Annotated in this window: 51 protein-coding genes, 2 tRNA genes and 1 rRNA gene (1 of these 54 only partly in view); 34 read left to right on the top strand and 20 right to left on the bottom strand. The window is 71.3% G+C overall.

Translation table 11 applies throughout. From position 1 onward, the window contains the following. Nucleotides 1-195 carry the 3' portion of a gamma-aminobutyraldehyde dehydrogenase gene (locus ACIGJI_RS13235; RefSeq protein WP_363446475.1) on the top strand. It extends 1,254 nt beyond the left edge of the window, so only the last 195 of its 1,449 coding nucleotides appear in the window; the start codon falls outside the window, past its left edge; it ends in the stop codon at nt 193-195. Between the two features lie 12 nt (nt 196-207). Here the strand turns inward: ACIGJI_RS13235 and ACIGJI_RS13230 are convergent, their stop codons facing one another. Next, a complete protein-coding gene (locus ACIGJI_RS13230; protein ID WP_363446477.1) occupies nt 208-735 on the bottom strand; it encodes a GNAT family N-acetyltransferase in 528 nt (175 codons plus the stop codon). Between the two features lie 412 nt (nt 736-1,147). On the opposite strand from ACIGJI_RS13230, the gene ACIGJI_RS13225 reads away from it, so the two are divergent. Genes ACIGJI_RS13225 through ACIGJI_RS13215 form a run of 3 tightly spaced genes read left to right on the top strand, consistent with a single transcriptional unit; the run spans nt 1,148 to nt 4,564 of the window. Further along, nucleotides 1,148-2,293, top strand: a complete 1,146-nt coding sequence (locus ACIGJI_RS13225) for an ROK family protein (protein ID WP_363446479.1) — start codon at nt 1,148-1,150, stop codon at nt 2,291-2,293. A 19-nt stretch (nt 2,294-2,312) separates the two neighbouring features. Further along, the gene (locus ACIGJI_RS13220; RefSeq protein ID WP_315636257.1) at nt 2,313-3,242 is read left to right on the top strand and encodes a polysaccharide deacetylase family protein; all 930 of its coding nucleotides are present in this window, start codon (nt 2,313-2,315) and stop codon (nt 3,240-3,242) included. Beyond that, nucleotides 3,239-4,564 (top strand): MFS transporter, encoded by a 1,326-nt coding sequence (locus ACIGJI_RS13215; RefSeq protein WP_259953371.1) that lies wholly within the window; start codon nt 3,239-3,241, stop codon nt 4,562-4,564. Before ACIGJI_RS13220 ends, ACIGJI_RS13215 begins: the two co-directional genes overlap by 4 nt. A gap of 2 nt (nt 4,565-4,566) precedes the next feature. Here ACIGJI_RS13215 and galE read toward each other — a convergent pair whose 3' ends face one another. The 3 genes from galE to galT are packed head-to-tail and all read right to left on the bottom strand — an operon-like array spanning nt 4,567 to nt 7,998. Further along, a complete protein-coding gene (gene galE / locus ACIGJI_RS13210) occupies nt 4,567-5,544 on the bottom strand; it encodes a UDP-glucose 4-epimerase GalE (RefSeq protein ID WP_363446482.1) in 978 nt (325 codons plus the stop codon). A 46-nt stretch (nt 5,545-5,590) separates the two neighbouring features. After that, a complete protein-coding gene (galK, locus tag ACIGJI_RS13205) occupies nt 5,591-6,775 on the bottom strand; it encodes a galactokinase (protein WP_363446484.1) in 1,185 nt (394 codons plus the stop codon). After that, complete coding sequence (galT, locus tag ACIGJI_RS13200) at nt 6,772-7,998, bottom strand: galactose-1-phosphate uridylyltransferase (RefSeq protein WP_396667034.1); 1,227 nt, start codon at nt 7,996-7,998, stop codon at nt 6,772-6,774. The genes galK and galT overlap by 4 nt, the downstream gene beginning before the upstream one ends. A gap of 67 nt (nt 7,999-8,065) precedes the next feature. Here galT and ACIGJI_RS13195 point away from each other — a divergent pair, with 67 nt between their 5' ends. Then, nucleotides 8,066-9,031, top strand: coding sequence for a LacI family DNA-binding transcriptional regulator (locus ACIGJI_RS13195; protein ID WP_363446542.1), 966 nt, complete (start codon nt 8,066-8,068; stop codon nt 9,029-9,031). A 3-nt stretch (nt 9,032-9,034) separates the two neighbouring features. On the opposite strand, the gene ACIGJI_RS13190 is transcribed toward ACIGJI_RS13195, so the two are convergent. Both ACIGJI_RS13190 and ACIGJI_RS13185 read right to left on the bottom strand, forming a co-directional pair. Next, a complete protein-coding gene (locus ACIGJI_RS13190) occupies nt 9,035-10,993 on the bottom strand; it encodes a DUF2264 domain-containing protein (protein ID WP_363446486.1) in 1,959 nt (652 codons plus the stop codon). Beyond that, nucleotides 10,990-12,003 (bottom strand): hydroxyacid dehydrogenase, encoded by a 1,014-nt coding sequence (locus ACIGJI_RS13185; RefSeq protein ID WP_363446488.1) that lies wholly within the window; start codon nt 12,001-12,003, stop codon nt 10,990-10,992. The genes ACIGJI_RS13190 and ACIGJI_RS13185 overlap by 4 nt, the downstream gene beginning before the upstream one ends. Before the next feature lie 186 nt (nt 12,004-12,189). Here ACIGJI_RS13185 and ACIGJI_RS13180 point away from each other — a divergent pair, with 186 nt between their 5' ends. From ACIGJI_RS13180 to ACIGJI_RS13135, 10 genes are all read left to right on the top strand, one after another. Further along, nucleotides 12,190-13,290, top strand: coding sequence for a substrate-binding domain-containing protein (locus ACIGJI_RS13180; protein WP_363446490.1), 1,101 nt, complete (start codon nt 12,190-12,192; stop codon nt 13,288-13,290). A 102-nt stretch (nt 13,291-13,392) separates the two neighbouring features. Further along, complete coding sequence (locus ACIGJI_RS13175) at nt 13,393-14,562, top strand: Gfo/Idh/MocA family oxidoreductase (protein WP_363446492.1); 1,170 nt, start codon at nt 13,393-13,395, stop codon at nt 14,560-14,562. After that, complete coding sequence (locus tag ACIGJI_RS13170; protein ID WP_363446494.1) at nt 14,559-15,779, top strand: DUF993 family protein; 1,221 nt, start codon at nt 14,559-14,561, stop codon at nt 15,777-15,779. Before ACIGJI_RS13175 ends, ACIGJI_RS13170 begins: the two co-directional genes overlap by 4 nt. Next, nucleotides 15,776-16,693: a sugar phosphate isomerase/epimerase family protein gene (locus ACIGJI_RS13165; RefSeq protein ID WP_363446496.1), complete on the top strand. Its 918-nt coding sequence runs from the start codon at nt 15,776-15,778 to the stop codon at nt 16,691-16,693. Before ACIGJI_RS13170 ends, ACIGJI_RS13165 begins: the two co-directional genes overlap by 4 nt. Before the next feature lie 439 nt (nt 16,694-17,132). Next, complete coding sequence (locus ACIGJI_RS13160; RefSeq protein ID WP_292794941.1) at nt 17,133-17,897, top strand: sugar phosphate isomerase/epimerase; 765 nt, start codon at nt 17,133-17,135, stop codon at nt 17,895-17,897. 43 nt (nt 17,898-17,940) lie between these two features. After that, nucleotides 17,941-19,008 carry a LacI family DNA-binding transcriptional regulator gene (locus tag ACIGJI_RS13155; RefSeq protein WP_187662453.1) on the top strand — a complete coding sequence of 356 codons (1,068 nt, stop codon included), beginning with the start codon at nt 17,941-17,943 and terminating at the stop codon, nt 19,006-19,008. After that, nucleotides 19,005-20,108: a glycerate kinase gene (locus ACIGJI_RS13150; RefSeq protein WP_363446499.1), complete on the top strand. Its 1,104-nt coding sequence runs from the start codon at nt 19,005-19,007 to the stop codon at nt 20,106-20,108. The genes ACIGJI_RS13155 and ACIGJI_RS13150 overlap by 4 nt, the downstream gene beginning before the upstream one ends. 141 nt (nt 20,109-20,249) lie before the next feature. Further along, nucleotides 20,250-21,101 carry an ABC transporter permease gene (locus ACIGJI_RS13145; RefSeq protein ID WP_085605959.1) on the top strand — a complete coding sequence of 284 codons (852 nt, stop codon included), beginning with the start codon at nt 20,250-20,252 and terminating at the stop codon, nt 21,099-21,101. A 32-nt stretch (nt 21,102-21,133) separates the two neighbouring features. Then, entirely contained in the window at nt 21,134-22,168 is a 1,035-nt protein-coding gene (locus tag ACIGJI_RS13140) for an ABC transporter substrate-binding protein (RefSeq protein WP_268777096.1), read from the top strand. Between the two features lie 11 nt (nt 22,169-22,179). After that, complete coding sequence (locus ACIGJI_RS13135; RefSeq protein WP_060922883.1) at nt 22,180-22,998, top strand: ABC transporter ATP-binding protein; 819 nt, start codon at nt 22,180-22,182, stop codon at nt 22,996-22,998. A gap of 511 nt (nt 22,999-23,509) precedes the next feature. On the opposite strand, the gene pgm is transcribed toward ACIGJI_RS13135, so the two are convergent. Then, the gene (pgm, locus tag ACIGJI_RS13130; protein ID WP_363446501.1) at nt 23,510-25,153 is read right to left on the bottom strand and encodes a phosphoglucomutase (alpha-D-glucose-1,6-bisphosphate-dependent); all 1,644 of its coding nucleotides are present in this window, start codon (nt 25,151-25,153) and stop codon (nt 23,510-23,512) included. Nucleotides 25,154-25,198: 45 nt separating this feature from the next. Between pgm and pheA the strand changes: the two genes are divergently transcribed. Further along, complete coding sequence (gene pheA / locus ACIGJI_RS13125) at nt 25,199-26,182, top strand: prephenate dehydratase (protein ID WP_259953402.1); 984 nt, start codon at nt 25,199-25,201, stop codon at nt 26,180-26,182. A gap of 458 nt (nt 26,183-26,640) precedes the next feature. Here the strand turns inward: pheA and ACIGJI_RS13120 are convergent, their stop codons facing one another. From ACIGJI_RS13120 to ACIGJI_RS13100, 5 genes are all read right to left on the bottom strand, one after another. Next, nucleotides 26,641-26,847: a methyltransferase gene (locus tag ACIGJI_RS13120; RefSeq protein ID WP_101848254.1), complete on the bottom strand. Its 207-nt coding sequence runs from the start codon at nt 26,845-26,847 to the stop codon at nt 26,641-26,643. Nucleotides 26,848-26,948: 101 nt separating this feature from the next. Beyond that, the gene (locus tag ACIGJI_RS13115) at nt 26,949-27,884 is read right to left on the bottom strand and encodes a hypothetical protein (protein ID WP_363446503.1); all 936 of its coding nucleotides are present in this window, start codon (nt 27,882-27,884) and stop codon (nt 26,949-26,951) included. Between the two features lie 404 nt (nt 27,885-28,288). Continuing rightward, nucleotides 28,289-29,326, bottom strand: a complete 1,038-nt coding sequence (locus ACIGJI_RS13110) for an LLM class flavin-dependent oxidoreductase (RefSeq protein WP_187662446.1) — start codon at nt 29,324-29,326, stop codon at nt 28,289-28,291. 36 nt (nt 29,327-29,362) lie between these two features. Beyond that, nucleotides 29,363-29,590 carry a DUF2795 domain-containing protein gene (locus ACIGJI_RS13105; RefSeq protein ID WP_363446505.1) on the bottom strand — a complete coding sequence of 76 codons (228 nt, stop codon included), beginning with the start codon at nt 29,588-29,590 and terminating at the stop codon, nt 29,363-29,365. A 66-nt stretch (nt 29,591-29,656) separates the two neighbouring features. Then, nucleotides 29,657-30,079, bottom strand: a complete 423-nt coding sequence (locus ACIGJI_RS13100; RefSeq protein WP_363446507.1) for an Hsp20/alpha crystallin family protein — start codon at nt 30,077-30,079, stop codon at nt 29,657-29,659. 125 nt (nt 30,080-30,204) lie between these two features. On the opposite strand from ACIGJI_RS13100, the gene ACIGJI_RS13095 reads away from it, so the two are divergent. After that, entirely contained in the window at nt 30,205-30,513 is a 309-nt protein-coding gene (locus ACIGJI_RS13095; protein WP_363446509.1) for a MerR family transcriptional regulator, read from the top strand. Nucleotides 30,514-30,570: 57 nt separating this feature from the next. Beyond that, nucleotides 30,571-32,301 carry a sodium:proton antiporter gene (locus ACIGJI_RS13090; protein ID WP_187662443.1) on the top strand — a complete coding sequence of 577 codons (1,731 nt, stop codon included), beginning with the start codon at nt 30,571-30,573 and terminating at the stop codon, nt 32,299-32,301. Nucleotides 32,302-32,461: 160 nt separating this feature from the next. Here the strand turns inward: ACIGJI_RS13090 and ACIGJI_RS13085 are convergent, their stop codons facing one another. From ACIGJI_RS13085 to ACIGJI_RS13060, 6 genes are all read right to left on the bottom strand, one after another. Next, nucleotides 32,462-33,883, bottom strand: a complete 1,422-nt coding sequence (locus ACIGJI_RS13085; protein ID WP_280566149.1) for a dicarboxylate/amino acid:cation symporter — start codon at nt 33,881-33,883, stop codon at nt 32,462-32,464. 144 nt (nt 33,884-34,027) lie between these two features. Then, a complete protein-coding gene (locus ACIGJI_RS13080) occupies nt 34,028-34,369 on the bottom strand; it encodes a hypothetical protein (protein ID WP_187662441.1) in 342 nt (113 codons plus the stop codon). A gap of 162 nt (nt 34,370-34,531) precedes the next feature. Further along, the gene (locus ACIGJI_RS13075; RefSeq protein ID WP_060922489.1) at nt 34,532-34,768 is read right to left on the bottom strand and encodes a helix-turn-helix transcriptional regulator; all 237 of its coding nucleotides are present in this window, start codon (nt 34,766-34,768) and stop codon (nt 34,532-34,534) included. Then, entirely contained in the window at nt 34,765-35,517 is a 753-nt protein-coding gene (locus ACIGJI_RS13070; RefSeq protein WP_187662440.1) for a hypothetical protein, read from the bottom strand. The genes ACIGJI_RS13075 and ACIGJI_RS13070 overlap by 4 nt, the downstream gene beginning before the upstream one ends. Next, nucleotides 35,517-36,149, bottom strand: a complete 633-nt coding sequence (locus ACIGJI_RS13065) for a hypothetical protein (protein WP_363446512.1) — start codon at nt 36,147-36,149, stop codon at nt 35,517-35,519. Before ACIGJI_RS13065 ends, ACIGJI_RS13070 begins: the two co-directional genes overlap by 1 nt. Continuing rightward, nucleotides 36,149-36,772: a hypothetical protein gene (locus ACIGJI_RS13060; protein WP_363446514.1), complete on the bottom strand. Its 624-nt coding sequence runs from the start codon at nt 36,770-36,772 to the stop codon at nt 36,149-36,151. The genes ACIGJI_RS13065 and ACIGJI_RS13060 overlap by 1 nt, the downstream gene beginning before the upstream one ends. A gap of 175 nt (nt 36,773-36,947) precedes the next feature. Here ACIGJI_RS13060 and ACIGJI_RS13055 point away from each other — a divergent pair, with 175 nt between their 5' ends. The 4 genes from ACIGJI_RS13055 (at nt 36,948) to ACIGJI_RS13040 (ending at nt 41,554) form a co-directional block, all read left to right on the top strand. Continuing rightward, nucleotides 36,948-39,479, top strand: a complete 2,532-nt coding sequence (locus tag ACIGJI_RS13055) for an ATP-dependent Clp protease ATP-binding subunit (protein WP_071329948.1) — start codon at nt 36,948-36,950, stop codon at nt 39,477-39,479. Nucleotides 39,480-39,681: 202 nt separating this feature from the next. Continuing rightward, nucleotides 39,682-40,182, top strand: a complete 501-nt coding sequence (locus ACIGJI_RS13050; RefSeq protein WP_259955273.1) for an amino-acid N-acetyltransferase — start codon at nt 39,682-39,684, stop codon at nt 40,180-40,182. Between the two features lie 60 nt (nt 40,183-40,242). After that, nucleotides 40,243-40,893 carry a hypothetical protein gene (locus ACIGJI_RS13045; protein ID WP_363446516.1) on the top strand — a complete coding sequence of 217 codons (651 nt, stop codon included), beginning with the start codon at nt 40,243-40,245 and terminating at the stop codon, nt 40,891-40,893. 241 nt (nt 40,894-41,134) lie between these two features. Beyond that, nucleotides 41,135-41,554 (top strand): dehydrogenase, encoded by a 420-nt coding sequence (locus tag ACIGJI_RS13040; protein WP_363446518.1) that lies wholly within the window; start codon nt 41,135-41,137, stop codon nt 41,552-41,554. A gap of 18 nt (nt 41,555-41,572) precedes the next feature. On the opposite strand, the gene radA is transcribed toward ACIGJI_RS13040, so the two are convergent. Beyond that, nucleotides 41,573-42,940 (bottom strand): DNA repair protein RadA, encoded by a 1,368-nt coding sequence (gene radA, locus ACIGJI_RS13035; RefSeq protein ID WP_187662435.1) that lies wholly within the window; start codon nt 42,938-42,940, stop codon nt 41,573-41,575. Between the two features lie 100 nt (nt 42,941-43,040). Between radA and ACIGJI_RS13030 the strand changes: the two genes are divergently transcribed. The 5 genes from ACIGJI_RS13030 to cydC are packed head-to-tail and all read left to right on the top strand — an operon-like array spanning nt 43,041 to nt 49,476. Beyond that, on the top strand, nt 43,041-43,715 hold the full coding sequence (locus ACIGJI_RS13030; protein ID WP_187662434.1) for a metalloregulator ArsR/SmtB family transcription factor: 675 nt from the start codon (nt 43,041-43,043) through the stop codon (nt 43,713-43,715). Then, nucleotides 43,702-45,117: a cytochrome ubiquinol oxidase subunit I gene (locus ACIGJI_RS13025; RefSeq protein ID WP_187662433.1), complete on the top strand. Its 1,416-nt coding sequence runs from the start codon at nt 43,702-43,704 to the stop codon at nt 45,115-45,117. The genes ACIGJI_RS13030 and ACIGJI_RS13025 overlap by 14 nt, the downstream gene beginning before the upstream one ends. 14 nt (nt 45,118-45,131) lie before the next feature. Beyond that, nucleotides 45,132-46,160, top strand: coding sequence for a cytochrome d ubiquinol oxidase subunit II (gene cydB, locus ACIGJI_RS13020; RefSeq protein WP_363446520.1), 1,029 nt, complete (start codon nt 45,132-45,134; stop codon nt 46,158-46,160). Further along, entirely contained in the window at nt 46,157-47,812 is a 1,656-nt protein-coding gene (cydD, locus tag ACIGJI_RS13015; RefSeq protein ID WP_363446522.1) for a thiol reductant ABC exporter subunit CydD, read from the top strand. Before cydB ends, cydD begins: the two co-directional genes overlap by 4 nt. Further along, nucleotides 47,809-49,476: a thiol reductant ABC exporter subunit CydC gene (cydC, locus tag ACIGJI_RS13010; protein ID WP_280566131.1), complete on the top strand. Its 1,668-nt coding sequence runs from the start codon at nt 47,809-47,811 to the stop codon at nt 49,474-49,476. Before cydD ends, cydC begins: the two co-directional genes overlap by 4 nt. A 3-nt stretch (nt 49,477-49,479) precedes the next feature. Here the strand turns inward: cydC and ACIGJI_RS13005 are convergent, their stop codons facing one another. Continuing rightward, on the bottom strand, nt 49,480-50,262 hold the full coding sequence (locus ACIGJI_RS13005; RefSeq protein ID WP_363446524.1) for a hypothetical protein: 783 nt from the start codon (nt 50,260-50,262) through the stop codon (nt 49,480-49,482). A gap of 176 nt (nt 50,263-50,438) precedes the next feature. Between ACIGJI_RS13005 and ACIGJI_RS13000 the strand changes: the two genes are divergently transcribed. The 7 genes from ACIGJI_RS13000 to ACIGJI_RS12970 form a co-directional block, all read left to right on the top strand. After that, a complete protein-coding gene (locus ACIGJI_RS13000) occupies nt 50,439-51,485 on the top strand; it encodes a hypothetical protein (RefSeq protein ID WP_363446526.1) in 1,047 nt (348 codons plus the stop codon). Between the two features lie 45 nt (nt 51,486-51,530). Then, nucleotides 51,531-51,621 (top strand) — tRNA-Ser (locus ACIGJI_RS12995). A 91-nt stretch (nt 51,622-51,712) separates the two neighbouring features. Further along, nucleotides 51,713-51,785: transfer RNA gene (locus tag ACIGJI_RS12990), tRNA-Ala, on the top strand. 138 nt (nt 51,786-51,923) lie between these two features. Continuing rightward, nucleotides 51,924-52,652 (top strand): GntR family transcriptional regulator, encoded by a 729-nt coding sequence (locus tag ACIGJI_RS12985; RefSeq protein WP_280566971.1) that lies wholly within the window; start codon nt 51,924-51,926, stop codon nt 52,650-52,652. A gap of 153 nt (nt 52,653-52,805) precedes the next feature. Beyond that, on the top strand, nt 52,806-54,017 hold the full coding sequence (locus tag ACIGJI_RS12980; RefSeq protein WP_363446528.1) for an alpha-hydroxy acid oxidase: 1,212 nt from the start codon (nt 52,806-52,808) through the stop codon (nt 54,015-54,017). A 42-nt stretch (nt 54,018-54,059) separates the two neighbouring features. After that, on the top strand, nt 54,060-55,448 hold the full coding sequence (locus ACIGJI_RS12975; RefSeq protein WP_363446530.1) for an MFS transporter: 1,389 nt from the start codon (nt 54,060-54,062) through the stop codon (nt 55,446-55,448). A gap of 456 nt (nt 55,449-55,904) precedes the next feature. Beyond that, a 16S ribosomal RNA gene (locus ACIGJI_RS12970) occupies nt 55,905-55,977 on the top strand; the annotation flags it as partial.

Genomic DNA, 55,977 nt, shown 5'->3' with positions numbered 1-55,977 from the left:
ACGCGGGAGCACACCAGGGCCATGCGCTTCTCCCGCGACTTGGACTTCGGCTGCGTCTGGATCAACACCCACATCCCGTTCGTGTCGGACATGCCGCACGGCGGGTTCAAGCACTCCGGATACGGGAAGGACCTGTCGCAGTACGGCTTCGACGACTACACCCGGATCAAGCACGTGATGAGCGCGCTCGACTGACACGGCGGTCGTTCAGCGCGGGGCGAGGAGCTTGACGCGGCGGTGCTCCCGGAGCGTGAACTGCGGGCGCTGATCGATCTTCGTGGCCCCGTCGAGCTCCCACCCGTGCCGGGCGTAGAAGCCGTCGGCGCGGTCGTTGCCGTCGAGGACCCAGAGGTAGGCGCGGGTGTGGCCGGCATCGATCATGCGCTGCTCGGCCGCGTCGAGGAGGGCATGCCCCGCCCCCGTCGACCACGCGGTCGGGTCGGCGTAGATGCCGTACAACTCGGCGTCGTCCAGGCCGTCGGGGTCGCGACCGGAGCCGAACGAGGCCCAGCCGACGACGGTGCCTTCACGCTCGGCCACCAGGGTCCCGAGGCTCGTGGGCAGCGGATCGGCGAAGATGCGGCGCCACCCGTCGGCCCGTTCCGAGACGGACAGCCCGTCCAGCACCTCCTGGTCGATGAGGCCCTCGTAGGCCGCCTGCCACGACCGCACGTGCACTCCGGCCACGGCCTCGGCATCGTCGGCGACGGCGTCTCGGATCACCAGGGGCGTCATCCCTCCACCCTATGCGGGCCCGCCGATGTCCTTCCGTCCCCTCCCGGTACTCGGTCACCCGGTCACACCTGCACGACCCGGGTACGTCTGGGGGACCGGAACCCGGGTTCTGTCGTGCGGCCGTGCCCGGGTCGTGCAGGTGTCACGGGCGTGAACGAGACCCCGGTTTCACGACAGTCTCCGGCCCCGTCCCACCGGCCCGTCCCTTCGGCCCCGTCCTTCCGGGTTCCCCGGTCACACCTGCACGACACGGGTGCGTCTGTGGGGAGGAATCCCGGGTTCTGTCGTGCAGCCGTGCCCGGGTCGTGCAGGCGACGCAGCCGGGAAGGACGGGTCGACGGGTGCGACGCGATGTGGCAGGCTGGCGGGCACCGACTCCGCACGAGAATCGACCCCCCAGAGGTTCCGCCGCATGTCACGACCCCTCGCAGGACCGCAGACCCTGCTCCGCACGCTCAACGGCCGCGCGATCCTCGAGCGCCTGGCCCGGAGCGGACCGCAGACCCGGGCCGAGCTCATGGCGGCGACCGGCCTCTCCCGCACGGCCGTGACCCAGGTACTGCGGATGCTCGACGCCGCGGGAGCCGTCACTGCGGCCGGGGTCGACCGCGACACCCGCGGACCGGCGGCGGGCCGGGTCGCTCTGCACCCCGCCCTCGGGGTCGCGGCGGCCGTGCACGTGGACCATCACGCCGCCCACGTCGTCCTCGTCGACGCGACCGGCACCATCAGAGCCGAACGGCACGGCGCCTTCCCCGCGGGCGAGGACCGGGTCGCGCACATCGCCGCCCTCGTCGCGGCCTGCCGCCGATCCGTGAAGGGCGCGCTCCACCTCGCCGTCGTCGGAGTGCCCGGTATCGTCGCGTCGGACGGCGCGATCCGCGACGACCAGGGGCCGGACGGCGGCGCCTTCCGCTCGGCTCTCGCGGCAGCCCTCGACTGCCCGGTCCGCGTCGAGAACGACGTCAACCTCGCCGCGCTCGCCGAGTCGACCACCGGCGTCGGCATCGACCTCGCGAGTTTCGCGCTCCTGCTGCTCGACGACGACCTCGGCGCCGGCATCGTGATCGACGGGGCGCTGCATCGCGGGTTCTCGGGAGTGGCGGGCGAGGTGATGTACCTCCCGCAGACGCCGGTGCCCATCGGCGCCCCGGTCGCGGGCGCCGCGGTGGTGCGGGACCTCGCCCTCGGCCTGGGTCTGGATGTCGACGCGCCGTTCCTCGCCCACCTGGAGGCGGCGCAACGCGGAGACGAGGCGGCGCAGGCCCTCGTCGCGGAGATCGGACGACGGCTCTTCCTCGCGGCGGGCAGCGTCGCCCTCGTGCTCGATCCCGAGGCCTTCATCCTCGGCGGGGAGGCGGTGCACCCGGCGCTCCTGGATGCGATCGAGCGGGTCGCGGACGAGTTCGCCGCGCAGCTGCCGCTCCGTTTCCTCGCCTCGGCGTTCGGTCCGGAGGCGCCGCTCGTCGGAGCTGTGGGTGAGGCGGCCTCCGCGCTCCGCGCCGACGTCTTCACCCGGATCCTCACACCCTCCCGCACACCCGCCACCGGCCGCTGACCGCCCGACAGGACACGCCATGACCGCCTCCTCCGCTCTCGCCGATCGACTCGGGCTGCCGTCCGGTGCCAGGGCGGTCATCCTCAACGCCGACGACTTCGGGATGTGCCATGCTGCGAACGCGGCGATCTCCGGACTCCTGGCGCGTGACCGGATCGACTCGGCGACGGTGATGGTGCCCTGTGCCTGGTCCCCGGAAGCACTCGCCTTCGCCGCCGCGCACCCGGACCTCGACGTGGGCGTGCACCTCGTCCTCACGAGCGAGTGGCGCCGATACCGGTGGCGTCCGCTCACCGCGGGCTCGTCGACCCTCGTCGACGCCGACGGCTTCTTCCCCGCCGACGTCGCGACCGTGGAGCAGCACGCGTCGGAGGAGGATGTCGCCGCCGAGATCGCCGCGCAGTTGCAGGCGGCGCTCGATGCCGGCGTCGACGTGACCCACCTCGACAACCACATGGGCTCCGTCTACGGGCTGCTGACCGGCCGGGACTTCCTGCGCGCCGTCTTCGACCTCGCCGCCCGGCACGGCCTCCCCTTCCGCCTGCCCCGCGAGATGGAGGGAGCGGACGCCGATCCGATGCTGCAGGCGAAGCTCACCGAGGCGGCGGCGGTGGCGGATGCCTTCGGCGTGGAGATCGTCGATCGGCTCTGGACGCACCCGTTCGAGCTGCGCGGCGAGGGCACCGCCGATGAGGAGTCGTACGAACAGGTGCGAGACGGGTTCCTCGCGGTGCTGCGCGCCGTCCCGCCCGGGGTCACCGAGATCTACCTGCACCCGATGGCCGACGGTGAGGAGCTGCGCGCCGCGGTGGACTTCGCGGCGGCCAAGCGCGGCTACGAGCTGCGGCTGCTCGACGATCCCCTCGTGCAGCAGACGATCGCCGAGGAGGGCCTGGTCCGCGTCGGCTGGCGCGCGCTGCGGGAGCTGCAGCGCGGAGACGCCCGGTGACGGCGCTCGGCGAACGGCTGCGCGACCGCCGTCTCGACGCCGCTCCCACCCGCTCCCAGACCATCGCCTTCGGGGCCTCGGGGTTCCCGACGCAGCTGATGACGCAGACGTTCTCGGCGTTCGTCGTGTACTTCTACGTCTCGCACCTCGCCGTCCCCGCAGGGTGGGTGGCGGCGGCGATGATCGCCCACGGCATCCTCAACGCGGCGCTCAACCCTGTCGTCGGGGCGCTCTCCGACCGGATCCGCACGCCGTGGGGCCGCCGCATCCCGTGGATCGGGCTCGGCATCGTGCCGCTCGTCGTCGCGTTCGCCCTCGTCTGGATGCCGCCCGCGCTCCCGGCGGCCGGGCTCATCGTGTGGTTCCTCGTGGTCGTCGCGGTCTACGACATCGCCTTCGTCGTGGTGGTGCTGAACATCTCGGCGCTGTTCCCGGAGATCTTCCGCACCACGGAGGAGCGCGCCCGCGGGAACGTGCCGCGGCAGATCTTCGCGATCCTCGGCATGGTGCTCGGCACGGCAGGAGCCCCCGCGCTCTACGACGCGATCGGCTGGCCCGGGATGGCCCTCGTGCTGTCCGGCGTCTGTCTCGTGCTGCTCGCCTGGTCGTTCCTCGGCGGGATGATCGAGCGCCGGGTGCCCGAGGTCGCCTCCGAGGCCATGCGCTGGCGGGACCAGCTCGTCTACACGTTCCGCAACCGCGCCTTCGTGCCGTACGTGCTGGGCTCGCTCTGCGTGCAGACCTCGATCGCCGTGATCCTCGCCGCCGTCCCGTTCTACGTCCGCTACTCGCTGGGGGCGGCCGAGGGCGAGGGCAGCCTCCTGCTCGGCGCCATCTTCCTCACGGCCATCCCGTCGATCGTGCTGTGGAGCGCGGTGGTCCGGCGCACCTCCCCGCGCACGGCGCTGCTGTGGAGCGTCGCGGTGTTCGGGGTCGCGGTGCTCGGCTACCTGGTCCCGACCTCGGTGGGGGCGGCGGCTCTCGTCGGGGTGGCGGTCGGCGTCGGCGTCGGCGGGCTGCTGCAGCTCCTCGAGGTCGTGCTCGCCCAGATCATCGACGACGACGCGCATCGCACGGGCCACCGTCGCGAGGGTGCGTACTTCGGCGTGAACGGGTTCGTCGTGCGCGGCTCCGTGGTCCTCCAGGCGATCGTCGCCGCGGCTGTGCTGACCGCGACGGGCTTCGACGCCGGGCTCGGCGACGCGCAGCCGGAGGCCGTCGACGGCGGCATCCGGCTGATGCTGGCGGTCATCCCCCTGGCGTTCACCGCCGTCGGGTGGCTGTGCTTCTGGCTCTACCCCATCCGCACGCGCGACCTCTGAGATCAGCCGGCGGCGCGGCGGGCCTCCCAGCCCGTGCGCACCATCTCGTCGACCGTGTAGCGCATGGTCCAGTCGAGGTCGCGGGCCGCGAGCTCACCGGTCGCCACGATCCGATCCGGGTCGCCGGGGCGGCGAGGGCCGACCTCGGGGGTGAAGTCGATGCCGGTGACGCGGGCGACCGCATCCATGATCTGCTTCACGCTGAGGCCGTCGCCGGAGCCGAGGTTGTACGCGGGCTCGATCGGGGCGCCGGAGGCCAGGCGCTGCGCTGCGGCGACGTGGGCGGCGGCGATGTCGCCGACGTGCACGTAATCGCGCACGTTCGTGCCGTCAGGGGTGTCGTAGTCGTCGCCGAAGATCTTCGGGGTGCGGCCCTCGATCAGCGCCTCGAAGACGATGGGGAAGAGGTTGTGCGGGCTGACGTCGTAGACCGTCGGGTCGGCCGAGCCGACGACGTTGAAGTACCGCAGCGAGGTGTGACGCAGCGGGCGGTCGGAGTCGGCGGTGGCGATCGCCTGGTCGCGGAGCAGCCATTCGCCGATGAGCTTCGACTCGCCGTAGGGGCTCGCGGGCTTCTTGGCGGTGTCCTCGACGACGAGGGAGACGTCCGGGGTGCCGAACACGGCCGCCGAAGAGGAGAAGACGATGTTCGCGACGCCGGCCGCCGCCATCGCCTCGAGGATGATCCGCGTCCCCTCGACGTTCTGCGCGTAGGTGTGCAGTGGGCGCTGGACCGAGACGCCGGCGTACTTGTAGCCCGCGACGTGGATCACGCCCGCCGCCTCGTGCGTGCGCAGGGTCTCCTCGACGAGGGCGCGGTCGAGGATGCTGCCCTGCACGAAGGGCACGCCCTCCGGCACGAAGGAGGCGACACCGCTGGAGAGGTCGTCCAGGACGACGGGGGAGAGACCGGCCTCTGCGAGAGCGCGGACGACGTGGGCACCGATGTAGCCGGCGCCGCCGGTGACGATCCAGGACATGCGTTCCTCTCCTGCCGCGGCGGTGGCGGCTCGACCCTTCATTGTGTCAGGCGTCGCGGCGCGGACCTGCGGACGGGCTGACCTCGAACAGGTGCGGGGCGACGAAGCCCTCGGCGGCGAACCGCCCCCGCACCGCGTCGGCGAGGTGAGGCACGGCACCGCGGTCGACGAGGGCGATCGCGGCACCGCCGAAGCCGCCGCCGGTCATGCGCGCACCCACCGCCCCCGAGGTGAGGGCGGTCTCCACCGCGGCGTCGAGCTCCGGCGTCGAGATCTCGAAGTCGTCGCGCATCGACGCGTGGGACGCGACGAGGAGGTCGCCGATGCCGCGTGCGCCCGCGGTGCGCAGCGTCGCCACCGTGTCCTGTACGCGCTGGTTCTCCGTGACAATGTGGCGCACGCGGCGGAAGGTCACGTCGTCCATCAGGCTCTCGGCGCGGGCGAGGTCGGCCACGGCGACGTCGCGCAGTGCGGGCACTCCGAGGATCGCGGCTCCGCGTTCGCATGCGGCGCGGCGTTCCCGGTAGCCGCCGGTGGAGTGCGCGTGCGTGACGCGGGTGTCCATCACGAGCACCGCGAGGCCGGCGTCGGCCATGCCCAGCGGCACGACGTCGGCGGCGAGAGAGCGGCAGTCGAGGAAGATCGCGGCGTCGGGCTCCCCGAGCATCGAGGCCATCTGGTCCATGATCCCGGTGGGCGCGCCGACGGCCTCGTTCTCCGCCGTGCGTCCGATCCGGGCGAGGGCGACCGCGTCGAGTCCGGTGCCCCAGAGCTCGTTCAGTGCCGTGGCCGTCGCGCCCTCGATCGCGGCGGACGACGAGAGCCCGGCCCCGACCGGGACGTCGGAGGCGATCGCGATGTCCAGGCCGGAGGCCGCGGTCGCGGGGGCGGCCGCACGGAGGGCCCAGGCGACGCCGAGCGGGTACGCCGCCCACTCCGGCACCGCGGGCGCCGTGCCGGGCGGGGTGGGGAAGAGGCGGTCGAGGTCGTCGAGAGCGATCTCGACCGGCTCGTCCGCGAAGGTCGAGGCGACGCGGAGCCGTCGGTCGGCACGGCGGCGGACGGCGGCGACCGTGCGCTGCGGGATCGCGAACGGCAGCACGAAGCCGTCGTTGTAGTCGGTGTGCTCGCCGATGAGGTTCACGCGCCCCGGGGCCGACCAGACGCCGTCCGGCGTGCGCCCGGCGAGGGCGGCGAAGAGGTCGACGGCGGCGTCGTGTGCGGAGGTCATGCGGAGGCTTCCTGGTCGGCGCGAGCGAGCGCCTCGCGGAGTCGGGCGGCCCCCTGCTCGGGGGCGACCTCGGCGGCCCAGGCCCACATCGCGGCCTCGGAGCCCGCGAGGAACTTGAGCTTGTCGGCGGCGCGGCGGGGGCTCGTGAGCTGCAGGTGCAGGCGCACGCTCTCGCGGCCGACGTGGACCGGAGCCTGGTGCCACGCGGCGATGTACGGGGTGGGGCTGTCGTAGAGCGCGTCGACGCCGCGGAGGAGACGGAGGTAGAGCGGGGCGAGCTCGTCGCGCTCCTCCGCCGTGGTCTCGGCGAGGTCGGGCACGTGCCGATGCGGCATGAGGTGCACCTCGAGCGGCCACCGCGCCGCGAAGGGCACGAACGCGGTCCAGTGCTCGCCGCGGAACACCACCCGCTCGGAGGCCTGCTCCTCGGCGAGGATGCGGGCGAAGAGGTCGGGTGCGGTGCGGTCGACGGCGTCCAGCACCCGGGCGGTGCGCGGGGTCACGTAGGGATACGCGTAGATCTGCCCGTGCGGGTGGGGGAGGGTCACGCCGATCGCCTCGCCGCGGTTCTCGAACGGGAAGACCTGCTGGATGCCGGGCAGGGAGGACAGAGCGGCCGTGCGGTCGGCCCAGGCCTCGATCACGGTGCGGGCGCGGGTAGCGGTCTGGGTGCCGAAGGAGCCGGAGTGCTCGGGGCTGAAGCACACGACCTCGCAGCGGCCGACGGCGGTGCGGGTGCGCCCGAGTCCGAGGGCCGCGAGGTCGTCGAGGCCGCGCGGGGGGTTCGTCGCCCCCGGGACGGTGCCGACGGGCTCGGCGAGAGCGGGGCCGAATGCGGGGGAGCGGTTCTCGAACACGGCCACGTCGTACCGGGACGGCACCTCGGACGGATTCCCCGGCGTCTGCGGCGCGAGCGGGTCGGCGTCGGCTCCCGGCATCATCACGCGGTTCTGGCGGTTGGCGGCGACGGTGATCCAGTCGCCCGTGAGAACGTCGAGCCGCATGGTCGCGGTGTCGGGTCGAGGGGCAAGGGTGCGGGCGTCGACCGACCGTTCCGCGCCGAGGGTCGTCTCCGGGTCGTCGTAGTAGATGAGCTCACGGCCGTCGGCGAGGGTGGTCGGGCGCTTGACGACACCGGCGCCGAGACGCTCCGTGCGCAACTCAGGAGATTCGGGCGTATTCACGTCAACATGGTAGGTCGCGCCGCGTGCTAACGTCAACATGACGGAGTTGTGAACGGAGGATCCCGTGGCCCGGAAGCTGTCGGCGTCGGTGTCCGTCCGCGTGTCCATGGCGACCGTGGCGGCGCGAGCCGGTGTCTCCGGACAGACCGTCTCCCGCGTCGTCAACGGCAGTCCGCGCGTGGACCCGCAGACGCGGGCGCGGGTCGAGGCCGCGATGACCGAACTGGGGTACCGGCCGCATCGGGCCGCGCGGGCGCTGCGCACCGGTCGCAGCCACACCCTCGGTCTCGTCGTGACCACCCTGGCCACGGTCGGCAACTCCCGGATGCTGCAGGCCACGGCCGAAGCGGCGGCGGAACGCGGCTATGCGCTCACGGTGGTCACGGCGGCGGACGGCGTGGACGCGGCGTTCGCCCGGCTCGCCGACCAGGGCGTCGATGGTGCCCTCGTGCTGAACGAGGCTTCGGCGCTGGTCCCTGCCGCCACTCTGCCGCCGGAGCTGCGTCTTGTCGTCGTGGACGCTCCCGCAGGAGCCGGAGCGATCGTGGTGCACAGCGATCACGCCGCGGGAGCAGAGGCTGCCACGCGCCACCTGCTCGCCGCGGGGCACGAGACCGTCCACCACCTCGCGGGACCGGCGGACTCGTTCGCCGCCGCCGAGCGCGAGCGCGGGTGGCGCGAGGCTCTGACGGCTGCCGGTCTCACGCCTCCGGCGGTCGTGCGCGGGGACTGGAGCGCGGAGTCCGGCTTCGCCGCGGGGGCGGCCCTGGCCCAGGCGACGGCGGTGTTCTGCGCCAACGACCAGATGGCGCTCGGGCTGCTGCGCGCGGTGGCGGAATCCGGACGCACGGTCCCCGGCGACGTCAGTGTAGTCGGCTTCGACGACATCCCGGAAGCGGCGAACTTCCTCCCGCCGCTCACGACGATCCGCCAGGACTTCCCGGCGCTCGCGCAGCGGGCGGTCACAGCGCTCATCGCCGCCGTGGAGAGTGACGCGGCGGCGACCGATCCCGCCGCGCCCGTGGTGGTGCCGACTCGGCTCGTCGAGCGCGCGAGCACGGCACGCCGCTGACGCTCACCCCCGCGGAAGGAACTCCTCGGGGCGGAAGCGCGTCGTGGCACCGTCCGGCCAAGACACCGCCGCGTCGCCTGCCCGCAGGTCGAGCTGCGGCACGCCGGGGGGACTCCCGAGAAGCACGCCGACGGCCATCCAGATGTCCGGCCGCACCGCCGCCGAGAGCCACGGGGTGGCGGTCTCCGGGCCGAGCGGGGTCGCGTCCCGCTCCCGTCGGACCCCTGCGGTCGCACCGTCGACTCCGAGGAGTCCGATGACCCGGCTCTGCGTCTCGCCGCCGAGGGCGAGGGCGGCGGTGACGACCGCGGGGCCGGTCTCGACGACCGTCGGGGAGGACAGCGCCCAGCCGCCGATGCGGAGGACGTCGCCGTCGCGGATCACCCCGTCCGTCCCCGCGCCCGCCCGGACCCGCACGAGCCGCACCTCCCACGGTCCGCGGAGCGCCGACACCACGTCGACCATGGGGCCGACCGTGGTCTCGGCGGCCGCGCCGCCTCCGCCGACATCGAACTCCGCGCGGAAGCCGTCGTGCCAGTGCACGAGGCCGGAGGAGCCGCCGAGCACGGCGTCGTCGACCTTCCGCAGCGCTCCGGTCGCGAAGCCGGAGCGATGGCTCGCTCGGCCGCCACGCACCACGGCGACCGTGCCGTCGAGCGGATCACGGACTCCGGGGCCGGCGAGCACGGGCGCGGTCGCGGTCGAGTACCCGAGCTTCGCGTACAACGGCGCATCCGGCTGGTGGGCACCCGGCATCCGGTGGTCGGTGCCGTGGTTGACCACACGCACGATGCCGTCCGCGGTACCCGTCGCGAGCCACCCCGGGGCGATGAGGACGCGGGTGAACGGACCCCGATCGATCGGCAGGGGCTGTTCGACGGCCGTCCAGAACGGATGCGCCGCGGGCAGGGCGAGCGGCAGGAGACCCTTCGCCGCCCAGTACGGAGAGCCGGGGCCGGAGTAGTCCTGGGCGAGCGGACGCCAGGCGCCGTGCCAGCCGAGTGGCAGCACTCCGGTCGCATCCGGCGCACCGCGGTCGGTGAAGTGCCAGACCTGACCGCTCACCGCCCGGCGCAGGAGGCCGGGGTCGTGCCGCGAGGTGCCGGAGAACGCCGCGACCCCGGCCGCGGCGGCCGCCGCGAAACGGTAGGTGAGGCTGCGGCCCTGGATGAGTGGTCCTCCGTCGGCGCCGACGAGGTGCAGCGCGTCGTCGAGGAACGCGTCCAGCCGCCGGCGATACCGGGCGATGCGATCCGCGTGGCGCGGCTCCACGCCGACCATGTCCGCCCAGAGCAGCGGGTAGAACGACAGCGCCCAGCCGGCGTAGTGGTCGAACGATCGGGCGGCGCCGTCCGCGCTCCATCCGCCGTCCCGCTCGAAGCCGTCGAGCAGCGCGAAGTCGGCTGCGCGGTCCGCGTCGGAGGACGGCCCGCCGACGCTCTCCAGGAACTGCTCGACGAGCACCCGGAACCAGGCCCAGTTGTTCGGCGGATGGCTCCCACCGACGACGGCCGCCAGGTAGTCCACGGTGCGGGTCCGGGCGCTGTCGTCCAGGCGCGCCCACACCGTGTCGCGGGTGAGGTGCAGACCCAGGGCGAGCGCCGCGGCCTCGACTTTCGCCTGGTCGACCTCGTCGGGGCGCGGCCACCGTTCGGCACCGGCCGGATCGACACCTGCCGCCAGCCCTCTGGCATACCGCTCGGCCAGCGGCTCTGTGCCGCGTGGGTCGCCGGCGATGCGGAACGCGGCCAGCAGGAACGTGCGGCTGAAACCCTCGAGCGCGTCGACCGCGGCGCCGAAGCCGCCAGGGGCGCCGGGGTACCGGATGCCCGCGCCCGCCGGGCTCGCATGACGGGCGGCCCCGTCGAGGATGGCATCGGCCACCGTCATCAGGTGCGCGCGCGTCCATCCCGTGTGCGGGGAGAGCGCCCGGTCTTCCGGAGGCAGGGCGAGGATCGTCATGCGCTGTGCGCGAGGTCGGCGCGGTGCACGGGGTGTCGAGGCGGACGGCCGACCACCCACGCCTCGAGCTCGTCGAGGGCAGCGTCGGCCAGCCGGTGCGCCTCGGTGCCGAGCGAGCCGGCGAGGTGCGGGGTGACCGCGACGTTCGGCAGGTGCAGCAGCGGGTGGTCGGGCGGAAGCGGCTCCGGATCGGTGACGTCGAGGATCGCGTCGAGGCGACCGGAGGCGCACTCCGCGAGCAGCGCGTCGTGATCGAGGAGGGCACCGCGCGCGGTGTTGAGCACGGTGGCGCCGTCGCGCAGGGCCGCGAGCTGCGCGCGGCCGATCATCCCCCGCGTCGCGGGCAGCGCCGGTGCGTGCAGGGAGAGCAGGTCGACGGCGGGGAGCAGGGCGTGGAGTGGGACGAGCCGTGCGCCCGCCGCGGCCACCTCTTCGGCGTCCGCGTACGGGTCGGCGACGAGCACCTGCAGTCCGGGGAAGGGCCGCAGCAGGTCGGCGACGCGGCGCCCGATGCGGGAGAACCCGACGATGCCCACCGTGCGGTCGAGGTTGCCGATACGGCCCCCGACGCGGGGGCCGACGCGCAGGTCGCGCTGTGCGTCGTCCCCGCGGAGCGGGAGGAGGGCGCGCTTGCCGGAGAGCAGGATCATCGCGAGCGTGTATTCGGCGACGGGGGCCGCGTTGGCCTCGGCGGCGGACGTGAGCAGGATGTCGCGCTCCCAGAAGGCGTCGGACACGACGCCGCGCACGCTCCCCGCCGCATGGAACACCGCGCGGAGTCGGGGGAGCCGGTCGAGCAGGGCCGCGTCCAGGAGGGGAGCGCCCCAGCCCGTCACCAGCACCTCGATCCCTGACACGCGGTCGGCCGCGGCCGCCGCGTCGAGCGCGGGCGTGTGCAGCGGGGCGCCGGGGGCCACGAGCGTCCGCAGACGGGCGCGCCGAGCGTCGTCGAACACGAGGTCCCACGCCTCCGTGGAGAGGGCGGCGATGGTGGACGGTCGGTGGGCCATGAGTCTCCGCGGGTCTCGGGTATGCGCTTGCCGAAGCGTGCCGTTCCAGTGAAGACTGTGCGTTCGAGCCCAGGCAACGTGATCGAACAGGAACCATCCAGATCGAACACACTCGTACACGGAAGGCAGCCGGATGCTGATCCCCCGCATCACCCTCGAAGATGTGCGGCACGTCGGGAGGATCGTGTGACCGAAGAGCGTCCCACCCCGCGTTTCGGCCTCTCCCGCCGCGAGCGCATCCTGGACGAGCTGCGCCGTACCGGCGCCGTGCGCGTCGCCGAGCTCGCCCGTGACTTCGGGGTGGCCGAGCTCACCATCCGTCGCGACATCACCGCGCTGGCGGACCGCGGACTGCTGACCAGGGTGCACGGGGGAGCAGTGCTGCGGAGCGCGCTGGACACGACCGTCGCCCGCGCTGCCCTTCCCGGGCCGCAGTTCCGCATCGGGATGGTGGTGCCGTCGCTGAGCTACTACTGGCCGCAGGTCGTCGTCGGCGCCCGGAGCGCCGGGGTGGAGACCGGGGTGCAGCTCGTGCTCCGCGGAGCCAGTTACGCCGCGCAGGACCAGCGTCGCCAGATCGCGGCGCTCCTGGAATCCGGAACCGTGCACGGCCTCATCGTGGCCCCCGAGACGCAGGGCGCCGACGGACACGCGCTGCTCTCGTGGCTGGACACGCTCCCGGTTCCCGTCGTGCTGGTCGAGCGCCGGACCCCGCCCGCGCTCGCCCTCACCCGGATGCAGACCGTGGCGACTGACCACGCGTTCGGGGGTGCGCTCGCCGCCGGGCACCTCGCCGCGCTCGGACACCGGCGGGTCGGGATCCTCACGTCGCCGCAGTCGCCGACCTCCGCCGGGCTCCGGCAGGGCTGGTCGCGGGCAGTCGCGGAGCTCGGTCTCGCGGTGGGCGTGGATCGCGATGCGGCGCTGGACCGGATGGAGGGGCCCGCGCAGGCGGACGTCGTGTCCTCGGTGTTCGCCGAGATCCGTGACACGGGCACGACCGCGCTGCTCGTGCACTCGGACCCGCAGGCGCTCCTGCTCCAGCAACATCTGCAGGATGCGGGCTGGCGGCTGCCCGACGACCTCTCCCTGATCGCCTACGACGACGAGGTCGCGGAGCACGGCTCCCCTCCGCTCACCGCGCTGCGGCCGCCCAAGCAGCACGTCGGACGCCGCGCGGTGGAGCTTCTCCGGGATCGGCTGCGCGAGGGGACCACCCGGCCCGCCGAGCGCGTGGAGGTCGCCCCGGTGCTGCACGTGCGGGCGAGCACGGCCCCTCCGCGTTAGGCGCGGTTGCGAGGTCGAGCGTCTCATGCCATGATCTCGGAAAGCGCTTACCAACATTCTCCTGTCAGCGCCGACAGCTTCCACCGAGAGGAACGGACCGAGATGGCACAGGCCCCCACCCGCGAGATCGGGATCATCATGAACGGCGTCTCCGGGCGCATGGGATACCGGCAGCACCTGGTGCGGTCGATCCTCGCGATCCGTGACGACGGCGGGATCGAGCTCCCCGACGGCAGCCGCGTGACCGTGCGGCCGATCCTCGTCGGACGCAGCGAGGCCAAGCTGGCCGAACTGGCGGCGAAGCACGGCATCGAGGACTGGACGACCGACCTGGATGCGGCCCTCGCCGACCCGCAGTGGGAGATCTACGCCGACTTCCTCGTCACGAAGGCCCGGGCATCCGCGATCCGGAAGGCCATCGCCGCCGGCAAGGCGATCTACACCGAGAAGCCCACGGCCGAGTCGCTCGACGAGGCTCTGGAGCTCGCCCGCCTCGCCCGCGACGCCGGTGTGAAGACCGGCGTCGTCCACGACAAGCTCTACCTCCCGGGGCTGCAGAAGCTCAAGCGCCTCATCGACTCGGGCTTCTTCGGTCGCATCCTGTCCGTCCGCGGCGAGTTCGGCTACTGGGTGTTCGAGGGCGACTGGCAGCCCGCGCAGCGTCCGAGCTGGAACTACCGCACCGAGGACGGCGGCGGCATCATCACCGACATGTTCCCGCACTGGAACTACGTGCTGGAGAACCTCTTCGGCGAGGTCAAGAGCGTCTACGCGCAGGCCGCGGTGCACATCGCCGACCGCTGGGACGAGAAGGGCGAGCGCTACACGGCCACGGCCGAGGACGCCGCGTACGGCATCTTCGAGCTCGACGGCGGGGCGATCGCCGAGATCAACTCCTCGTGGACCGTGCGGGTGAACCGCGACGAGCTCGTGGAGTTCCAGGTCGACGGCACGCACGGCTCCGCGGTCGTCGGACTGTTCGGTGCGAAGATCCAGCCCCGCAACGCCACGCCCAAGCCCGTGTGGAACCCCGACCTGGAGGACAGCCACGACTACGACGCCGACTGGCAGCAGGTGCCGACGAACGACGTGTTCCGGAACGGCTTCCGGCAGCAGTGGGAGGAATACCTCACCTCGTTCGCCCTCGGGACGGACTACCCGTTCGACCTGCTGGCCGGCGCGCGCGGGGTCCAGTTCGCCGAGGCCGGACTCGCGTCCAGCGCCGAGGGACGCAAGATCGTGCTCGAGCCCCTGACCCTGGACGAGGCATGACCACCCTCCGCCTGCTCGCCGCCGACGGCCGCACCGCCGACACGGAGCTCCGCGAGGTCGCCGGTGTCACGCGGCCGGAGGGCCCGCTCCGCAGCCGGGTGGCCTACGCCGCCGCGCACGTCGTCCCGAAGGTCCACGCGGACAACACCCCGGGGCAGCCGGCCGACATCGACTGGGACGCGACCCTCGCCTTCCGCCGCAACGTGTATTCGTGGGGTCTCGGCGTCGCCGACGCGATGGACACCGCGCAGCGCAACATGGGGCTGGATGCGGCGGCGGTGCGCGAGCTCATCGCCCGCAGCGCCGAGGTCGCCCGCGAGGAGGGCGGCACGGTCGTGGTCGGGGTCAACACCGATCACGTCGACGAGGAGCGCATCCCGCTCGATCAGGTGATCGCCGCCTATCTCGAGCAGCTGCACTTCGCCGAGGAGCAGGGGGCGGGGCCGGTGCTCATGGCCTCGCGCCACCTGGCTCGGGTCGCGGAGACCGCCGACGACTATCGCCGCGTCTACCGCGACGTGCTCTCCCGCGCGTCGGCTCCCGTCGTGCTGCACTGGCTCGGCACCGCGTTCGACCCGGAGCTCGCGGGCTACTTCGCGCCCTCGTCGCCCACCGGGAGCGGTGGTCCCGCGTGGCAGGAGGCCGCCGGGGTGCTGCTCGACATCATCGGCGAGAACCGCGCCGCTGTCGCCGGGGTGAAGATGAGCCTGCTCGACGCGGACTCCGAGGTGTGGGTGCGGGAGCGGCTGCCGGAGGGCGTGCGCATGTTCACCGGCGACGACTTCCACTACGTCGGCCTCATCGGCGGGGACAGCCTGACCGGGGCTGCCGCGCCCGAGGGGTCCGCGTCGCGCGGCCACTCGGATGCGCTGCTCGGCGCGTTCGCCGCGCTCGCCCCGGTGGCCTCCGCCGCGATCCAGGCCCTCGACGCGAACGACCCGGAGCGGTACCTCGACCTCCTCGGCCCGACGGAGGAGCTGAGTCGGCAGGTGTTCGCGGCACCGACCTACTACTACAAGACCGGGGTCGCCTTCCTGTCCTGGCTCAACGGCCATCAGCCCGCGTTCCAGATGGTCGGGGGGCTGCATTCCGCACGGAGCCTGCCGCACCTCAGCCGCATCGTCGAGCTGGCGAACGGGGCGCTCGCCCTGGAGCGGCCGGAGCTCGCCCGGGAGCGATGGCACGGCCTGCTCCGGCTGAACGGGGTGGACGCATGACCGCCCCCCGGAGCCTGGCGGCGGAGCGCGAGTCCCGGACACCCGGCGTCGGGACCGTGCCGCATCCGCGGCTCTCGATCAACCAGGCCACCGTGAAGCACGCGGACCTCGCCACGGCCCTGCGCGTCACGGCGGCGGCGGGGGTCGAGGCCATCGGCCTGTGGCGGGAGCCCGTGCAGGCGGTGGGACTCGATGTCGCCGCCCGCATGCTGACCGACTCCGGCCTGCGCTTCACGACGCACTGCCGCGGGGGCTTCTTCACGCTTCCGGCCGGTCCGGAGCGTGACGCCGCGCTCGACGACAACCGCCGGGCGATCGAGGAGGCGGCCACCCTCGCGGCGGCCGGTGCGGAGGGCTCGACCGCGGTGCTCGTCCTCGTCGCCGGCGGTCTGCCCGAGGGGTCGCGTGACCTCGTCGGGGCACGGGACCGCGTCCGCGACGCCATCGGCGCCCTCGCGGACGACGCCCGGGCCGCCGGGGTCACCCTCGCGATCGAGCCGCTGCATCCGATGTACGCCTCCGACCGTGCCGTGGTCTCCACCCTCGGTCAGGCGCTCGACATCGCCGCGGACTTCGACCCTGCCGTGGTCGGTGCCGCGGTCGACACGTTCCACATCTGGTGGGATCCGCAGGTGCTCGACCAGATCGCCAGGGCCGGACGGGAGGGCCGCATCGCCACGTATCAGGTGTGCGACTGGAAGACCCCCCTCGCCGCAGACCCCCTGCTCTCCCGGCACTATCCCGGGGACGGAGTGATCGACTTCGGCACCCTCACGCGGGCGGTGCAGGACACCGGCTACGACCGCGACATCGAGGTGGAGATCTTCCATGCCGACGTCTGGGCCGACGACCCGGCCCGTGTGGTCCGGCGCACGGCCGAGGCCTTCGCGACGGCGGTCGCCCCCCACCTGTGAGCCCCGGTGACCCCCATCCCCGGTCCCTCCGTCTCCGGCCCCTCCTTGGTCCCGGTCCCTCGTCTCCGGTCCCTCCTTGGTCCCGGTCCCTCGTCTCCGGTCCCTCCTTGGTCCCGGCGTGGTTCCGGATGCACGACCCGTTCCCGGATGCACGGCCCGTCCCCGGGTGTCGGTCGTCCCGACGTGCCCGGGTCGTGCATCCGTCCCGGTCCCGTCGTCGTGTGTCGGTCGTCGTGTGTCGGTCGACGAGGGACACCTGCATGACTAGGGTCCGTGGGAACGATCAGACCCGGGTTTCGGTCGTGCAGGCGGGACGGGGTCGTGCAGGTGGGACTCGAGGACGGGGAACGGAAGGGGCCGGGACGTCCGACCGAGGAGCCCGGGGAATGGACGGGCCGGCCGGTGTCGGGGAGATCGGGAGGACTGAGAGGATGACGGGATGACGGGGATCCGTGCGGGACTGTGCTCGGTGACGTTCCGTGCCCTGCCGCCGGAGAGGATCGTCGCGCTCGCGGCCGCCGCAGGTCTCGAGGTGATCGAGTGGGGCGGGGACGTGCATGTGCCACCGGGGGAGGTCGGCCGCGCGGCGGAGGTCGCGCGGATGACCACGGATGCCGGGCTCGCCGTCGCGTCCTACGGGTCGTACTTCCGCGCCGGATCGGAGGAGTCGCTGACCGCGGTCCTCGACAGTGCCGCGGCCCTCGGAGCCGACCGCGTGCGGGTGTGGGCAGGGAGTCACGGCTCCGCGGAGGTGTCCGCGCAGGAGCGTGCCCGCGTCGTGACGCGGCTCCGCGCGGCGGCGGTCGAGGCGGCTGCCCGCGGCATCGGGCTCGCCCTGGAGTTCCACGGCGGCACGCTCGCCGACACCGCCCCGGCCACCCTCGCGCTCCTGCACGAGGTCGACCATCCGATGTTGTCGACGTACTGGCAGCCCACGGTCGGCGCCGCCGTCCCCGCGGTGCTCGAGGAGTTCCGTCGGCTCAGCCCCCATGTCTCCGCCGCTCATGTCTTCTCCTGGTGGCCGCGCACCGAACGGCACCCGCTGCGCTCGAGGTCCGCGCTCTGGACACGGTTCTTCGCGGAAGCGGCCGCCACCCCGCACCCGCCGCGTGACGCCCTGTTGGAGTTCGTGCCCGACGACGCCCCCGAGCTCCTCGCCGGTGAGGCCGCCGCCCTGCTCGGTTTCCTCGGACGGCGGCCGTGAGCGCCCCTCGAAGCGGTTCCGTCCTCGTCGGTAGGCTCGGAGCATGACCCCGTCCGCCACACCGGCAGAGCCGCCGGCCGCGCGTCGCCCCCGTCACGCCCGGGGACCGGCGCCCACGCTGCATGACGTCGCGCTCGAGGCCGGGGTCTCGCTGGCGACCGCCTCTCGCGTGCTGAACGGTTCCGAGCGCAAGGTCGCGGCCCCCTTCCGGGAACGGGTGGAGGCCGCCGCCGAGGCCCTCGGCTACACCGCCAACGTCTCCGCGCAGGCGACCGCCCGCGGACGCTCGCCGGTGATCGCGCTCCTCGTCGCGGACATCGCCGACCCCTACTTCGGACTCATCGCATCGGGCGTCGCGCGGGGTGCCGACGAGCAGGGTCTCGTCGTGACCGTGGCCATCACCGAGCGCGACCCGGCGCGGGAGGCGCGGATCGTCCGTGCGCTGCGCGGACAGCGACCGCAGGGGCTCATCCTCGCCGCCTCGCGCACGCAGGAGGAGGGGCAGGCGGAGACCGCCCGCGAGCTCGCCGAGTTCACCCGCCTCGGGGGCCGTGTCGTCGCGTTCGGCGCGGACGGCGACGGCGACCGCCGGGTGGAGATCGACAACCGGGCCGGGGCCGCCGCGCTCGGCCGTCGGATGGCGGAACTCGGGTATCGCTCGGCAGTGCTCGTCGGGGCGGCGGAGGGCGTGCGCACCTCGGACGACCGGCTGGCGGGCTTCCGCGCCGGGTTCGCGGAGGGCGGCGGCGAGGTCGCGCAGACCGTCCGCGGAGACTTCCGCCGCGAGTCGGGGGCGACGGCGATGGCCGACGCCCTGGCAGCCGGAGTCCCCGAGGGAACCGTCGTGTTCGGCATCAGCGACGTGGTGGCCATCGGGGCGATGGCGGCCATCCGCGCGGCGGGCCGGGAGGTCGGCGCGGACATCGCCGTCTGCGGTTTCGACGACGTGCCCTCGAGTCGCGATGTGACACCGGCCCTCACCACGGTCTGCGTGCCGCTGAGCGATGCCGGGTATCAGGCCTTCCGGGCGATCGTCGACGAGGACTGGCAGCAGCCGACGCTCCCGCTCGAGGTGGTCGTGCGCGCGAGCACCCCGGGGCTCCGGGCATGACCCGCGTCGTCATCGCTCCGGACAGTTTCAAGGGCACGATCACGGCGGCGGAGGCCGCGGCAGCGCTCGCCGACGGCTGGCGGGAGGTCGAGCCGGCGGCGGACATGGTCCTCCGTCCGATGGCCGACGGCGGGGAGGGGACCGTCGCGGCGTTCGCGACGGCCGTACCGGATGCACAGCGCATGCCGGTCACCGTCGACGGTCCGGCGGGCGCTCCCGTCGAGACGTCCTGGCTGCTCCTGCCGAGCACGACCGATGCTCCCGGCGGCACGGGCGTCGTCGACATCGCCTCGACCTCGGGCATCGAGCTCCTCGACGGTCTGCGGCCCTGGGATGCCGATACGACCGGCTTCGGGCAGGCGATCGCCGCCGCCCTCGATCACGGCGTCTCGCGACTGATCCTCGGCATCGGCTCCAGCGCCTCGACCGACGGCGGCACCGGCATGCTCACCGCCCTCGGCGCGCGCTTCCTCGACGGGGACGGCCGGCCGGTCGCGAGGGGAGCCCGGGGTCTGGCGGACATCGCCACGGCGGATCTCGGCGCGCTGCGCACCGCGCCGGATGTCCGCGTGCTGACCGATGTCACGAATCCGCTCACCGGGTCTCGCGGCGCGGCGGCGGTGTTCGGTCCGCAGAAGGGGCTCACGGAGCCCGGCGACATCGCCCGGGTCGACGACGCGCTCGCCCGTCTCGCCGCCCTCCTTCCCGTCGACCCGCAGCTCCCCGGCACGGGTGCCGCCGGCGGTACGGGGGCGGCGCTCGTGCGCTGGGGCGGGATGCTCGCCCCGGGGGCGGCCGAGGTGGCCGCGCTCGTCGATCTGGCCGGGGCCGTCCGTGGCGCCGAGGCCGTGATCACCGGCGAGGGGTCGTACGACGGACAGTCGGGTGACGGGAAGGTGCCGTCCTTCCTCGCCGCGCTCGCCGTCGAGGCGGGGGCGCGTCCTCTGCTCGCCGCGGGTCGGATCGCGGACGATGCCGACGCCGGCCTGTTCACGCGGGCCGTGTCGCTGACCGCGTTGGCGGGGTCGTCCGCCGCCGCCGTGGCCGACCCCGCGCGCTGGCTTCGGGTCGCGGGCGCGGAGCTGGCCCGGTCGCGGTGACCGACCCGGAGGCCGCCCCGACGCGCGAGATCCGTGTGGGCGCGACACGGTGCGTTGACACGGCAGAACGGTCGGCATAGACTCGCAACACCGAACGGGAATGCGCTTTCCCGAATCCTTCACGAAGATGTCGAGGACCCCATGTCGTCTGCCCCCTCCGCGACCATGACCCTGGCGATCGCCGCCGACCGCCCCGAGCCTCCGGGCATCGTCCGCTGGTGGAGCCGTCACTGGCACCCGCTCGTCTTCGTGCTCGCGGTGCTCGCCCTCTGGTGGGTCTCCACGAGCCTCGGGTGGGTGCCCGCGTTCATCATCCCGTCGCCCGCCGACACCTGGGCGGCCTTCACCGACAACGCCGCCTACCTCGCGCAGAACACCTGGGTCACCACCTACGAGACCGTGATCGGGTTCGTCATCGCGGTCGTCGTCGGCGTCCTCGTCGCCGTGCTCATGGTGTACTCGCGGGGTCTGGAGCAGACGCTCTACCCGGTCATCCTCTTCGCCCAGGTCATCCCGAAGATCGCGATCGCTCCGCTGTTCGTGGTCTGGCTCGGGTTCGGCGCGGAGCCGAAGATCCTCGTGGCCGTGCTCATGGCGTTCTTCCCGGTCGTCATCTCGGGCCTCGCGGGCCTGCGCACCGTCGACCCGGAGATCCTCCAGCTCGCGTCGACCATGGGAGCGAGCCGCTTCAAGACCTTCCTCAAGGTGCGGCTGCCCGCGGCGCTGCCCGAGCTCCTCTCCGGTCTCAAGGTCGCCGCGACGCTCGCGGTCACCGGTGCCGTCGTCGGCGAGTTCGTCGGCGCGAACGAGGGCCTCGGCTACGTGATCCTCCAGGCCAACGGCAACCTCGACACCGCCATGCTCTTCGCCGCGCTCATCATCATGTCGCTGCTCGGCGTCATCCTCTTCGGCATCATCCAGATCGCCGAGCGCTTCCTCATCCCGTGGCACGCCTCCAAGCGCGACGTCGCCGCGGCCACCGTCCGACTCTGACCCCCCCCTCGCCCCCACGAAAGAAGGCACTGATGAAGAAGTCAGGCACCATCCTCAGCTCGATCGCCCTCGCGTCCGCCGCGGTGCTCGCCCTCTCCGGCTGCGGAGGATCGACGACCCCGGCGAGCTCCGGCGACGGTGACGGCGGGGAGCTCACGCCGGTCACCCTCATGCTCAACTGGTACCCGTACGGCGAGCACGCGGCGTTCTACTACGGCGTCGACCAGGGCATCTTCGAGGAGCACGGCATCGACCTCACGATCAAGGCCGGCCAGGGCTCGACGAAGACCGCGCAGGCCGTCGGGCAGGGGCAGGTCGACTTCGGCTGGGCGGACACCCCCGCCGTCCTCGCGAACATCGACAAGGGCGTCGGCATCAAGAGCGTCGGCGTCTTCCTGCAGACCACGCCGTCGGCCGTGCAGGTCTTCGCCGACTCCGGCATCTCCAGCCCCGAAGACCTCAAGGGCAAGACCATCGCGGTCTCCGCGGGCGACGCCCCGACCACGACCTTCCCGATGTACCTCGAGGCCGTGGGCCTGGAGGAGGGCGATGTGACGCAGCAGAACCTCGACGCCGCGGGGAAGATCGCCGCCATGCTCTCGGGCAAGGTCGACGGCCTCATCGGCTTCGCGCACGACCAGGGCCCGACCATCGCCGACAAGAGCGGCAAGGACGTCGAGTACCTGCGCTACTCCGATGCCGGCCTGAACTTCTTCAGCAACGGCCTCATCGCGCCGACCGACACCATTGAGAACGACCCGGAGCTCGTCGAGGCGCTGGTCGCCGCGACCTCGGAGGCTTTCGAGGCCGCGCAGGAGGACCCCGAGGCCGCAGTGGCCGCGATGGAGGGCAAGGACCCGCAGATGCCGTCGCAGGAGGTCCTGCTGCACCAGTGGGAGGAGACCATCGAGCTGCTCCACACCGACGCCACCGAGGGTCAGGCTCCCGGCGCGAACGCCACCGAGGACTGGGAGTCCACGTTGGAGGTGCTGTCCGAGGCCGGGCTCATCTCGGGCGACGGCGATGTGGAGACCTACTTCGACGACGCCTTCACCCCCGGGAAGTGAGACCGATCGTCATGGACACTCACGTTCAGCAGGAACGCGGACCCGCGGCCACGAGCACAGCTCCGGCGCTCGAGGTCTCGGATCTCGCGATCACCTTCGCCTCCAAGCGGCGCCAGGTCACGGCCCTCGAGGGCGTCGACCTGCGCGTCGAGGAGGGGGAGTTCCTCTCCATCGCCGGGCCCTCTGGCTGCGGCAAGTCGACCCTCCTGAAGGCCGTCGCCGGACTCACCGCGCCGAGCCGGGGCAGCATCCGCCTGCGCGGCGACGAGGTCCGGGGTCCGCGGCAGGACATCGGCTACGTGTTCCAGCGGGCGGCGCTCCTGGAATGGCGCAGCGTCCGCGGCAACATCCTCCTGCAGGCCGAGATGCGCGGGATGGACATGCGCAAGGCCCAGGCCCGTGCCGACGAGCTCATCGAGATGACCGGCCTCACCGGCTTCGAGAAGTCGCTGCCGCACGAGCTCTCCGGCGGCATGCAGCAGCGGGTGTCGCTGTGTCGGGCGCTGCTGCACGAGCCGCGGGTGCTGCTCATGGACGAGCCGTTCGGTGCCCTCGACGCCCTTACGCGTGAGCGCATGAACGTCGAGCTCAACCGGATCTGGAGCGCCACCGGCACGACCGTGCTGCTCGTGACCCACTCGGTCGCGGAGGCCGTCTACCTCGCCAGCCGCGTCATCGTGATGGGTCCGCGCCCCGGACGGATCCTGGAGGAGCACCGCGTCGACCTCCCGGCCCGCCGCGGCTACGCCGACGTTCTGGAGACGGAGGAGTTCCACCGCGTCTCCAGCCGCGTCCGCGAACTCCTCGGCTCCTCCACCGACGCCGACTGACCCCGCCCCACCCCGCCCCGCCCCACCCCGCCCGGCCCCGTCCCGTCCGGGATCGAAACCGCCCCTCCGCGAAGGCCCCCAGAGACGTTTTCGATCCCGCGACCGGGGTGGCCCGGCGGGACGGGATCGAAACCGCTCCTCCGCGGTCTTCCGCAGGGACGTTTTCGATCCCGCGACCGGGGTGGCCGGCGGGACGGGATCGAAACCGCTCCTCCGCGGTCTCTCGCAGGGACGTTTTCGATCCCGCGACGGGGGCGGTGGGCGGGAGACGGGCGGCCGACCTGCGACAACGAAGGACTCGTCGCCACGGCCTTGGGACGTACGCGCGCACTCGGTGGATTCGCTCGACCCGGGTCGCGGGATCGATCACGTCCCACTCCGGCGCGTGCCAGGCGCACTCTCGATCCCGCACGAGGTGTCCACCGGGGTGCGGGATCGAAAACTCCCCTCGGCGGTGGCCGAGGGGAGCGGTTTCGATCCCGCGGCACCCGCGGATCCCGCGGGGGCGGAGTCAGTCGCCGAGGGCAGCGGACACCACGGCGCGGGCTTCGGCCTGCACCTCGGCGAGGTGCTCGGGGCCGCGCAGGCTCTCGGCGTAGAGCTTGTAGACGTCCTCGGTGCCGGACGGCCGCGCGGCGAACCAGGCGTGCGGAGTCTGCACCTTCAGGCCGCCGATCGCCGCACCGTTGCCGGGAGCGTGTGAGAGCTTCGCGATGATGTCCTCGCCGGCGAGGGTGGTCGCCGTCACCGATTCCGGAGTCAGCTTGCCCAGCGTCGCCTTCTGCTCAGGGGTGGCCGGGGCGTCGACGCGCTGGTAGGCGGACGAACCGAAGGCGTCCTCGAGCTCCGCGTAGCGCTGCGACGGGGTCTTGCCGGTCACCGCGAGGATCTCCGCCGCGAGCAGGCAGAGGAGGATGCCGTCCTTGTCGGTCGACCATACGGAGCCGTCGTGCCGCAGGAACGAGGCCCCCGCCGACTCCTCGCCGCCGAACGCCACGGAACCGTCGAGCAGCCCGGGCACGAACCACTTGAAGCCGACCGGGACCTCCAGCAGACGCCGCCCGAGCGACTCGGCCACGCGGTCGATGATCATCGACGACACGAGCGTCTTGCCGACCGCCGCCTCGCGCGGCCAGTGCTCCCGGTGCGAGAAGAGGTAGTCGATGGCGACGGCGAGGAAGTGGTTCGGGTTCATGAGCCCGGCGTCGGGGGTGACGATGCCGTGCCGGTCCGCGTCCGCGTCGTTCCCGGTGAGGATGTCGTAGTCGCCCTTCTTCGCGACGAGCGACGCCATGGCCGACGGAGACGACGGGTCCATCCGGATCTTCTCGTCCCAGTCGAGGGTCATGAAGCGCCACGTGGGGTCGACCTCGGGATTGACGACCGTGAGGTCGATGTCGTGCATCTCGGCGATCAGCGACCAGTACTCCACCGAGGCGCCGCCCAGCGGGTCCGCGCCGATACGTACGCCGGCGCGGCGGATCGCCTCGATGTCGATGATCGACGGGAGGTCGCGCACGTAGGCGTCGCGGAAGTCGTATCCGGTGATGGCGTCCCAGTCCACGTCGGCGAAGCGCTCGCGGCGCACCTCGGCCAGGCCGCCCGCGATGAGCTGGTTGGCGCGGTCGGCGATCCAGCCGGTCGCATCCGTGTCGGCGGGACCGCCGTGGGGCGGGTTGTACTTGAAGCCGCCGTCGCGGGGCGGGTTGTGCGAGGGGGTCACGACGATGCCGTCCGCGCGGCCCAGGTCGTCGGCGGCGCGGTCGCGGTTGTACGTGAGGATCGCGTGACTCAGCGCCGGGGTCGGCACCCAGGAGTCCCGGGCGTCGACGCGCACGTCCACTCCGTTCGCGAGCAGGACCTCGATGGCGCTCCGCTCTGCGGGGAGGGAGAGGGCGTGGGTGTCGCGCCCCAGGAAGAGGGGGCCGGTGATGCCCTGCGCCGCACGGTAGTCGACGATCGCCTGGGTCGTGGCGAGGATGTGGTTCTCGTTGAAGCTCTTGGTGAGCGACGAGCCGCGGTGGCCGCTGGTGCCGAACACGACCCGTTCGCTCGGGACGTCCGGGTTCGGCACGCGGTCGTAGTAGGCGGCGATCAGCTCGTCGACGTCGATCAGGTCACTTTCCTCCGCGGGGAGGCCGGCACGGCTGCTCATGCACTCAGTCTGCCCCGTGCGGCGGATGCTCGCATCCGGCTTGACATGCGGGATTGCGATGAGTCACCGAGGGATAGGCTGAACGCCGTGACTGCACGCCGCACCTACAGCTATCTCGGACCAGCCGGAACCTTCACGGAGGCGGCGCTCGACCAGGTGGCCGAGGCCAGGGGGCAGGACTGGCGGCCGGTGCACAACGTGGGTGAGGCGCTCGCGGATGTGCTCGAAGGACGCAGCGACGCGGCCATGATCGCGATCGAGAACTCCATCGAGGGCGGTGTGTCCACCACGCAGGATGCGCTGGCGACTCTGCCGGGGCTCCGGATCATCGGCGAGTACCTCGTGCGGGTGAACTTCGTCCTCGTCGCACCGCGCGGCACCACTCTCGACCAGGTCGAGGTCATCGCCGCGCACCCTGTCGCCTACGCGCAGTGCCACGGCTGGCTCGGCGAACACCTTCCGACCCACTCGCACGTGCCGGCGGCGAGCAACGTCGCCTCGGCCATCGGTGTCCTCGACGGCAGCTCGCCCGCGCAGGCCGCGATCGCCGCCCCGGGTATCGTGCAGCACTACGACGTGGACGTCCTCGCCGAGGGCATCGGCGACAACGCGGCGGCCGTGACCCGGTTCGTCCTCGTCACGCGGACCACGCGTTCGCCCGCGCCGACCGGTGCCGACAAGACCTCGTTGATCGTGGAGCTCCCGCACGACCACCCTGGTTCGCTCCTCGAGATGCTGGAGCAGTTCTCGACGCGCGGCATCAACCTCTCGCTCATCGAGTCCCGGCCGATCGGCGACGAGCTCGGCCGGTACCGGTTCGTGATCGACGCGGACGGTCACATCGAGCACGAGCGGATGGCCGACGCCCTGCTCGGGATCCGCCGCTTCAGCCCCCGCGTGGTGTTCCTCGGGTCCTATCCCCGTGCCGATCGGCAGATCGTGCAGTACCCCGACCGCTACTCGGACGAGGTCTTCATCGAGGCCCGCGACTGGCTCCGCGGCATCCTCTCCGGCGAACCCGAGGCCTGAGTCTCGCCGCGGCCCGTGCGTCGCGCGCCCCGTGTGCCGTGCGCGTGCGGGATCTATCTCGCGCCTCCCAGACGCGGGCATTGCGCGGATTCCGTCCCGCAGTCCCGCCGGCCCGCAGTCCTGCAGTCCCGCAGGGATGCCGGGTGCGGGATCGAAAACGCACGTCCCCGACCCGACTCGCGCACGTTCTCCATCCCGCATCGCGCCGCATCATCCACGTGGGTTCGAGAATGCGCGTCTCCGGGCGCGGCGAGGAACCCTTTTGATCCCGGCACCTGAGGCTGTGCGGGACGAGCGCGTCTGATCCCCGTACTCGTGGCCATGCGGGGCAGCGTCCGGACACACCCACGCGGAGATACCGCCTCGCTCCCGCGGTAGCGATCACTGCGGGGTCAGATTCGCGCCTGTCCCCGTCGCAGGAGGCGCCTTTTCGATCCCGCACGCGTGGAGTGGGGTGCTCAGTGCTCCTGGAACCGCGGCCAGGCGCTGCCCGGCAGCATGCGGGCATGTAGCGCGCCCTTCGCGGAGGCGAGGCTGGGATAGGTGCCCGCTGCCGCGTCCGCTCCCGCCATGGTCACCACATAGCCGTCCTCATCGTGGCGGATGCTCCCCACCACACCGTTCGTCCCGTAGGCGACCCACAGTGCGAGTGTCTTGGTGCTCATCGTCGAACCCCTCTCTCTGCGGCCGAGGCTACGCCTCAGTGCGGCCCGGGGCCAGCCCCTTCCCGGGGAGAAGCCTTCCCGTTCGGCCCGTGGCACGGACCTCAACCCCAGAGGCGGCGGCGAACGTCGAGCGCACGCCGGACGCGCGCGGCGATAACCGCGCCGCCATCGCGCAGATCGAGCTCGGTCATCCGGATCACGAGCCACCCGTGGTCTTCGAGGTCGCGTTGGCGCCGGATATCGGCCCGCCACTGATCGCGGTCCGTCCGGTGGCCGTCGCCTTCGTATTCGATGGCGATGCGGTACTCCGGATAAGCGAGGTCGACCCTGGCGAGGAAGCGTCCGCCCGGGGAGACGACGTGCTGGACGGCGGGCTCCGGCAGTCCGAGGCTCACGAGCAGCAGGCGGCTCTCCGTCTCCTTCGGGGACTCGACACCCGGGCGCGCGAGCGGCAGCGCCTCTCGGATGCGGCCGCACCCGGGGAAGCGTCCCCATCGCACCAAGTGCCGTTCGATGCTGTCCGCGGTTGCCACAGGCCGGCCCGTCCTCAGCCCCGGATAGACATCGGAGGCCGTGAGCAGGGCATCGAGCGCGACGACCATCGGCGTCGACGCGAACTCCCCTGCACACAGGAACAGTGTGCTGACCGGGTCGACCGTCGGCACTCCGTGGATGTGCCACGCATCTGCCCGTCCGGGCGCGATACGACGCCCCCGGACACCGGCCGTCCGGGGCGGTGATGTCCCGGTGGGCACAGCGACATCGAGGGGCTCGCCGGGTGACCAGCGGACGGGTGTGGGAAGGCCCCACAGTCGCAGGGCCGTACGGCCGGCGAAGGCCTGGCCCTGGCGGAGGCGCGGCAGGTAGGAGGCGACTCGATCGTCGAAGGTGGCGGGCTCCACCGTCGACCGCACGCCGGCGAACGGCCGCGAGAGGTCTCGGCTGGAGTACCTCTTCCGCCCGACCCCGTTGGCGGCGGCGTCGCGCACGGCGAAGTGAGGGCCGAGGTCAGGTGGAAGAGGGATCCGGTGTCGCATGCGTCCATGCTGTCCGTGGCGTGCCCGCCCTCCAACGATCTGTTCTCACTCCGTCCGACTCCTGTGGAAAACCCGGACCTATGTGGACGTGTGGCGGAGACGTCCCCGTCGAGCGGGATCAGAGATGCCCCTCCGATCGCGGTCCGAGGCACGTTTCTGGTCCCGCGTGCTGAGGCGCGCGGCGCACATGGCGTGAGCGAGGGGGCGGCGGGTGTCAAGGGTGCGGGATCAGAAAGGCGCCGCGCAGGGCAGGCGGGGGACCGTTATCGATCCCGCACCTCGGAAGGGGCCGGACCCGGGATCAAAAGAGTGCCGGCCGGACCGCGCGGGGGACCGTTATCGATCCCGCGACGCGACTCATGCGCCCGGGACGCGAGACGTGACTCACGCGCCCGCGACGCGACTCACGCGCCCGCGACGAGCTCCAGCGTCTGGGCGCGCCCCGCAGCCGAGTCCTTCGGCTCCGCGTCGTAGGCTCCGGCGACCGGGGAGAGCATGACCTCGTCCACCCCGTAGGTCGTCGCGAAGGAGCGGACCTCCGCGGCGACGGACTCCCCGGTGCCGACGAACCACCGTGACCGCGCGGCCTCGACCACCTGGTCCGTTGCGGCGTCGTGCTCTGCGGCGAGGGCCTGTTCGACGGTCTCCAGCGCGACGAGCGGCTGGTTGAGCCGGAGTCGCGCCATCATCCGCAGCTGCGGGAGGGCGCGGGCCTCCGCCTCCTCCGCGGTCGGTGCCGCGACGGCGTTCACGGTGAGGAAGGTCCGCGGCTCCGGATGCTCCTCGCTCGGACGGTAGTTCGTGCGGTAGAGGTCGAGGGCGCGTTCCAGGCCCTGTCCGGAGAAGTGGTTCGCGAACACGTACGGCAGGCCGAGGGAGGCGGCGAGCTGTGCGGAGTAGTCGCTTGACCCCAGCAGCCACACCTCGGGCACCCCTGTCGCGGCGGGTGTCGCCCGCACGGTGTACTCCCCGCCGGAGGTGAAGCGCACGGTGGCGCCGTCGGCGGTGAAGAGCGCCGCGATGTCCTGCACGTGGCGGGGGAACTGCTCCACGTCGCTGGTGGTCCCGGATCCCCGGAGGAGCTGGGTGATCACGGGGTCGCTGCCGGGGGCGCGGCCGAGGCCCAGGTCGATGCGTCCGGGCGCGATGGCTTCGAGGGCGGCGAACTGCTCGGCCACGATGAGGGGCGCGTGGTTCGGGAGCATGACGCCGCCGGAGCCGAGACGGATGCGGGAGGTGCGCGTGGCGGCGGCCGCGATGAGGACCGGCGGCGTGGTCGAGGCGACCGCGGGCATGTTGTGGTGCTCGGCGAACCAGTACCGGCGGTAGCCGAGGCGGTCGGCGGTCGCGGCGAGGGAGAGGGAGGCGGAGATGGCCTCGGCGCTGGTCTGGCCGGAGCGGACCGGCACGAGGTCGAGGACGGAGAGGGCGACGTCGTTCATCTCCGGATGCAACCTCGGCGGCCGCTCCGGCATTCCCTAGGCGGCGAGTCGCGAGGCGGGGGTGAGCGCGTCGGCGAGAGCGGTGCGGGCGAGGCGGTAGCGGATGAGCCAGGCGGCGCTGTAGCTCTGTTCGGGCAGGTCGCGCAGCACCGCGCGATCTTCCGCCGGCAGTCCGTCCCGCGCCGCTTCGCGCAGGAGATCGTCGCGGGTCGCCGGGTACTCCATGTCGGCGAGGAAACGGTCGAGGGTCGAGGAGAGTGCCATGATTCGTCCTTTCCGTGAGAAGAGGAGAAGAGCGGGGGCGGCGCGAGTGCACCGCCCCCAGGATGATCAGGCGTCGATCGCCTGGCGCTGTTCGCCGGACTCGACGACGATCTTGCGCGGCTTCGCCCGCTCGCTGACGGGGATGACGACCGACAGGACACCGCTCTCATACGAGGCGCTGATGTTGTCGAGGTCCACACCGTCGCCGAGCGAGAACTGGCGCAGGAACGACCCGGCCCCGCGCTCGCGGGCGAGCCAGCGCACGCCCTCACGGGTGTCGGCCGTGCGCTGGGCGCGGATCGTGAGCTGACCGCCGTCGAGGTCGACGTCGATGGAGCCCGGGTCGGCGCCGGGGAGGTCGGCGTGCAGGATGTAGCGGTCCCCGTCGCGGTACAGGTCCACCGGCATCGACCGGGGCGTGCGCACGGAGTCCAAGACGCTCGCGGCGAAGCGGTCGAGCTGGCTGAAGGGATCGAAGGTCAGTGCCATGAGGTTTCTCCTTTCGTGCGGCCCTGCAAGGGCTGAGGTGGTGTGCAGATTATCTGCACATCAGGTATAGATTTGTTATAGAACACTTGCAGGATTCTTCGCAACCCCGACCTGAGGACACCCGGATGACCGCACGCGACTCGCGCACCCCGCTCTACGGCATCGCCGTCGCCGCCCAGCTCGTCGATCTGCCGGAGGCGACGATCCGACTCTTCGAGAGCAAGGGGCTTCTCGCGCCCGCTCGCAGTGACGGCGGCACGCGTCGGTACAGCGACGACGACATCACCCGCCTGCGTCGCGCGGCCGAACTCCGCGGGGACGGCATCAACATCGCCGGGATCGCGCGGGTCCTCGACCTGCAGGACGAGAACGCGGGCCTCCGCGAAGCCCTCCATGCGGACGGGCCGGGACGGGAGCGCCCCGTCCGCGACTGACACCCCGCCCATGCTCCGCGGACCGGGGAGCGCGGACGACGCCGCTACGCTTTCCGCATGGAAGCCGGGATCTTCTACGTCCTCGTCGGAGCCGTCGCCGTGGCCGCCGTCGCGCGGTGGCGAGGGTGGCCCGCACCGCTGCTCGTGACCGTCGTCGCGCTGGCCGCGTCGTTCCTGCCGTTCGTGCCGGAACTGGAGATCGACGGGCATCTGCTGCTCGGCCTCGTGCTGCCGCCGTTGCTGTACTCCGCCGCCCTCGACGTGTCGTTCGTCGGGTTCAAGCGCAGCCTCCCGCAGATCCGCCGTCTCGGGATCTGGCTGGTGCTGCTCACCGCGTTCGCCGTCGGACTCGTGGCCTGGTGGATCCTGCCGTCGCTCACGCTGCCGGGCGCGCTGCTGCTCGGAGCCATCGTCGCTCCGCCGGACGCGGTGTCGGCGGCGGCGATCGGTCGTCGTCTCGGTCTGCCCCGCCGCATCATGACGGTGCTGTCGGGGGAGAGTCTCATCAACGACGCGACCTCGCTCACGCTCTACCGGGTGTTCGCCGCGATCCTTGCCGGGGCGACCGTGTCGATCGGGGGCGGCGTCGGGCAGTTCCTCCTCGCGGTCGGCGTAGGGGTGGGGATCGGGCTCGTCTTCGGGATCGTGCTGCACCAGCTCCGGATGCGCATCGGCGACCCCGTCGTGATCGGCACCTTCGGTCTTCTCGCCCCGTTCGGCGCGTACAACATCGCGGAGCATCTGCTCGGCTCCGGCGTCCTCGCGGTCGTGGCCATGGGCCTCTTCGTCGGCTTCAACGCCCCGCGCACCGACTACACGACCCGGCAGCAGGAGGCGCCGCTGTGGCTGTCGGCCGACCTGCTGCTGGAGAGCTTCGTGTTCGCCTACATCGGCCTCCAGTTCCCGCGGGTGCTCAACGACCTCGGCAGCGAGTCGGTGGGGCACATCCTCCTGCTCTCCGGCGCCGTGCTGCTCGTGGTGCTCGTCGTCCGGCCGCTCTACATCTACCCGATCAGCGCGTGGTCGAACTTCCAGGACCGCCGCCGGCTCGCACGCATGGACCGTGGCATCGCGTCCGGGGAGTTCGACGAGCGTCGTCGGCGGTCCCGGCGGTGGCGCGATCAGAGCACGGACGAGCTGCGGACGCAGATCGTGCGCGAGCGCATGGCGGGTCTGCGGCTCACGTGGAAGGACAACGCGGTCATCTCCTGGGCGGGCATGCGCGGCGTGGTGACCCTGGCGATCGCAGTGGCCGCCGCCGATCTGGCCGGGCTCGACACCGAGGCCGCGCACGCCATCGTCGTGGTCGCCTTCATCGTCACCGTCGGCACGCTCCTGCTGCAGGGGCTCACGCTGCCGCTGCTCATCCGGCGCTTGGAGATCGCCGGGGATGAGGAGCACGAGGAGGACGTCGCGGCGTTGGAGACGGTCAAGGCCAAGAGCCGCGAGGCGGGCAAGGCCTATCTCGCCGAGAAGCGTCGGGAGTGGGAGCAGAAGCACGGCGAGGTCGACCTCGGCATGTTCGACGCGTTCACGAAGCGCATGACCCGGGTGGAGAAGGACACCGACGACGCGCAGCAGGTCGAGGACACCGTGGCCCGCCCGTCCTACGACGACCTCGTCGCGCTGACCAAGGGATGGCTGCAGGTGCGACGGGAGATCCTCGTCGCTGAGCGCGATGCCGGGGAGCTCGACGAGGAGGTCATGCGGGAGCTGCTGGCCGCGATGGACGCCGAGGAGCTCGCGCTCGACACCCGCGGCGCGACCCGCCCCCTGAGCCGCAGCTGACCCCTCCTTCCCCTCGACCCACCCCCTTCCGGTCGACCCACCCCTCTGCGACCGCCCGCAACGGGCCGGGACGCACGCAAAGGGGTGGGCCGACGGGGGTGGGGGGAGACAAGAGCGCCCCACCTCCGGAAGGAAGTGGGGCGCTCGTGAGGAGACCGGGTCAGCGCGCGCCGGCGGGCTCCGGGGTGGAAGCGGCGTCGGCCTCGGGGGCGTCGTCGCCGGAGTCGTCGGCGAAGGGCAGGCCCTCGCGGGGTGCGTTGTAGAGCTCCTCGTCGAGGATGCCCTCGCGCTTCGCGACGATCGCGGGGACGAGTGCCTGACCCGCGACATTCACGGCCGTACGGCCCATGTCGAGGATCGGGTCGATCGCGAGCAGCAGACCGACGCCCTCGAGCGGCAGTCCCAGGGTGGACAGCGTCAGCGTGAGCATGACGACCGCGCCCGTGGTGCCGGCGGTGGCGGCGGAACCGACGACCGAGACGATCACGATCAGCAGGTACTGCACGAAGTTCAGCTCGATGCCGAAGAACTGCGCCACGAAGATCGCGGCGATGGCCGGGTAGATCGCGGCGCAGCCGTCCATCTTCGTCGTCGCGCCCAGCGGCACCGCGAACGAGGCGTAGGAGCGGGGGACGCCGAGGTTGCGCTCGGTCACGCGCTCCGTGAGGGGGAGCGTGCCGATCGAGGAGCGGCTCACGAAAGCGAGCTGCACTGCGGGCCACACACCCGAGAAGTACTGCTTGATGGACAGGCCGTGCGTGCGCACCAGGATCGGGTACACGACGAACAGCACGAGCGCGAGGCCGATGTAGACCGCGCCCGCGAACCAGCCGAGCGACGCGAGCTTCTCCCAGCCGTACTTGATGACGGCGGAGCCGATGAGGCCGAACGTGCCGAGGGGCGCGATGCGGATGATCCACCACAGCACGCGCTGGATGACCTTGAGCAGCGACTCGGTGAAGACGAGGAACGGCTCGGCCTTCTTGCCGGCCTTGAGCGCCGCGATGCCGACGACGGCCGCGACCACGATCACCTGGAGGATGTTGAAGCCGACGCTCGAGGTGAACGCACCCTCGGTGGCGCCGGGGGAGGTGCTGACGGTCAGGCCGAGGAAGTTCTGCGGGATGAGACCGAGCAGGAAGTTCCACCAGGTGCCGACCGTGTACGGCTCGCCCGGCTCCAGGCCGTCGCCGGCGTGGCTGCCCGGCTGGATCACGAGGCCGAGGACGATGCCGATGATGACCGCGATGAAAGCGGTGATCGCGAACCACAGGATCGTCTGGCCGGCGAGGCGGGCGGCGTTCTGCACGCGACGGAGGTTCGAGATGCTGGCGACGATCGCGGTGAAGATCAGCGGGACGACGGCCGCGCGGAGCAGCGTCACGTAGGAGCTGCCGATCGTGTCGAGGGTGGCCGACAGGGCGGTCGGGTTCTCGGCCGTGGCGCCGAGCTGGCGGCCGATCAGGCCGGCGGCGATGCCGAGGACGAGGGCGGCGATGATCTGGAAGCCGAACGAGGTCAGCAGCTTCCGGACCGGCCCGCGGGTGTCTGGCGCCTTCTGGGCGCGTGCGGTGGTGCTCATTGAGGTGGGGACTCCAGAATCGCGGCGCGCCGGGTGCACGCCATGAGGCTCAACGCTAGGAGAGCCTGAGAATTCCCTGGGCGGATATGACGAAGGATGACGGCCGCCCTCCCGAGGCCGTCATCCCTCGCTGCGATCCCGCCCTCAGGGCGTGACGCAGTCTTGGAGGTTGTCCTGGATGATCTGGGTCGTCAGGGCCTTGTCTGCCTCGTCCCGCTGCTTGTCCTCGCCGTCGGCGATGTAGCCGAGCGTCTCATCACTGAGGTCGGAGTCGACCAGGGCCTCGGCCAGGCAGGTGGCGGCATCGTCGGTCATGGCCTCTTCCTGCGGGGTGCCCTCGAAGACCTTCTGGATGCCGTCGGCGACATCGTCGACCGAAGGGCGGCTCTCTCCGGCGCAGGCGGCGAGGGAGAAGGCGAGGGCAGCGGCCGGGACGATCGCCAGGAGGCGGAGGCCGCGACGCGAGGGGGTGCGGGTGCTGATCATGGGACGACCGTATCCACTCACAGCCGACTCATAGAAGGGGCTTGCAATCCACTGTGTGACCGTGCTCGCCCTTCCGCCGACCCACCCCTCTTCGTGCGTCTCGGCCCCCTGCGTGCGTCCGCAAGAGGCCGGGGCGCGCTCAAGGGGGCGGGTCGACGGGAGTCAGCGATCGGCGAGGACGAGGAGGTCGCCGACCTCGCAGTCGAGCGCCTCGCAGATGGCCCGCAACGTGGAGTAGCGGATCGCGCGGGCGCGGTCGTTCTTCAGCACGGACAGGTTCACGATGCTGACGCCCACGGCGGCGCTCAGCTCCGTCAGCGTCATCCCGCGAGCCGCCAGCAGCTCGTCCAGACGGCAGTGAATGCCCGTGAACTCGTCGTCGCTCTCCGCCGGGCTCACACCAGCCCCTCCGTCTCGCGCTCCAGGGCGGCCCGCTCCTGCTCCACGCGCATGCCCTGACGGAACACCGCGGCGAGGGCGAGGAGGCCGAGCGCCGCGGCGAACGGCAGCGGTGTCACGGTGAGCCAGTAGGTCTGCGGATACCAGGTGCTGTCCGCCGGCAGGGCCTCCCGCAGTCCGGTGGTGGCGGCGATGCCGTTGAGGAGGTCCGAGAGAACGCCCAGCACCCCGAACGCGATCGCACCCCCGACGAGGGCGCGGGTCACGGTGCGGGAGAACGCGCGGCCGCGGAGGGTGTGGAAGCAGATGAGCGCGAGGACCACGGCGGGGATCGTGGTCAGGGCGAGGGTGCTGAGCTGTGCGGCCGCAGCGAGGAGGCGCAGCCCGAGCGAGGCGTTGCCCACCGTGAAGTCCGACAGCTCCGTGCCGCCGCAGGTGAGCATGGTCGTCGTGCTGTCGCCGTATTCCGAGCACGGGAGGCTCGAGGGCCAGTCGAGGAAGACCGTCGTCGCACCGTGCAGCTCCGCCCAGTCCACGGTGAAGGCCTTGACGACGATGACCACCGCGCCTAGCGCGGAGAGCGTGATCCACCACCCGGACAGCGTGAGCGCCGCGTCGAGGGCGACCGTGCGACTGCCACGGCGACGGCTGTTCCAGACCACGAGGGCGACGACGGCCGCGCAGACCGCGAGCGCGATCCCGATGTTGAGCAGAGACGGCCAGACGGCCTCCGAACCGAACGAGATCATCAGACCAGTCCCTCCGTCTCCTTCTCCAGCACGACCTTCTCCTGTTGCAGCCGGATACCGCGACGGAAGGCGACGGCGATGAGGCCGACGGTGACCCCGGTGGCGAAGATCGGCGCGATCGCCCAGAACTCGATCGGGTGCACGGGTTCCCCGTCGCCGAGGCCGAGCGCCGCGGTCACGCCGTTGCGTCCCATCGTCTCGAGCATCACGATCGCCATCGGCGCGAGCACCAGTGTCCAGCCGATCACGTCGAAGGCGCGCGCATTGCCCGGGACGAAGAACCGTCCGCGGAGGAAGTTCCAGGCGACGAGCGTGACCGCGCCGATGACGGCGACGGCGGCCAGGGCCCACAGCGCGATGGCGGCGACGATGGCGGCGATCGACACGCTGTTCACCCCCGTCGCGAAGACCATCGCCTCCTGCGCGATGCCCTCGATCGAGATCTGCCCGGAATCGGTGGTCGCCGAGATCGGCTGCTCGTCGATGGGGAGCGTCCACGCGATCCCGTCGTCGCGGAAGGCGCCGCCCACGCGGAGCACCGTCGCGATGCCGACGGTCACGAGGGCCGCCGCCGCATAGAGGATGACGGTGATCGCATCGGCCCGCTCGGAGCGGGTGGCGGTGGTGGCCATCAGACCAGTCCCTCCGTGTCGCGCTGCAGGCGGCGGCCGATGGTGAAGACGCCGGCCACGAGAGCCAGCGCGAACGCCCACCCGACGGGTGCGAGATCGAACTCCATGAGCAGCGTCCACAGGACGTCCTCGACCGCGGGGTCGGTCGCGGCGAGGTCCTTCACGATCTCTGCCCGGCCGATGCCGCCGGCGAGCTGGCCGAACAGCGTGCCCGCCATCAGCAGACAGGCGGCGACGGCGAACATCCACCCGAGGGAGGCGCGGAACGGGCGGGAGCGGATGAGGGAGACGCCCAGCCACCACACCACCGCGCACAGGGCCACGGTGGCGAGCGCGGGCAGCGCCGTCTCCAGAAGCAGCAGCCAGCGGGCGCCCGTGGGCGGCGCGGTGAGGGTGACGAGGGCGGAGTCGACGGCGGCGCCCTCGATCCCGGCCACCCCGTCGAGGGCGGAGAGGTCGACGTCGTGCACCGGCATCGCGACCGTGGGCGACGGGGAGAACAGGGCGCCGGCGGCCTGGGCGACCGCGACGATCGCGCCGATCCCGACGCTGACGGCACCGGTGGCGATGAGCCCGAGCGCGATGCCGTCGGCGAGCGAAGGGCGTCTTTCCGTGGCGAGCATGTGCTCCTCCTGTGGGTCGGTGTTTATCGACTTTCGTTAACATAACGACTGTCGATAAACCCGTCAAGGCCTCGCTATGCCCACGGCGAACACGGGCATACCCGCCATTTCTGGTCGTTACTCTCGATGTACAAGCGCTTCATGCGTCTTCGCCCCGTGCGAATAAGGAGTCAACATGTTCGAGAGATTCACGGACCGAGCCCGTCGAGTGGTCGTCCTCGCCCAAGAAGAGGCGAAGATGCTCAACCACAACTACATCGGCACCGAGCACATCCTGCTCGGCCTCATCCATGAGGGCGAGGGCGTCGCAGCCAAGGCGCTGGAGTCGCTCGGCATCTCCCTCGACGCCGTGCGCGAGCAGGTGCAGGACATCATCGGCCAGGGTCAGCAGCAGCCGACCGGCCACATCCCGTTCACGCCGCGCGCCAAGAAGGTGCTCGAGCTGAGCCTCCGCGAGGCCCTGCAGCTCGGTCACAACTACATCGGCACCGAGCACATCCTCCTCGGCCTCATCCGCGAGGGTGAGGGCGTGGCCGCTCAGGTGCTCGTCAAGCTGGGCGCCGACCTCAACAAGGTGCGGCAGCAGGTCATCCAGCTGCTCTCCGGCGCTCCGGGCCGCGAGCCCGCGTCCGTCGGCGCGCAGTCCAACGACACCCCGTCGGGTGCGCAGGGCGGCTCGCAGGTGCTCGACCAGTTCGGTCGCAACCTCACGCAGGCCGCGCGCGACAACAAGCTCGACCCGGTCATCGGGCGCGAGAAGGAGGCGGAGCGGGTCATGCAGATCCTCTCCCGCCGCTCCAAGAACAACCCCGTCCTGATCGGCGAGCCCGGCGTCGGCAAGACCGCCGTCGTCGAGGGCCTCGCCCAGGCGATCGTCAAGGGCGATGTGCCCGAGACGCTGAAGGACAAGCAGCTCTACTCGCTCGACCTCGGCTCGCTCATCGCCGGGTCCCGCTACCGCGGTGACTTCGAGGAGCGGCTGAAGAAGGTCACCAAGGAGATCCGCACGCGCGGCGACATCATCGTCTTCATCGACGAGATCCACACCCTCGTGGGTGCGGGCGCCGCCGAGGGCGCGATCGACGCGGCCAGCATCCTCAAGCCGCTGCTCGCGCGCGGTGAGCTCCAGACCATCGGCGCCACCACGCTCGACGAGTACCGCAAGCACTTCGAGAAGGACGCCGCGCTCGAGCGCCGCTTCCAGCCGGTGCAGGTGAACGAGCCGACGCTGCCGCACGCGATCAACATCCTCAAGGGGCTGCGCGACCGGTACGAGGCGCACCACAAGGTGCAGATCACCGACGGTGCGATCGTGGCCGCGGCGAACCTCGCCGACCGCTACGTCTCGGACCGGTTCCTCCCGGACAAGGCCATCGACCTGATCGACGAGGCCGGCGCCCGCCTGCGTCTGTCGATCCTGTCCAGCCCGCCCGAGCTGCGCGAGTTCGACGAGAAGATCGCCGCCGTGCGCGAGCAGAAGGAGATCGCCTCCGAGGAGCAGGACTTCGAGAAGGCCGCCTCCCTGCGCGATGAGGAGAAGAGCCTCCTCGCCGAGCGCCTGCGTCTGGAGAAGCAGTGGCGTGCGGGCGACGTCGCGACCCAGGCGGTCGTCGACGAGGGTCTGATCGCCGAGGTGCTCGCCCAGGCGACCGGCATCCCCGTGTTCAAGCTGACCGAGGAGGAGTCCAGCCGACTCGTCTTCATGGAGAAGGCGCTGCACCAGCGCGTCATCGGCCAGGAGGAGGCCATCGCGGCCCTCTCCAAGACCATCCGTCGTCAGCGTGCCGGCCTCAAGGACCCGAAGCGTCCCTCCGGCTCGTTCATCTTCGCCGGCCCCACGGGCGTCGGAAAGACCGAGCTGGCCAAGGCGCTCGCGGAGTTCCTCTTCGACGACGAGGCCGCGCTCATCTCGCTCGACATGAGCGAGTTCGGCGAGAAGCACACCGTCTCGCGGCTGTTCGGTGCCCCTCCCGGGTTCGTCGGCTTCGAAGAGGGCGGTCAGCTCACGGAGAAGGTGCGGCGCAAGCCGTTCAGCGTGGTCCTCTTCGATGAGATCGAGAAGGCCCACCCGGACATCTTCAACTCGCTGCTGCAGATCCTGGAAGAGGGTCGCCTCACCGACGGTCAGGGTCGGATCGTGGACTTCAAGAACACGGTCATCATCATGACCACGAACCTCGGTGCGCGTGACATCGCCGGAGGCCCCGTGGGCTTCCAGATCGAGGGCAACAACGCCACGAGCTACGAGCGGATGAAGGGCAAGGTCAACGAGGAGCTCAAGCGGCACTTCAAGCCCGAGTTCCTCAACCGCGTCGACGACATCATCGTCTTCCCGCAGCTGAGCAAGAGCGAGCTGGTGCAGATCGTGGACCTGTTCACGAAGCGCCTCGGCGAGCGTCTGCTCGACCGCGACATGACGATCGAGCTGTCGCAGTCGGCCAAGGAGCGCCTGATCGAGATCGGCTTCGACCCGGCTCTGGGTGCTCGTCCGCTGCGTCGCGCGATGCAGCACGAGATCGAGGACCGTCTGTCGGAGAAGATCCTGCACGGCGAGCTCGACTCGGGCGACCACGTGAAGGTCGACGCGAAGGACGGGGAGTTCCTGTTCGAGCACGGCCCGCGCGGCGAGAAGGTCGCGGTCGGTGTCAACACCGGCGGCGGCGCGATCTCCGGCACGCCCGACCTGGCGATCACCGGCAACGACTGATCCTCGACCCGGTCACCCGAAGGGGCGGATGCGACAGCATCCGCCCCTTCGTCGTCCCTGCTCCGCCGCCCTCCTGGCACAACTTCGGAGATGACAGACGACACGCGGGGCGCAGCCTCCGGGCGCCGGGGTGTCGGTCGGGATCTCCGAAGCTGTGCCCCGTCTGAGAGCCGACGGGAGGGGCGGGTCCTAGGCTGGTCGGGTGAGCGCGTACATCGTCCGGCCGGCCCGCAGCGCCGACATCGTCAGCATCCGGAACCTGCTCCAGCCGATGGTGGAGCAGCGCATCCTGCTCGGCAAGGACCTCGCCGTGCTCTACGGCGCCGTGCAGGAGTTCGTCGTCGCCGAGGCCGACGGCGAGCTGATCGGCTGCGGCGCGCTGCACGTGATCTGGGAGGACCTCGGCGAGGTGCGCACCCTGCTCGTCCGCGACGACTGGCTCCATCACGGCGTCGGTCGGGCGATCGTCGAGCAGCTCGAGGAGAATGCGCGGGCGCTCGGGCTCACGCGCCTGTTCTGCCTCACGTTCGAGGTCGACTTCTTCGGCCGTCGCGGCTTCACCCCCATCGGGGAGCAGGTCGTCGATCCGGACGTGTACTCGCAGCTCCTCCGCAGCGGCGACGCCGGCGTCGAGGAGTTCCTCGACCTCGCGCACGTGAAGCCGAACACGCTCGGCAACACCCGGATGCTCAAGGTGCTCTGAGCCCCGGACGACCGCTCGCGCCTCCCAGGCTCGTGGAGGGGGATCGCTTAACCTGGAGGCATGCCCCGTCATTCCGCCGCCGTCTATCGTCGTCGGCGGTTGGCGGTGCTGTTGGGACTGCTCCTCGTCCTCGCGCTCGTCGGAGCCTCCGTCTGGCTCCTCGTCGCACGACCGTGGGCGGCCGCCGACGGGCAGGGGACCGCACCCGCGCCGACCTCCTCCGCCACCGCCGGTCCGACGCCGTCCGGGTCAGCCTCGCCGTCGCCCTCACCCTCGCCCTCTGCGGACGCCACTCCGGCCGTCGTCGCGTGCGAGGCGAAGGACGTCGAGGTGAAGGCCGTGACGGATGCCGAGTCGTACGCCGACGGTGCTTCGCCGAAGCTCTCCATCTCGCTGACCAACAAGGGCACCAGGGACTGCACGATCGACGTCGGCTCCACGACCCAGGTCTTCACGGTCTCCAGCGGCTCGGACGTGTGGTGGCGGTCGACCGACTGCCAGGAGAACCCCAGCAGCATGATCGCCACACTCACCGCGGGATCCACCGTGGTGAGCAAGGAGCCGGTCGTCTGGGATCGCACGCGCTCCAGCGTCGAGACCTGCGCGCAGAAGAACCGGCAACGGGCTCCCGGCGGTGGGGCCTCGTATCACGTGGGCGTCTCGATCGGCGGTTTCCCCAGCGCCACCACCACCCAGATCCTCTTGTTCTGAGGGCGTGACCGGCACTTGTGCTGACAGGGCTCACTCTTTGGGATACCATAGAGGTGACTCTCCCGATATGCGGCAACATGCCATCCCCAGTGGCGTCGAATCACAGCGTCCCCAGCGCTTCGACACCGCCGCTCGAGAGTCCGAGGGCCCTCTCGAGTACCCCAGTCCCCAATGGAGGACTCGAGAGGGCCCCAATCTTTCCCCGGCGCCGCCGCGTCGCCCCGATGCCTAAGCTGGATGCATGGCAGCGAAGAAGGCGAAGTCCGCGAAGAGCGCGAAGAAGAAGCCCGCCCCGGAGGACTTCCGGTCCGAAGCACTCGCGCTCGCGCTCGAGAAGCAGGACGTCGCCGCAGTCGCGCTCGCCCTGCGGCACGGCACCACCGTCGTCCCGCTCATCAAGTCGGGCGCCCGCGACAACCCGCTCGACAGCGGCGAGGTCTGGACCTACCGCGACCCGAACTCGGGTGACCTCGCCCTCCTGCTGTTCAGCGACGCGAAGAACAAGCCGGCGAACCTGCCGCCCGGCGTGGGCATCTACGACGCGACCTGGCTGCGGGCGTTCCTCTCCGCGCACCCGATCACGACCGTGTTCCTCGACATCGCAGGACCGCACCCGATGCAGGCCGACCCGGTGGAACTGCTCAAGGCCCTCGACGCCTGACCTCAGCCGCGCTCCGGCTCAGAACGGCGGGATGTCCCGGTCGGGCCGACGGGTGCTGTTCCGTGCCCTGACGTCTCCCAGCGCGGCACGCAGCGTCTTCGAACGGTCGTCCACGACCTGCTCGTAGCCGAGTCGCGCGGCTTCGGACCGCCGCTGCGCCGCCTGCGTCACCGGCCGCACCTCACCCGCGAGACTGAGCTCGCCGACGGCGGCGACCGTACGCGGGACCGAGATCATCTGGATGGATCCGGCGACGGCGATCGCGATGGCGAGGTCGGCCGCGGGCTCCGTGAACCGCACGCCGCCGACCGTGGACACGTACACGTCGAGGCTGCCGGTGGGCACGCCCGCCCGGCGCTCGAGGATCGCCAGCACCATGGCCACCCGCGAGGAGTCGAGGCCGTGCACGATGCGGCGGGGGTTCGGGGCGTTGCTCGGCACGGTGAGCGCCTGCACCTCGACCGGGAGAGCGCGACGGCCCTCGAGGGAGATGGCCACACAGGTCCCGGGTTCGGAGGCGCCCTGCGACAGGAACAGACCGGACGGGTCGGGGACCTCGGCGATGCCGTCTCCGGTCATCTCGAAGCAGCCGACCTCGTCGGTGGGGCCGAAGCGGTTCTTCAGCGCCCGGATGAAGCGCAGCGAGGTCTGCCGGTCGCCCTCGAAGTGGCACACGACGTCGACGAGGTGCTCCAGCACCCGGGGCCCCGCGACCTGGCCGTCCTTGGTCACGTGCCCGACGATGATGATCGGCAGGTCGCGCTCCTTCGCCACCCGGATCAGGGTCGCGGCGACCTCCCGCACCTGGCTGGGCTGACCGGCCGCGCCGTCGGTGAGGGACGACGACACGGTCTGCACGGAGTCGACGATGACGAGCTGCGGCTGCACCTCGTCGATGTGTCCGAGGATGGTGGCGAGGTCGGTCTCGCTCGCGAGGTAGAGCTCGTCGTGCAGCGCGCCCGTCCGCTCCGCCCGCAGCCGCACCTGGGCCGGCGACTCCTCCGCGCTCGCGTACAGCACCCGTCGCCCGCTCCGCGCCGCTTGCGCGGCGACCTCGAGCAGCAGGGTCGACTTGCCCACGCCGGGCTCGCCGCTGAGGAGGATCGCGGCTCCCGGCACGATACCGCCGCCGAGCACACGGTCGAACTCGCCGACGCCGCTCGTGCGCCGCGGGGCGTCCTGGGTCGTGATCTGCGTGATCGGTCGTGCGGCGCGATCGGCGGTCGGGGCGAGCGCGTTCACACGACGGAGGATCCCGGTCTGCGCGGCCTGCTCCTGGACCGTGCCCCACTGCTGGCACTCCCCGCAGCGGCCGACCCACTTGGCCGTCGTCCACCCGCACTCGGTGCAGACGTACGCGGGGGGAGCGGGTTTCCGGGTGGCCATGCCCCCAGGCTATCGGCGGGATCAGACATCCCTATCGACCAGGCGATTATTCACGGCCCGGTTCCCCCGACGGCCACCGGTCCCGGCCGATAATTGAGACATGTCCAACGGCGGGTCCGTCTGCGGGCCGATCTCCAGCTACTCCCGGGTGCGCATCCTGCACCTCCTCTTCGAGGCCGGGCACTCCGGTGCCTCCGGAGAACTCGCGATCGGCGACCTGTGCGAGGCCACCGGCCTGCACCCGAACACGGTGCGCGAGCACCTCCAGCGGCTCATCGAGGGCGGCTACGTGATCCCGACCGTGGAGCACCGCACCACCCGGGGCCGTCCTCGGACGCTGTACCGTGCCGCCACCGGCGCCCCCGACGCCTCCAGCCCGGTCGCGCGGAACAAGGCCAAGGCCGCCGCCCGTCGCGGCGACCTCCTCCGCAGCGTCCTTCCCGGCACCGGGAGCGCCCTCGGGAGGGACGCCACCTACCAGCTCGACGCCCTCGTCGAGCACCTGGAGGAGAGCGGTTTCGAGCCGGTCGTGGATGACCGCGGGCTGACCGTCGACCTGAGCCCGTGCCCGCACGCGGCCGGCCGGCCGGAGGACCGCCCGATGCTGTGCCAGGTGCATCTCGGCCTGATGCAGGGCATCCTGGCAGAAGCGGGGGGTCCGCTCGAAGCCGAGTGCGTGCGCGAGGCCGCGCTGCCCTCCGAATGCACCGTGCAGCTGCGCGACACCGCCGCGCAGGCGTCGAATAGAACGGGAGTCGCTCATGGAATGGCTTGATCCGCTCGCCCTGGCCCGATGGCAGTTCGGGCTGACGACCGTCTACCACTACCTCTTCGTCCCGCTGACGATCGGCATGGCGCTCGTCGCCGCCATCTTCCAGACGGCGTGGGTGCGCACGGCCAAGGTCCAGTACCTGCACCTCACCCGCTTCTTCGGCAAGATCTTCCTCATCAACTTCGCGATGGGGGTCGTCACCGGCATCGTGCAGGAGTTCCAGTTCGGCATGAACTGGTCGGACTACTCCCGCTTCGTCGGTGACGTCTTCGGCGCCCCGCTCGCCTTCGAGGGCCTGCTGGCGTTCTTCTTCGAGGCGACCTTCATCGGCCTCTGGATCTTCGGCTGGGACAAGCTCCCGCAGAAGATCCACCTCGCCACCATCTGGTGCGTCTCGATCGGCAGCATCCTGTCGGCGTACTTCATCATCGCCGCCAACGCATTCATGCAGAACCCGGTCGGCTACACGTACAACGAGGTGACCAACCGCGCCGAGCTCACCGACTTCTGGGCGCTGCTGACCAACCCCGTCGCCCTCGCCGCGTTCCCGCACACCATCTTCGGCGCGCTCATGTTCGCCGCCGGTGTCGTGATCTCGGTGTCCGCCTGGCACCTGGCCCGCGGGCAGCACTTCGACACCATGCGCGTCTCGCTGAAGTTCGGCCTCTGGGCGATGATCTTCTCCACCGCGGGCGTCGTGCTCACCGGTGACCAGCTGGGCCTGGCGATGTACGCCGCGCAGCCGATGAAGATGGCCGCCGCGGAGGCGACGTTCAACACGGTCTGCGGCGCCGACGCCTCCTTCAGCATCTTCACGCTGGGCACGCCGGACGGCAGCTCCGAGCTGTTCTCGATCCGGGTGCCGTACCTGCTGTCGCTGCTGTCGACCCACACGCTCGACGCCTGCGTGCACGGCATCAACGACCTGAACGCCGAGTACGCCCAGACCTACGCGAGCACCGGCCTCACCGACTTCGCCCCCGTGCTGTGGATCACGTACTGGTCGTTCCGCTGGATGATCGGCCTCGGCATGGCCGCCGCCCTCGTCGCCGTCGCCGGCCTCTGGGTCACGCGCAAGAAGGCCACCAAGCCGGTCGCGCCGTGGATGTGGAAGGTCGCGATCTGGTCGTTCCCGCTCGCGCTCGCCGCCAACATCATGGGCTGGGTGTTCACCGAGATGGGCCGGCAGCCGTGGATCGTGTTCGGTCTGATGTCCACCCGCGACGGCGTCTCACCGGGCGTGAGCGGGCTCGAGGTCCTGATCTCGCTGATCGCCTTCACCGCGATCTACGCCGCGCTGGCCGTGGTCGAGGTGAAGCTGATCGTCAAGGCCGCACAGAAGGGGCCGGACACCGACGAACAGCCCCATGAGGAGACGGCTCAGCTGCCGTCGGTCGTGTACTGAGAGGAACGAGCATCATGGATCTCGCAACGATCTGGTTCTGGGTGGTCGCCTTCCTGTTCGTCGGCTACTTCGTCCTCGACGGGTTCGACTTCGGCGTCGGCATGTCGCTGCCGTTCCTCGGCAAGGACGACGTCTCCCGCCGGCAGGTCATCAACACGATCGGTCCCGTGTGGGACCTCAACGAGACGTGGGTCATCGTGGCCGGGGCCTCGCTCTTCGCCTCGTTCCCCGAGTGGTACGCCACCCTGTTCAGCGGGTTCTACCTGCCGCTGCTGCTCATCCTGCTGGCACTCATCCTCCGCGGCGTCTCGTTCGAGTACCGCCACCAGCGGGAGAGCCGGAAGTGGAAGCAGGGCTTCGACCGGATGATCGTCATCGGCTCGGTCGTCCCGGCACTGCTCTGGGGCGTCGCTTTCGGCAACATCGTGCAGGGCGTCGCGATCGACGAGAACCACATCTACGTCGGCGGCTTCTTCTCGCTGCTGAACCCGTATGCGCTGCTGGTCGGCGTCACGACCCTGCTGCTCTTCTTCCTGCACGGCGTGCTGTTCGTCGCGCTGAAGACGGACGGCCAGGTGCACGAGAATGCCCGGAAGCTCGCGAAGAAGGCCGCCATCCCGACGATCCTCGTCGCAGCCGCGACGGTGGTCTGGACGGTCGCGATCGCGATGGGCCGCGAGGCGCCGCTGCTGTGGCTGGTCATCGGAGCCGGTGCGCTCGCGGCGGTCAGCCTGATCGCGGCGGTCGGCTTCTCGCTCGTCCGCCGCGACGGGTGGGCGTTCTTCGCCGGCATGCTCACGGTCATGTTCGCCGTCGTCATGCTGTTCTCCGCCCTCTTCCCGTTCGTGATGCCCTCGACGATCGACCCGGCGTTCAGCCTCACGATCGCCAACGCGTCCAGCACTCCGTATACGCTGCAGATCATGAGCTGGACCGCGCTGATCGCCCTCCCGCTGGTCATCGCGTACCAGACCTGGACCTACTGGGTGTTCCGCAAGCGCGTCACCCGCCGGTCGATCGAGGGAGCTCCGGCGCACGCGTGAAACCCGTCGATCCGAGGCTGCTCCGATACGCGGCCGCCGCCCGGGGGTTCCTCCTGGCGTCGGCCGCGATCGGCGTCTTCCAGACCGCGGTGACGATCGCCTTCGCGTGGCTGCTCACCGAGGCGGTGGTCGGCGCCATCGCGGGTCGCGACGTCACCGCGACCCTGCTCTGGCTGCTGGCGACGGCGCTGCTGCGGGGGCTGCTCATCGCCGCCTCCGACGCGGCGGGCACGCAGGCCGCGGCCCGCACCGGGATGCAGCTGCGCGCGGCCCTCGTCGCAGCGGTCGGGCGACTCGGGCCGGGGTGGCTCGCTCAGCGGAACCAGACGCAGATCGCCGTCACCGCCGGTCACGGCCTGGAAGCCCTGGACGCGTACTTCGCGCGGTACATCCCGCAGCTCGTCCTCACCGTCATCGCGACGCCCGTGCTCGTCGCGGTCATGTGGTGGCAGGACTGGCCGAGCGGGCTCACCGCCGTCATCACCCTGCCGCTCATCCCGCTGTTCCTCATCCTCATCGGCATCGCGACCCGCACGGTGCAGAAGAAGCAGTGGCAGACGCTGCAGCACCTCGCCGCCCGATTCGCCGACACGGTGCAGGGGCTGTCGACGCTGCGGCTGTTCGGCCGGGACCGTCGGGCGGCCGACCGCATCGAGGTGACCGCCGACGAGTACCGCCGCGAGACCATGAAGGTGCTCCGGTTCTCGTTCCTCTCGGGGTTCGCGATGGAGCTGCTGTCGTCGCTCGCGGTCGCGCTCATCGCGGTCGCGGTCGGCTTCCGGCTGCTGTCAGGAGACCTGAGCCTGGAGGTCGGGCTCTTCGTGCTGCTGCTCGCCCCGGAGGCCTTCCTCCCCATCCGTCAGGTCGGCGTGCAGTTCCACGCCGCGGCCGAGGGCGTCGCGGCCACGGAAGACGTGTTCGATGTGCTGGATGCGGCACGCGACCGGGACCGCGGGGTGCGCCGGCACGATCCGGACACGGATGCACGACCGAACCCCGTGGACTCGTCCGGCAGCCGTGCCGGAGTCGTGCAGGTGGCACACGGACTCGTGGTCGAGGGGCTCCGGGTGAGGGACCTGCCGCCGGTGTCGTTCGTCGCGGAGCCGGGGACGGTGACCCTGATCGAGGGACCGAGCGGCTCCGGGAAGTCGAGTCTGCTCGCCGCCCTCCGCGGAGCGGTGGACTACACGGGGACCGCGACCTGGGACGGACGGGACGTCGTCGAGCTCGCGCCGTCGGAATGGCTCGCCTGGGCCGGGCAGACGCCGGGGCTGATGCGCGGCACGGTCGCGGAGAACGTGGCTCTGGGCGATGCGGCTCCTGACCTCGCCCGCGTGCGCCGGGCTCTCGACGCCGCGTGCGCGGAGGGGATCGAGGCCGACCGCGTGCTGGGCGTGCAGGGCGCAGGGCTGTCGGGAGGGCAGGCGCAGCGCGTCGCGGTGGCCAGGGCGCTGTACCGCCACGACGGTGCCCCGGAGCGGATGCTCGCGCTCGATGAGCCCTCCAGCGCCCTCGACGCCGACACCGAGGAGCGGCTGTGGCGGTCGCTGCGCGCACGGGCGGATGCCGGCGCGACCATCCTCCTCGTCTCGCACCGCCGCTCGGCCAGGGACATCGCCGACCGGATCGTGGCGCTGGGGGTGAGCGCATGACCGAGACGACGCGCAGCGAGCGGGTCCGGGACATGCTCCGGCTCGCGCAGCCGCCGTTCCGCCGCTTCCTCCCCGGGCTGATCTGGGGGGTGCTGTCGGCGGCCGCCGCAGTGAGCCTTCTCGCGGTGAGCGGCTGGCTGATCGTGAGCGCGTCGATCGTCGACTCCCTCGTGCCGCTGTCCATCGCGGTCGTCGGGGTGCGGTTCTTCGCCGTGACCCGGGCTGTCACGCGGTACCTGGAGCGGCTGAGCGGTCACGACGCCGCGCTCCGGCAGCTCGCCACGACCCGCTCCGACATGGTGCGCCGCCTCATCCCGCTCTCGCCGGCGGGGCTCGGCGCGACCGACCGCGGGCAGGTGCTCGCGGCGCTCGTCGACGACGTGGAGAACCTGCAGAACCTCCCGCTCCGGGTCGTGCAGCCGCTCGCGGTCTCGGGCGTCGTCGCCCTCGGAGCGGTGGGCTTCCTCGCCTTCGTCTCGCCACCCGCCGCGCTGACCCTCGCGGTCTGCCTCCTCGTCGCCGCGTTCGCGGCGGTCGGGCTCGGCTGGATCTTCGGCTCCCGCGCGGAGGCCGCGGTGTCGGCGCGTCGGGCCGAGGTGTCCGCGGCCCTCGTCGACTACTTCGGCAGTCTCGACGTGCTCCTCGCGTTCGGTGCGGAGGCGCAGGCGCGGGAGCGGATCCGCGTCGCGGACGCCGCGCTGCGTCGCGTGGTCAGTCGGGCGTCGCTCGCGCAGGCCGTCGCGGCCGGAGTGGTGTCGCTGATGGCCGGGGCCGCATCCGTGTGGGCGCTCGCCGTGGCGGCTCCGGGCCTCGCCACGGGAGTCATCGACGCCCCGTGGCTCGCGGTCGCGGTGCTCGTGCCGATGGTCGTGTTCGAGGTGTTCGGCGCCGTGCCGATCGCCGCGGCCTCGTGGCGGAGCGTACGCGCGAGTGCGGAGCGCATCGTGGACGTGCTGCCCGAACGCATGCCGCCGGAGCTGCGGCCCGACGCGGGGCAGGATGCCGAGGTCGCGGGTGTGCCCGCCCTCGTCCTGCGCGGTGCCACGGCGCACTGGCCCGGAGGCGCGGCGGCGTTGACCGGCGTGGACCTCGACCTCGCGCCCGGGGAGCGGGTGCTCGTCTCCGGAGCGAGCGGGGCGGGCAAGAGCTCGCTGGCGGCCGCACTGGTCGGCTTCCTCCGCGTGGACGGCGAGTACCGGATCGGCGACCTCGACGCGGCAGCCCTGTCCGGACCGGCACTGCGGCGCATCGTCGGTCTGTGCGAGCAGCAGCCGCAGCTGTTCGACGAGGACGTGCGGCAGAACCTGCTCTTCGCGAGGGATACCGCCACCGATGACGAGCTCCTCGCCGTGCTCGACCGTGTGGGCCTCGCGGCGTGGGTCCGCGAGCGCGGGGGTCTCGACGCCCGGGTGGGCGACCGCGGTGCGCTGGTGTCCGGCGGTCAGGCACAGCGGATCGCCCTGGCTCGCGCGCTGCTCCGCGGCTTCCCGGTGCTCGTGCTGGACGAGCCGACGGCCGGCGTCGACCCCGAGGCCTCGGACGCCCTGCTGCGCGATCTGCTGCGGGCGACGGGGGAGCAGTCGGTGCTGCTCATCTCGCACGTGGCGCCGCCCGCGGGGACGGTCGACCGGGTCGTGCGGATCGAGGGCGGCCGGACGGTCTGAGCCTCAGCCGACGAGGTTCATGTCGGCGGGCGGCTCCATCACGATGCCCTGCGCCTCGAACGCGCGACGGCGCTCCTCGATCCTTCGGTGCATCTCGACCTGGGCGTCGTCGATGAGACGCGGGTCGAGGTCGACCGTCGCCGGATGCGGGTCGCCGTGGTGGGCGGCGATGTACGCGTCGAGCTCGGGGCCACTGGTCCAGGAGGTGATGAGCGCGTACCGCGGACCCGTGCCGCGGTGCCACACGGCGTGCCAGAAGCGCTGCGTGTCGACGATGATCCGGGAGCCGGCGCGCAGCGGCAGCCGGACCTCCGTGGCCGGGTCGAACCGGTCGGAGCGGAGGATGAGCATCGAGTCGGTGTCGTCGGTGAGGTTGTAATACCCGCGGACCACCCAGCCCGTGCCCGGCTCGTTGAGGCGGTTGTTGTCGTCCTGGTGCAGGTTGTAGATCGCGTCGGCGTAGTCGTTGGGCTGGAGCTCGATGACCCGGCAGCGGCCGACGCCGGCGCCCGGGGCCAGGGCGCGGCGCTGCAGGGTCGGGGCGATCGTGACCTGCGCCGGGATCCAGACGCCGTCCTTGTCGGTGCGCGGGGGTGTGTGGTTCCAGAAGCCGTTGCAGTCGATGTCGCCGGCGTAGCTCGTCAGGGGTGCGAAGCGGGTGATGCCGGAGGAGCGCCAGCCGACGTACTCGAGGTCACGCCACTCGGACGGGTCCACCGGGGTGGTCTCGTCGTCGAGGACCACGTATCCGGTCTCGGCGAGCGCCGCAGACGTGATGAATCCCATGCTGCTTGCATCCTTCCCGTCGTTCTGCCCCCGGAGGCGGCGGGTTCTTAGGCAATCCTAATCCCGACCTCCCCTCGCCGACCCACCCCCTTGCGTGTGTCCCACCCCCTTCCGGCCGCACGCAGAGGGGTGGCCCGGCCGGAAGGGGGTGGGTCGGCGAGCGATATTCTGAGGGCATGACGCAGCCCCAGGGTGCCCTTCTCGTGGGCAGTGTGAACTTCGACGACGCCGAGACCACGATGCGCACCGCTGCGGAGCTGCTCGGCGACCGCCTGCGCCGCATCCCGGACGGCGAGGTGGGCAAGCGGTTCCACTGGATCATGTTCCAGCCCGACGTCATCGGCCAGGCGGACGGCATCGAGCGGATCGGCGACGAGCCCATCCCGTTCCCCGCCGGCATCGACGCCCGGGGCCTGCGGATCGCCGAGGGCGTGGACCCGGCGACGATCGCGCTGCCTCCGCTGGGGTACGCCTCCGCGGCGATCGAGTCGTACGGGCGCTTCGCCCGGCTGCGTGAGGCCGGGGCGGTGCCGGCGGGCACCAGGTTCCAGGTGTCGCTGCCGACCCCGCTCGCCGTCATCTCCTCCTTCTTCCACGGCGACGACCGGGCCGCGATCGAGCCCGTGTACACCGCCGCGATACTCCGCGAGCTCGACGAGACCCTCGCCGCGATCCCGCACGGGGACCTCGCCGTGCAGTGGGACGTCGCGAGCGAGATGGGCATCATCGAGGGGGCCTCCGGCTACGGCGCCGTCATGGAGGCGTGGTGGCCCGGTGACCCGTTCGACGGACTCGTCTCGCGTCTGGCCGCCCTCGTCGACGCCGTCCCGGACGACGTCGAGGTGGGCGTGCACCTCTGCTACGGCGACGCGGGGGAGAAGCATTTCTTCGAGCCGACCGACGCCGGCGCGCTCGTCCGCTACGCCAACGCCGTCATCGCCGCGGCCCACCGTCCGCTCACCTGGCTGCACCTTCCCGTGCCGATCGGTCACGACGACGAGGCCTACTTCGCTCCGCTCGCCGAGCTCACCCCGGTCGAGGAGCTCTACCTCGGCCTCGTGCACCGGGAGGACGGCGCGGAGGGCGCGCGTCGCCGGATCGCCGCCGCTGTCCCGTTCGCCCCGGAGTTCGGCGTCGCCACGGAGTGCGGCATCGGCCGCGCCCCCGCCGGCTCCACGGAGGGCATCCTCCGCACCCACGCCGAGGTCGCCACCGCCTGGTGACCCGCCGATTCGCGCGCTCGGCCCCGGTGTCGTAAACTGATCCGCGGTGACGTGTCCGAGCGGCCGAAGGTGCAACTCTCGAAAAGTTGTGTAGGGTAACCCCCTACCGTGGGTTCAAATCCCACCGTCACCGCCACCACGAAGGCCCCGACTCCCCTGGAAACACGGAGATGCGGGGCCTTCGTCCTGTCGGCTATCCCGAGCGTGATAACGTAGATGTCGTTCACGGGCCTATGGCGCAGTTGGTAGCGCGCCTCGTTCGCATCGAGGAGGTCAGGGGTTCGAATCCCCTTAGGTCCACAGGAACAGAACGCAAGAGCCTCGCCCCGCATCTCGCAGGGCGAGGTTCTTTCGTTGAAGCGCTGGGCCGGACCGACCGCTGCGACGAGACCGCTCGGCAGCGGCGGGGGTTCGATTCCGTGCCCCTAGGCTGAGGACATGGACGCGACGCCCAGCGAATCCGGCTCGACCCTGCACACGCATGCCGTCGACAGCCGGCGCCGCGCCGCAGCCCTCGGCGAGGGGGATCGCGTGCTGTCGCGCACGCAGAAGGTGTACGTGGCGCTCAGGGACGACATCGTCCGCACCCGGCTCGCCCCAGGCGAGGTCGTCATCGAACCGGAGCTGGCCGCGCGCTTCGGGGTGTCGAAGACGCCCGTGCGCGAGGCCCTGCAGATCCTCGTCGTCGAGGGGCTCGTCGTCGCCCTTCCCCGGCGCGGATACGTCGTCCGCCCGCTGGGCATCAACGAGGTGCGCGAGGTGCTCGATATGCGCCTGATCATCGAACCGCCGATGGCGGCGGGTGCGACGCGCTACGGCAACGAGGCTTTCATCGAGGAGCTCAGCTCGATCCTGGACGCGCAGCGCAGCGGTTCCGGCACGGCGGAGCTGACCGATGCGGCGCGCGCTTTCCACGAGTGCATCCTCGGCGCGGCGCGCAACGCTCGGGCCAAGACGCTCATGAGCGGCCTGTTCGACGAGACGACACGGAGTCATCACCTGATCCCGGCGATCGATGCGCGAATCCACTCGGACGTCGAGAACAACGGACACCAGCAGGTGCTGGAGGCGATCCGCACCGGCGATCCGCAGGCTGCCGAGGAGGCCATGCGCGGCCACCTTGTGGAGCTGAGGGAGTTCGTCCTCCAGGCATTCCTCGAAGCCTGACCCGCGCTCGTCGCGAATAAGCGACCCTCTGGTCGTGTCAGATATATCTGACGCATATCGCTATTGTGCCCGAGATATTTGGTGGCTATGGTGGTGCCGACACCGCGGTCGGCTCTCCGGCCGCCCCGGGGCTGCCGAGAGGAACCAGGACTTTTGCGACGCCGCATCCGCACCTTCACCGAGCTGCTGAGCTTCGCTCCGCCGGCGCTTCCCACCGAGGCGAAGCGCGTGGCGGAGGCACGTAGCCTCGGCGACCTCCGCCGGCTCGCGAAGCGTCGCGTGCCCGGATTCGTCTTCGACTACGTCGAGGGTGCCGCGGTGACCGAGCAAGCCGCCCGAGACAACGAGTCGGCCTTCGCCCGCCGGAGGTTCGTGCCCTCCGTCACGGAGAGCGCAGCCGGAGCGTCGCTCACCACCCGCCTGCTGGGACGCGAGCATGCGATGCCGATCGGCATCGCCCCCATCGGCCTCACCGCCCTCATGCGCGCGGCCGGCGAGACCGACGCGGTCCGCGCGGCTGCGAACCGCGATGTGCCGTTCGTGCTCTCCACGATGGGCACGCGGAGCATCGAGGACGTCGCCGAATCGGCGCCCGCTGCGCGCCGATGGTTCCAGCTCTACCTGCGGCGGGATCGTGCCGCGTCGCTCGCCCTCATCGAGCGGGCTGCCGCGGCGGGTTTCGACACCCTCGTGCTGACCGTCGACACCCGGGTGCCCGGGCAGCGCTACCGCGACGACCGCAACCGACTCTCGATGCCGCCGCGTCTGACGCTGCGCACCGCCGTGCAGTCGGCGCTGCATCCCGCGTGGTCGCTCGATCTGCTGGCACACGATGCACCGGCCATGGCGAACTTCGGGCCCCGATCCGGAAGCGTCACCGACGTGGTCAGCAGCATGTTCGATCCCGCGCTGTCCTTGGACGACGTGCGCTGGCTGCGGGGGAACTGGAACGGGCCGATCGTCGTGAAGGGCGTGCTCTCCGCCATCGACGCCGAGCGCTTCATCGACGCCGGAGCGGACGCCATCTGGGTCTCCAACCACGGCGGTCGCCAACTCGACCGTGCGATCGCGCCCATCGAGGTCGTCGGTGCGGTGCGCGCCGCCGTCGGCGACGACATCCCGATCCTGCTCGACTCCGGCATCCGCAGCGGGCTCGACGTCGTGGCCGCGATCGCGTGCGGAGCCGACTTCGTCTTCCTCGGCCGGGGGTACATGTACGGCCTCATGGCAGGCGGACGGATCGGGGTGGAGCGCGTGCTCGACCTCACGGCGAACGAGACCCTGTCGACGATGCAGCTTCTCGGCGTGCGCACGACCGCCGAACTGCGCGGCCGCGGGAGCGCCGTCCTCGCGCCGACCGGATAACCACGACCACGCCAGCACTTTTCAATGACGAAAGGACACCCCATGGCCAATGAACAGCAGCGCACCATGACTCCGCAGGCGAGGCGGGCGATCGCCGCAGCCTATTTCGGCACGCTCATCGAGTGGTACGACTACGCGCTCTACGGCGCCGCCGCCGGCCTCGTGATCGGCCCGCTCTTCTTCCCGGACGTCATCCCCGCCTCCGCCTCGATGCTCGCCTTCGCGACCTTCGCCGTCGGGTTCGTGGTGCGGCCGCTCGGCGGCCTCATCATCTCCCACCTCGGCGACCGGGTCGGCCGGAAGCCCGCGATGATCCTGACCATCGTGCTCATGGGGATCGCGACCGTGGGCATCGGGCTCCTCCCGACTGCCGAGGCGATCGGGGTGGCGGCGCCGATCCTGCTGATCCTGTTCCGCTTCATCCAGGGCTTCGGCGCCGGTGCGGAACTCGCCGGTGCGCTCACGCTCGTCGCCGAGTACGCGCCGGAGCGCCGCCGAGGGCGGGTCATCGGACTGGTCACCTCAGGCGCCCCGGGTGGAGCGTTCCTCGCGACTCTGGCCTTCACCTTCGCCTCGATGCTGCCCGGCGACGTGCTCCTCGGCGGGGCCTGGCGCATTCCGTTCCTGATCTCCGCCGTCCTGTTCGTCCTGGCGCTCTGGATCCGTCGTCGCCTCGAGGAGACGCCCGAGTACCGGGACGCGGTGACGAACGCGGAGCAGTCCGCGACGAAGGTGCCCTTGGCGGAGCTGTTCCGCCGCAGCCCCCGCGAGCTCGTCATCGGCTTCTTCAGCGTCTGCGGGCACAACGTGACCAACTACGTGCTGAGCGCCTTCGCACTGAGCTACCTCACGCTGACGGTCGGGATGCCCCGGGTCGAGGCGCTGATCGCCGTCCTGGTGTCCTCACTGCTCACCGCCTTCGCTCCTGTCCTCGGCGGCGTCGCGGTCGATCGCTTCGGGGCCAAGCGCGTGGTGATGTTCGGCTCGGTCGCCGGGATCGTCCTCACGTACCCGGTCTTCCTCTCCCTGCAGTCCGGCGACCCGGTGCTGGCTGCTCTCGGGATGACGGCGCTCGGCGTCATCGCCGTGGGTGCCACCGCGGCGTCCACCGGGACCTTCCTCACGAACCTCTTCCCGACCCGGTACCGCTTCACCGGCGTCGCGACGGCCCGGGAGCTCAATGGCGCGCTGGTCGCCGGCCCGACTCCGCTCATCGCCACCGCGCTCGTCGCGGCCGCCGGGGGAGGGCTCTGGCTCGGGGTGCTGTTCGTCCTCGCCGCCTGCCTCGTGTCGCTCCTGGCCGTCGTCGCGACGCCGAAGCGCATCGGCGACCTGCAGCCCGAGGAGGCGTCCGGTCCTTCGGTGACCGCGCCGGCCGAGAGGGTGTCGGACGGAGCGGGAGGAGGCGACACGCCCGGGAGTCTGCGGTGATTTGCCCGATGCCTGGAACCCACGTAAGTTATTACCTGTTCGCCCCAAACGGTTGAGCGGAGGTCCTCGGACCGGCTCCCGTCAAGCAGCTAACACCTCCCGAATCCCACACACTCACTGAGTGAACAGGATGAAGGATGCTGATCCGTTCCCACGGTCAGGCCGAAGAAACTCGGACTTGACAACGGAAACGAGATCGGTAAGATAGAGAAGTTGCCCTGCGGGCCTGGTCGTGATGGCTGGGTCGTGGGAGCATCCGATCCTTGAGAACTCAACAGCGTGCACTTGTCAAATGCCAAATTATCCTCGTCTAGCTTCGGCTGGGTGAGAATTCCTTTGGATCAAAGACCAACCTCCTTGTGGGGTTGGCAACGGATAGTCAGCAATGATTTATCTCTTTGGTCAGCATCAAACTCGCTGCGTTCCGGTTTTTCCCCGGTTCGTATGCAATTTCTTTTTACGGAGAGTTTGATCCTGGCTCAGGATGAACGCTGGCGGCGTGCTTAACACATGCAAGTCGAACGGTGAA

This window comes from Microbacterium sp. NPDC064978 (assembly GCF_044543605.1).
In the GTDB taxonomy this organism is placed as follows: Bacteria; Actinomycetota; Actinomycetes; order Actinomycetales; family Microbacteriaceae; genus Microbacterium; species Microbacterium meiriae.
The sequence above is the reverse complement of the archived record's forward strand: the minus strand, read 5'-3'. Positions and strand labels throughout refer to the sequence as shown.

Coding starts and splice junctions, on each gene's coding strand:
- ACIGJI_RS13230 (WP_363446477.1), bottom strand. CDS start 735: ATGACGCCCCTGGTGATCCGAGACGCCGTCGCCGACGATGCCGAGGCC.
- ACIGJI_RS13225 (WP_363446479.1), top strand. CDS start 1,148: ATGTCACGACCCCTCGCAGGACCGCAGACCCTGCTCCGCACGCTCAAC.
- ACIGJI_RS13220 (WP_315636257.1), top strand. CDS start 2,313: ATGACCGCCTCCTCCGCTCTCGCCGATCGACTCGGGCTGCCGTCCGGT.
- galE (WP_363446482.1), bottom strand. CDS start 5,544: ATGTCCTGGATCGTCACCGGCGGCGCCGGCTACATCGGTGCCCACGTC.
- galK (WP_363446484.1), bottom strand. CDS start 6,775: ATGACCTCCGCACACGACGCCGCCGTCGACCTCTTCGCCGCCCTCGCC.
- galT (WP_396667034.1), bottom strand. CDS start 7,998: ATGTTGACGTTAGCACGCGGCGCGACCTACCATGTTGACGTGAATACG.
- ACIGJI_RS13195 (WP_363446542.1), top strand. CDS start 8,066: ATGGCGACCGTGGCGGCGCGAGCCGGTGTCTCCGGACAGACCGTCTCC.
- ACIGJI_RS13190 (WP_363446486.1), bottom strand. CDS start 10,993: ATGACGATCCTCGCCCTGCCTCCGGAAGACCGGGCGCTCTCCCCGCAC.
- ACIGJI_RS13185 (WP_363446488.1), bottom strand. CDS start 12,003: ATGGCCCACCGACCGTCCACCATCGCCGCCCTCTCCACGGAGGCGTGG.
- ACIGJI_RS13175 (WP_363446492.1), top strand. CDS start 13,393: ATGGCACAGGCCCCCACCCGCGAGATCGGGATCATCATGAACGGCGTC.
- ACIGJI_RS13170 (WP_363446494.1), top strand. CDS start 14,559: ATGACCACCCTCCGCCTGCTCGCCGCCGACGGCCGCACCGCCGACACG.
- ACIGJI_RS13165 (WP_363446496.1), top strand. CDS start 15,776: ATGACCGCCCCCCGGAGCCTGGCGGCGGAGCGCGAGTCCCGGACACCC.
- ACIGJI_RS13160 (WP_292794941.1), top strand. CDS start 17,133: ATGACGGGGATCCGTGCGGGACTGTGCTCGGTGACGTTCCGTGCCCTG.
- ACIGJI_RS13155 (WP_187662453.1), top strand. CDS start 17,941: ATGACCCCGTCCGCCACACCGGCAGAGCCGCCGGCCGCGCGTCGCCCC.
- ACIGJI_RS13150 (WP_363446499.1), top strand. CDS start 19,005: ATGACCCGCGTCGTCATCGCTCCGGACAGTTTCAAGGGCACGATCACG.
- ACIGJI_RS13145 (WP_085605959.1), top strand. CDS start 20,250: ATGTCGTCTGCCCCCTCCGCGACCATGACCCTGGCGATCGCCGCCGAC.
- ACIGJI_RS13140 (WP_268777096.1), top strand. CDS start 21,134: ATGAAGAAGTCAGGCACCATCCTCAGCTCGATCGCCCTCGCGTCCGCC.
- ACIGJI_RS13135 (WP_060922883.1), top strand. CDS start 22,180: ATGGACACTCACGTTCAGCAGGAACGCGGACCCGCGGCCACGAGCACA.
- pgm (WP_363446501.1), bottom strand. CDS start 25,153: ATGAGCAGCCGTGCCGGCCTCCCCGCGGAGGAAAGTGACCTGATCGAC.
- pheA (WP_259953402.1), top strand. CDS start 25,199: ATGCGGGATTGCGATGAGTCACCGAGGGATAGGCTGAACGCCGTGACT.
- ACIGJI_RS13120 (WP_101848254.1), bottom strand. CDS start 26,847: ATGAGCACCAAGACACTCGCACTGTGGGTCGCCTACGGGACGAACGGT.
- ACIGJI_RS13115 (WP_363446503.1), bottom strand. CDS start 27,884: ATGCGACACCGGATCCCTCTTCCACCTGACCTCGGCCCTCACTTCGCC.
- ACIGJI_RS13110 (WP_187662446.1), bottom strand. CDS start 29,326: ATGAACGACGTCGCCCTCTCCGTCCTCGACCTCGTGCCGGTCCGCTCC.
- ACIGJI_RS13105 (WP_363446505.1), bottom strand. CDS start 29,590: ATGGCACTCTCCTCGACCCTCGACCGTTTCCTCGCCGACATGGAGTAC.
- ACIGJI_RS13100 (WP_363446507.1), bottom strand. CDS start 30,079: ATGGCACTGACCTTCGATCCCTTCAGCCAGCTCGACCGCTTCGCCGCG.
- ACIGJI_RS13095 (WP_363446509.1), top strand. CDS start 30,205: ATGACCGCACGCGACTCGCGCACCCCGCTCTACGGCATCGCCGTCGCC.
- ACIGJI_RS13090 (WP_187662443.1), top strand. CDS start 30,571: ATGGAAGCCGGGATCTTCTACGTCCTCGTCGGAGCCGTCGCCGTGGCC.
- ACIGJI_RS13085 (WP_280566149.1), bottom strand. CDS start 33,883: ATGAGCACCACCGCACGCGCCCAGAAGGCGCCAGACACCCGCGGGCCG.
- ACIGJI_RS13080 (WP_187662441.1), bottom strand. CDS start 34,369: ATGATCAGCACCCGCACCCCCTCGCGTCGCGGCCTCCGCCTCCTGGCG.
- ACIGJI_RS13070 (WP_187662440.1), bottom strand. CDS start 35,517: ATGATCTCGTTCGGTTCGGAGGCCGTCTGGCCGTCTCTGCTCAACATC.
- ACIGJI_RS13065 (WP_363446512.1), bottom strand. CDS start 36,149: ATGGCCACCACCGCCACCCGCTCCGAGCGGGCCGATGCGATCACCGTC.
- ACIGJI_RS13060 (WP_363446514.1), bottom strand. CDS start 36,772: ATGCTCGCCACGGAAAGACGCCCTTCGCTCGCCGACGGCATCGCGCTC.
- ACIGJI_RS13055 (WP_071329948.1), top strand. CDS start 36,948: ATGTTCGAGAGATTCACGGACCGAGCCCGTCGAGTGGTCGTCCTCGCC.
- ACIGJI_RS13045 (WP_363446516.1), top strand. CDS start 40,243: ATGCCCCGTCATTCCGCCGCCGTCTATCGTCGTCGGCGGTTGGCGGTG.
- ACIGJI_RS13040 (WP_363446518.1), top strand. CDS start 41,135: ATGGCAGCGAAGAAGGCGAAGTCCGCGAAGAGCGCGAAGAAGAAGCCC.
- radA (WP_187662435.1), bottom strand. CDS start 42,940: ATGGCCACCCGGAAACCCGCTCCCCCCGCGTACGTCTGCACCGAGTGC.
- ACIGJI_RS13030 (WP_187662434.1), top strand. CDS start 43,041: ATGTCCAACGGCGGGTCCGTCTGCGGGCCGATCTCCAGCTACTCCCGG.
- ACIGJI_RS13025 (WP_187662433.1), top strand. CDS start 43,702: ATGGAATGGCTTGATCCGCTCGCCCTGGCCCGATGGCAGTTCGGGCTG.
- cydB (WP_363446520.1), top strand. CDS start 45,132: ATGGATCTCGCAACGATCTGGTTCTGGGTGGTCGCCTTCCTGTTCGTC.
- cydC (WP_280566131.1), top strand. CDS start 47,809: ATGACCGAGACGACGCGCAGCGAGCGGGTCCGGGACATGCTCCGGCTC.
- ACIGJI_RS13005 (WP_363446524.1), bottom strand. CDS start 50,262: ATGGGATTCATCACGTCTGCGGCGCTCGCCGAGACCGGATACGTGGTC.
- ACIGJI_RS13000 (WP_363446526.1), top strand. CDS start 50,439: ATGACGCAGCCCCAGGGTGCCCTTCTCGTGGGCAGTGTGAACTTCGAC.
- ACIGJI_RS12985 (WP_280566971.1), top strand. CDS start 51,924: ATGGACGCGACGCCCAGCGAATCCGGCTCGACCCTGCACACGCATGCC.
- ACIGJI_RS12975 (WP_363446530.1), top strand. CDS start 54,060: ATGGCCAATGAACAGCAGCGCACCATGACTCCGCAGGCGAGGCGGGCG.